46 protein-coding genes and 6 pseudogenes (2 of these 52 cut by a window edge) are annotated in these 57,671 nt (G+C 60.6%); 27 read left to right on the top strand and 25 right to left on the bottom strand.

The genetic code is table 11. The annotated features are described in order from the left end of the window. Positions 1-792 carry the 5' portion of an ATP-NAD kinase family protein gene (locus AC0V2S_RS08835; RefSeq protein ID WP_475509408.1) on the bottom strand. 327 nt of this gene lie to the left of the window's left edge, so only the first 792 of its 1,119 coding nucleotides appear in the window; it begins with the start codon at positions 790-792; its stop codon lies beyond the left edge, outside the window. A gap of 155 nt (positions 793-947) precedes the next feature. Here AC0V2S_RS08835 and AC0V2S_RS08830 point away from each other — a divergent pair, with 155 nt between their 5' ends. Continuing rightward, a complete protein-coding gene (locus AC0V2S_RS08830) occupies positions 948-1,127 on the top strand; it encodes a PA1571 family protein (RefSeq protein WP_475509407.1) in 180 nt (59 codons plus the stop codon). A gap of 99 nt (positions 1,128-1,226) precedes the next feature. Here AC0V2S_RS08830 and pdxB read toward each other — a convergent pair whose 3' ends face one another. Then, positions 1,227-2,357, bottom strand: coding sequence for a 4-phosphoerythronate dehydrogenase PdxB (pdxB, locus tag AC0V2S_RS08825; RefSeq protein ID WP_475509406.1), 1,131 nt, complete (start codon positions 2,355-2,357; stop codon positions 1,227-1,229). A gap of 299 nt (positions 2,358-2,656) precedes the next feature. On the opposite strand from pdxB, the gene AC0V2S_RS08820 reads away from it, so the two are divergent. After that, on the top strand, positions 2,657-4,009 hold the full coding sequence (locus tag AC0V2S_RS08820) for an MATE family efflux transporter (RefSeq protein ID WP_475509574.1): 1,353 nt from the start codon (positions 2,657-2,659) through the stop codon (positions 4,007-4,009). A gap of 17 nt (positions 4,010-4,026) precedes the next feature. On the opposite strand, the gene tusA is transcribed toward AC0V2S_RS08820, so the two are convergent. Together tusA and rlmM are read right to left on the bottom strand one after the other, a co-directional pair. Then, entirely contained in the window at positions 4,027-4,281 is a 255-nt protein-coding gene (tusA, locus tag AC0V2S_RS08815) for a sulfurtransferase TusA (protein WP_475509405.1), read from the bottom strand. A gap of 24 nt (positions 4,282-4,305) precedes the next feature. After that, the gene (gene rlmM, locus AC0V2S_RS08810; protein WP_475509404.1) at positions 4,306-5,361 is read right to left on the bottom strand and encodes a 23S rRNA (cytidine(2498)-2'-O)-methyltransferase RlmM; all 1,056 of its coding nucleotides are present in this window, start codon (positions 5,359-5,361) and stop codon (positions 4,306-4,308) included. Between the two features lie 191 nt (positions 5,362-5,552). Here rlmM and acnA point away from each other — a divergent pair, with 191 nt between their 5' ends. From acnA to AC0V2S_RS08795, 3 genes are all read left to right on the top strand, one after another. Beyond that, a complete protein-coding gene (gene acnA / locus AC0V2S_RS08805; protein ID WP_475509403.1) occupies positions 5,553-8,294 on the top strand; it encodes an aconitate hydratase AcnA in 2,742 nt (913 codons plus the stop codon). Positions 8,295-8,485: 191 nt separating this feature from the next. After that, entirely contained in the window at positions 8,486-10,051 is a 1,566-nt protein-coding gene (locus AC0V2S_RS08800; RefSeq protein WP_475509402.1) for a methyl-accepting chemotaxis protein, read from the top strand. Between the two features lie 158 nt (positions 10,052-10,209). Continuing rightward, positions 10,210-11,241 (top strand): hypothetical protein, encoded by a 1,032-nt coding sequence (locus AC0V2S_RS08795; RefSeq protein ID WP_475509401.1) that lies wholly within the window; start codon positions 10,210-10,212, stop codon positions 11,239-11,241. A 55-nt stretch (positions 11,242-11,296) separates the two neighbouring features. Here AC0V2S_RS08795 and AC0V2S_RS08790 read toward each other — a convergent pair whose 3' ends face one another. Beyond that, a complete protein-coding gene (locus tag AC0V2S_RS08790) occupies positions 11,297-11,977 on the bottom strand; it encodes an alpha/beta family hydrolase (RefSeq protein ID WP_475509400.1) in 681 nt (226 codons plus the stop codon). Between the two features lie 48 nt (positions 11,978-12,025). Here AC0V2S_RS08790 and ccoN (AC0V2S_RS08785) point away from each other — a divergent pair, with 48 nt between their 5' ends. The 12 genes and pseudogenes from ccoN (AC0V2S_RS08785) (at position 12,026) to AC0V2S_RS08730 (ending at position 24,291) form a co-directional block, all read left to right on the top strand. Next, the gene (gene ccoN, locus AC0V2S_RS08785) at positions 12,026-13,450 is read left to right on the top strand and encodes a cytochrome-c oxidase, cbb3-type subunit I (RefSeq protein WP_475509399.1); all 1,425 of its coding nucleotides are present in this window, start codon (positions 12,026-12,028) and stop codon (positions 13,448-13,450) included. 11 nt (positions 13,451-13,461) lie between these two features. Beyond that, complete coding sequence (gene ccoO / locus AC0V2S_RS08780) at positions 13,462-14,073, top strand: cytochrome-c oxidase, cbb3-type subunit II (protein ID WP_271196805.1); 612 nt, start codon at positions 13,462-13,464, stop codon at positions 14,071-14,073. A gap of 17 nt (positions 14,074-14,090) precedes the next feature. Further along, positions 14,091-15,004: pseudogene (gene ccoP / locus AC0V2S_RS08775) on the top strand (cytochrome-c oxidase, cbb3-type subunit III). A 426-nt stretch (positions 15,005-15,430) separates the two neighbouring features. Next, positions 15,431-16,873 carry a cytochrome-c oxidase, cbb3-type subunit I gene (gene ccoN, locus AC0V2S_RS08770; RefSeq protein ID WP_475509398.1) on the top strand — a complete coding sequence of 481 codons (1,443 nt, stop codon included), beginning with the start codon at positions 15,431-15,433 and terminating at the stop codon, positions 16,871-16,873. After that, positions 16,873-17,484, top strand: a complete 612-nt coding sequence (ccoO, locus tag AC0V2S_RS08765; RefSeq protein ID WP_271196808.1) for a cytochrome-c oxidase, cbb3-type subunit II — start codon at positions 16,873-16,875, stop codon at positions 17,482-17,484. The genes ccoN (AC0V2S_RS08770) and ccoO (AC0V2S_RS08765) overlap by 1 nt, the downstream gene beginning before the upstream one ends. Positions 17,485-17,490: 6 nt before the next feature. Continuing rightward, positions 17,491-17,682, top strand: a complete 192-nt coding sequence (locus AC0V2S_RS08760) for a cbb3-type cytochrome oxidase subunit 3 (RefSeq protein WP_108097332.1) — start codon at positions 17,491-17,493, stop codon at positions 17,680-17,682. Then, a pseudogene (gene ccoP, locus AC0V2S_RS08755) lies at positions 17,679-18,667 on the top strand (cytochrome-c oxidase, cbb3-type subunit III). The gene AC0V2S_RS08760 and the pseudogene ccoP (AC0V2S_RS08755) overlap by 4 nt, the downstream one beginning before the upstream one ends. Before the next feature lie 239 nt (positions 18,668-18,906). Continuing rightward, a pseudogene (gene ccoG / locus AC0V2S_RS08750) lies at positions 18,907-20,321 on the top strand (cytochrome c oxidase accessory protein CcoG). 62 nt (positions 20,322-20,383) lie between these two features. Continuing rightward, complete coding sequence (locus tag AC0V2S_RS08745; RefSeq protein WP_475509397.1) at positions 20,384-20,920, top strand: FixH family protein; 537 nt, start codon at positions 20,384-20,386, stop codon at positions 20,918-20,920. A 10-nt stretch (positions 20,921-20,930) separates the two neighbouring features. Next, positions 20,931-23,360: a heavy metal translocating P-type ATPase gene (locus AC0V2S_RS08740; RefSeq protein WP_475509396.1), complete on the top strand. Its 2,430-nt coding sequence runs from the start codon at positions 20,931-20,933 to the stop codon at positions 23,358-23,360. Between the two features lie 15 nt (positions 23,361-23,375). Continuing rightward, positions 23,376-23,603: a cbb3-type cytochrome oxidase assembly protein CcoS gene (gene ccoS / locus AC0V2S_RS08735; RefSeq protein WP_475509395.1), complete on the top strand. Its 228-nt coding sequence runs from the start codon at positions 23,376-23,378 to the stop codon at positions 23,601-23,603. Next, positions 23,596-24,291 (top strand): sulfite exporter TauE/SafE family protein, encoded by a 696-nt coding sequence (locus AC0V2S_RS08730; RefSeq protein ID WP_475509394.1) that lies wholly within the window; start codon positions 23,596-23,598, stop codon positions 24,289-24,291. Before ccoS ends, AC0V2S_RS08730 begins: the two co-directional genes overlap by 8 nt. Before the next feature lie 9 nt (positions 24,292-24,300). Here AC0V2S_RS08730 and AC0V2S_RS08725 read toward each other — a convergent pair whose 3' ends face one another. Beyond that, positions 24,301-24,756: a hypothetical protein gene (locus tag AC0V2S_RS08725; protein WP_475509393.1), complete on the bottom strand. Its 456-nt coding sequence runs from the start codon at positions 24,754-24,756 to the stop codon at positions 24,301-24,303. A gap of 130 nt (positions 24,757-24,886) precedes the next feature. Between AC0V2S_RS08725 and fnr the strand changes: the two genes are divergently transcribed. From fnr to AC0V2S_RS08710, 3 genes are all read left to right on the top strand, one after another. Next, positions 24,887-25,621 carry a fumarate/nitrate reduction transcriptional regulator Fnr gene (gene fnr / locus AC0V2S_RS08720; protein WP_475509392.1) on the top strand — a complete coding sequence of 245 codons (735 nt, stop codon included), beginning with the start codon at positions 24,887-24,889 and terminating at the stop codon, positions 25,619-25,621. A gap of 58 nt (positions 25,622-25,679) precedes the next feature. Beyond that, a complete protein-coding gene (locus tag AC0V2S_RS08715) occupies positions 25,680-26,228 on the top strand; it encodes an adenine phosphoribosyltransferase (RefSeq protein WP_475509391.1) in 549 nt (182 codons plus the stop codon). Between the two features lie 165 nt (positions 26,229-26,393). Then, a complete protein-coding gene (locus AC0V2S_RS08710; RefSeq protein WP_475509390.1) occupies positions 26,394-27,239 on the top strand; it encodes a metal-dependent hydrolase in 846 nt (281 codons plus the stop codon). A 204-nt stretch (positions 27,240-27,443) separates the two neighbouring features. Here the strand turns inward: AC0V2S_RS08710 and AC0V2S_RS08705 are convergent, their stop codons facing one another. Continuing rightward, on the bottom strand, positions 27,444-28,139 hold the full coding sequence (locus AC0V2S_RS08705) for a TetR family transcriptional regulator (RefSeq protein ID WP_475509389.1): 696 nt from the start codon (positions 28,137-28,139) through the stop codon (positions 27,444-27,446). A gap of 113 nt (positions 28,140-28,252) precedes the next feature. On the opposite strand from AC0V2S_RS08705, the gene AC0V2S_RS08700 reads away from it, so the two are divergent. Then, the gene (locus AC0V2S_RS08700) at positions 28,253-29,842 is read left to right on the top strand and encodes a flavin-containing monooxygenase (RefSeq protein WP_475509388.1); all 1,590 of its coding nucleotides are present in this window, start codon (positions 28,253-28,255) and stop codon (positions 29,840-29,842) included. Further along, positions 29,839-30,726: an SDR family NAD(P)-dependent oxidoreductase gene (locus tag AC0V2S_RS08695; RefSeq protein ID WP_475509387.1), complete on the top strand. Its 888-nt coding sequence runs from the start codon at positions 29,839-29,841 to the stop codon at positions 30,724-30,726. The genes AC0V2S_RS08700 and AC0V2S_RS08695 overlap by 4 nt, the downstream gene beginning before the upstream one ends. Before the next feature lie 121 nt (positions 30,727-30,847). Here AC0V2S_RS08695 and AC0V2S_RS08690 read toward each other — a convergent pair whose 3' ends face one another. The 5 genes from AC0V2S_RS08690 to AC0V2S_RS08670 form a co-directional block, all read right to left on the bottom strand. Next, positions 30,848-34,357: a response regulator gene (locus tag AC0V2S_RS08690; protein ID WP_475509386.1), complete on the bottom strand. Its 3,510-nt coding sequence runs from the start codon at positions 34,355-34,357 to the stop codon at positions 30,848-30,850. 274 nt (positions 34,358-34,631) lie between these two features. Next, positions 34,632-35,369: an S-methyl-5'-thioinosine phosphorylase gene (locus AC0V2S_RS08685; RefSeq protein WP_475509385.1), complete on the bottom strand. Its 738-nt coding sequence runs from the start codon at positions 35,367-35,369 to the stop codon at positions 34,632-34,634. 11 nt (positions 35,370-35,380) lie between these two features. Beyond that, positions 35,381-36,376: a beta-N-acetylhexosaminidase gene (gene nagZ, locus AC0V2S_RS08680; protein WP_475509573.1), complete on the bottom strand. Its 996-nt coding sequence runs from the start codon at positions 36,374-36,376 to the stop codon at positions 35,381-35,383. Positions 36,377-36,397: 21 nt separating this feature from the next. Beyond that, complete coding sequence (locus AC0V2S_RS08675; protein WP_475509384.1) at positions 36,398-36,922, bottom strand: L,D-transpeptidase family protein; 525 nt, start codon at positions 36,920-36,922, stop codon at positions 36,398-36,400. Between the two features lie 54 nt (positions 36,923-36,976). Next, positions 36,977-37,693 carry a TetR/AcrR family transcriptional regulator gene (locus tag AC0V2S_RS08670; protein WP_475509383.1) on the bottom strand — a complete coding sequence of 239 codons (717 nt, stop codon included), beginning with the start codon at positions 37,691-37,693 and terminating at the stop codon, positions 36,977-36,979. A gap of 230 nt (positions 37,694-37,923) precedes the next feature. Here AC0V2S_RS08670 and lexA point away from each other — a divergent pair. Further along, positions 37,924-38,512, top strand: a pseudogene (gene lexA, locus AC0V2S_RS08665) (transcriptional repressor LexA). A gap of 9 nt (positions 38,513-38,521) precedes the next feature. After that, on the top strand, positions 38,522-39,001 hold the full coding sequence (gene sulA / locus AC0V2S_RS08660; protein WP_475509382.1) for an SOS-induced cell division inhibitor SulA: 480 nt from the start codon (positions 38,522-38,524) through the stop codon (positions 38,999-39,001). A gap of 231 nt (positions 39,002-39,232) precedes the next feature. On the opposite strand, the gene AC0V2S_RS08655 is transcribed toward sulA, so the two are convergent. The 6 genes and pseudogenes from AC0V2S_RS08655 to fadB form a co-directional block, all read right to left on the bottom strand. After that, positions 39,233-39,466: a hypothetical protein gene (locus AC0V2S_RS08655; protein ID WP_110614760.1), complete on the bottom strand. Its 234-nt coding sequence runs from the start codon at positions 39,464-39,466 to the stop codon at positions 39,233-39,235. 100 nt (positions 39,467-39,566) lie between these two features. Further along, a pseudogene (locus tag AC0V2S_RS08650) lies at positions 39,567-40,080 on the bottom strand (DUF6586 family protein). 69 nt (positions 40,081-40,149) lie between these two features. Continuing rightward, positions 40,150-42,755 (bottom strand): annotated as a pseudogene (topA, locus tag AC0V2S_RS08645) (type I DNA topoisomerase). A 115-nt stretch (positions 42,756-42,870) separates the two neighbouring features. Further along, positions 42,871-43,107, bottom strand: a complete 237-nt coding sequence (locus AC0V2S_RS08640; RefSeq protein WP_475509381.1) for a DUF1653 domain-containing protein — start codon at positions 43,105-43,107, stop codon at positions 42,871-42,873. 111 nt (positions 43,108-43,218) lie between these two features. Beyond that, positions 43,219-44,394, bottom strand: coding sequence for an acetyl-CoA C-acyltransferase FadA (gene fadA, locus AC0V2S_RS08635; RefSeq protein WP_475509380.1), 1,176 nt, complete (start codon positions 44,392-44,394; stop codon positions 43,219-43,221). Between the two features lie 30 nt (positions 44,395-44,424). Next, positions 44,425-46,572 (bottom strand): fatty acid oxidation complex subunit alpha FadB, encoded by a 2,148-nt coding sequence (gene fadB / locus AC0V2S_RS08630; protein ID WP_475509379.1) that lies wholly within the window; start codon positions 46,570-46,572, stop codon positions 44,425-44,427. Between the two features lie 442 nt (positions 46,573-47,014). On the opposite strand from fadB, the gene AC0V2S_RS08625 reads away from it, so the two are divergent. After that, on the top strand, positions 47,015-47,839 hold the full coding sequence (locus AC0V2S_RS08625) for a hypothetical protein (RefSeq protein ID WP_475509378.1): 825 nt from the start codon (positions 47,015-47,017) through the stop codon (positions 47,837-47,839). Between the two features lie 246 nt (positions 47,840-48,085). Here the strand turns inward: AC0V2S_RS08625 and AC0V2S_RS08620 are convergent, their stop codons facing one another. After that, positions 48,086-48,523 (bottom strand): hypothetical protein, encoded by a 438-nt coding sequence (locus tag AC0V2S_RS08620; RefSeq protein WP_475509377.1) that lies wholly within the window; start codon positions 48,521-48,523, stop codon positions 48,086-48,088. Positions 48,524-48,608: 85 nt separating this feature from the next. On the opposite strand from AC0V2S_RS08620, the gene AC0V2S_RS08615 reads away from it, so the two are divergent. Further along, a complete protein-coding gene (locus tag AC0V2S_RS08615) occupies positions 48,609-49,049 on the top strand; it encodes a universal stress protein (RefSeq protein ID WP_475509376.1) in 441 nt (146 codons plus the stop codon). A 39-nt stretch (positions 49,050-49,088) separates the two neighbouring features. Here AC0V2S_RS08615 and AC0V2S_RS08610 read toward each other — a convergent pair whose 3' ends face one another. Continuing rightward, positions 49,089-49,775, bottom strand: coding sequence for a DUF6901 family protein (locus AC0V2S_RS08610; protein ID WP_475509375.1), 687 nt, complete (start codon positions 49,773-49,775; stop codon positions 49,089-49,091). Positions 49,776-49,794: 19 nt separating this feature from the next. Then, the gene (locus tag AC0V2S_RS08605) at positions 49,795-51,705 is read right to left on the bottom strand and encodes an ATP-binding cassette domain-containing protein (RefSeq protein WP_475509374.1); all 1,911 of its coding nucleotides are present in this window, start codon (positions 51,703-51,705) and stop codon (positions 49,795-49,797) included. A 337-nt stretch (positions 51,706-52,042) separates the two neighbouring features. Here AC0V2S_RS08605 and AC0V2S_RS08600 point away from each other — a divergent pair, with 337 nt between their 5' ends. Next, positions 52,043-53,971 carry a transglycosylase SLT domain-containing protein gene (locus AC0V2S_RS08600; RefSeq protein ID WP_475509373.1) on the top strand — a complete coding sequence of 643 codons (1,929 nt, stop codon included), beginning with the start codon at positions 52,043-52,045 and terminating at the stop codon, positions 53,969-53,971. Positions 53,972-54,143: 172 nt separating this feature from the next. Here AC0V2S_RS08600 and AC0V2S_RS08595 read toward each other — a convergent pair whose 3' ends face one another. From AC0V2S_RS08595 to AC0V2S_RS08580, 4 genes are all read right to left on the bottom strand, one after another. Then, positions 54,144-54,944: an MOSC domain-containing protein gene (locus tag AC0V2S_RS08595; RefSeq protein WP_475509372.1), complete on the bottom strand. Its 801-nt coding sequence runs from the start codon at positions 54,942-54,944 to the stop codon at positions 54,144-54,146. 236 nt (positions 54,945-55,180) lie between these two features. After that, positions 55,181-56,107 (bottom strand): chemotaxis protein CheV, encoded by a 927-nt coding sequence (locus AC0V2S_RS08590; protein ID WP_475509371.1) that lies wholly within the window; start codon positions 56,105-56,107, stop codon positions 55,181-55,183. A gap of 155 nt (positions 56,108-56,262) precedes the next feature. Continuing rightward, a complete protein-coding gene (gene yegS / locus AC0V2S_RS08585; RefSeq protein ID WP_475509370.1) occupies positions 56,263-57,180 on the bottom strand; it encodes a lipid kinase YegS in 918 nt (305 codons plus the stop codon). Positions 57,181-57,239: 59 nt separating this feature from the next. Further along, on the bottom strand, positions 57,240-57,671 hold the final stretch of the coding sequence (locus AC0V2S_RS08580; RefSeq protein WP_475509369.1) for an FGGY-family carbohydrate kinase. 1,128 nt of this gene lie beyond the right edge of the window; the window shows 432 of its 1,560 coding nt (coding positions 1,129-1,560); its start codon lies off the right edge, out of view — the gene reads right to left on this strand; it ends in the stop codon at positions 57,240-57,242.

The following is a 57,671-nucleotide window of genomic DNA, read 5'->3' as shown; positions in this document are numbered from 1 at the left end:
TTCGATCACATCAACGCCGAGCAAGGTGGTCTGCAAGCCGAGGTTATGCGCCAAGCCATGCAGCGTTGAGCCTGGGCCAAACACATAACGCACGTCCTGCTGCCAGGTATCTTCCAGCCAGGCGGCGATCTCGCTGAGCACCAGCTCCTCCGACTCCACCCCGCCCTGCTTCACCTGCTGCACAAAGCCGCCTTCCTGCGGCACGCTCAGCTCGCCGTACCAGCGAGCGGCCACGCGACCGGCGCGCAAGGCGGTTTCGTCGATGTCGCGCACTTCGGCATGGCTTAAGCGCACCAGGCCACCTTCGACCAGACGGCGAGTCAGCTCGCCGGCAGCGCGTGGGCTGACCGCATACACGCCGGACTGAATCTTCACCCCCGCCGGAATCCCCAGCACCGCCTGTCCTTCCCGCGCCACGGCGCACACATCGCGTGCCGTGCCGTCGCCGCCGGCAAACAGCAGCAATGCCACGCCTTCGGCCTGCAAGGCTTGTACGGCATTGCGGGTGTCTTCCGCGCTCGTCTGGGTCGCGCTCAACTCGCCCAGCAGACGGTGGTTAAAGCCCATCTCCGCCAGCAAATCGCCGCCCATCGGGCCGGGAAAGGTCAGAAACTCCAGGCGTTCGCGCAGGGGCAACAACAGCTCCAGCGCGACCCGCGTACGTTCCGCCGCACGCGGCTCGGCACCGCGCGCCAGAGCCTCTGCTGCCACGCCGTCGCTGCCCTTGAGCCCGGCGGGGCCACCCAGACCAGCCAGGGGATTTATGATCAGACCGAGGTGAAAAACCGACATACGACCCTCATAACGCGGGAACTAGTTGGCGCCCGCCGATTCACAAAACTAATGCCCCGTTGAAGGGACAGCATCCCTGTCCCGCAGTAGCAGTGTCATAGGGCTTTCATCTATGCCGGGTACCCTCGGCCTATCACCTGATGAGGAGACGAGCCATGAGCTTGCATACCCAACATACCGCTGAACGCCGTGTATTCCCCTTGCCCCCGCAGCACCCCGTGGGCGGCGCGCTGATTGATGCCCAAGGTCGGGAGATTCCGATTACCGAAGGCATGGTTCAGCAGGCATGCGAACAATTGGAAGAAGCGGCGCTGGGCGAGCCTGAGCACGATTGATCCGAAGACCAAAAGCTCGAGGCTGAAGCCTCTCCCACAGGGATCGAGTGACCTTGTGGGAGAGGCTTCAGCCTCGATTCCTGCAAACGGCAATTCCCGCTACACCAACGTCCCACCCAACGCCCGCACCACTTGCGCCAGCTCTGGCGCCTCGCCGCTCAGCTTCACATGCAACCCATCAATTTCACGCCGCGCCGGGTAATGCTTGCGCAGGGCGTCGAACGCCGCTTTGCGCGCGGCGGCGCTGCCCACCAGGCTGCGGCGAAAATCGGCATCATCGCGGCGCGGGTCATAGATCGCCCGGCATAACGCGCCGAGCGCAACCGGCACCGAAGCGGTTGCATCCAGCCCAAACTCTGTCAGCCAATACGGCGGCAGCAAGTCGTCGAGCTCCACGCGCGGCTCCAGCTTGAAGTGCGCGCAGAACGCCTGATAAATCTGCGCCGTGCCGCGCAGCTTTCCGTCCAGGCTGTAGCCGGCGATATGCGGCGTGGCGAGCAGGCACAGTTCTGCCAGCTCGGGGTCTACCTGCGGTTCGCCTTCCCATACATCTAGCACCGCTTCCAGGTCATCGCGCTGAAGTAGCAGGTCGCGCAGCGCGGCGTTATCCACCACCGCGCCACGGCTGGCGTTGATCAACCAGGTGCCGGTCTTCAGTTGGCTCAGTCGTTCGGCATTGAGTAGATGGCGGGTGCTGGGGATCAGCGGCGTGTGCAGGCTGATCACGTCGCAGCGCTGAATGATGTCGTCCAGGCTGACGTAGTCGCCGCCCTCCGCCGTCTGCCGTGGCGGGTCGCACACCAATACCTGCCAACCCAGCCCACGCAGCACATCCACCAACCGGCCGCCCACCTGCCCCGCGCCCAACACGCCATACACGCGCTGGGTGAGGTCGGCGCCGCTGACTTCGGCCAGGCTGAGCAAACTGCCCAGCACGTAATCCACCACGCCACGGGCATTGCAGCCCGGCGCGCTGGCCCAGCCGATGCCTTGTTCGGCGAAGTAATCGAGGTCCAGGTGGTCGGTGCCGATGGTGCAGGTGCCAACAAAGCGCACCTTGCTGCCTTCCAGCAACGCGCGGTTGGCTTGGGTGACCGAACGCACCAGCAGCACATCGGCGCGGGCCACGGCGTCGCGGTCGAAAGAGCGACCGGGCATACGTTCGATCTCGCCGAATTCGGCAAAAAACTCGTCCAGCAGCGGGATATTTTCGTCGGCAAGAATGCGCATGACAGGCTCCAAAAGTCTGGCGGACATTCTAGGACGGATGCCGGCGCGGGGCGACGGCGGATTTTTGCTGACGCTTCCTGGCTCTTTCCTGACTGCAGCGTCAAGGCGTAAACTCGCCGTTCCTTTGCAAGCTCTGTCCTGGCGCAGCACGCGCTTTAAGCGCTTTTTAACCACAAAAGCAGACTCGGACAGAAGCGAGTGCCCGGCCACCACTGCCGATACAGTGCGCACTTGATAACTCTCTATAAGAGACAATGGACTGCCTTGTGATCGCTCGCGAATCCCGCCTCAATCGTTCTATGCGCGAACTGCGCGCCCTGCTGGTTCTTGCCCTGCCCATCATGATTGCCCAGCTGTCGCACTCGGCGATGGGCTTTGTCGACGCCGTGATGGCCGGCCGCGTCGGCCCCCGTGACCTGGCCTCCGTGGCCTTGGGCAACTCGATCTGGGTGCCGGTGTTTCTGTTGATGACCGGCATCCTACTGGCCACCACCCCGAAAGTGGCGCAGCGCTTTGGCGCCGGCCAGGAAGCCGAAATCGGCGCCCTGGTGCGCCAGGCCCTGTGGTTGGCGTTGGCCGTCGGCATCGCCGCTGGCGTGATGCTGTGGAATGCCAAACCGATTCTGGTGGTGATGGGCGTTGACCCCGAGTTGATCGGCCCAAGCATGGTTTACCTCTACGGCATCGGCTGCGGCATTCCGTCGGTGGCGCTGTATTACGTGCTGCGCTGCTTCAGCGACGGCCTGGGTCGCACCCGGCCGAGCATGATGATTGGCCTGCTGGGTCTGCTGCTGAATATCCCGCTGAACTACGTCTTCATCTATGGCCATTTCGGCATGCCTGCCTTGGGCGGCGCCGGCTGCGGCTGGGCCACGGCGGTGGCGATGTGGTGCATGTTCTTCGCCATGCTGGCCTGGGTGCGCTGGGCGCCGGTGTATAAAAAAGCCGGGCTGTTCGACCGCTTCGAATGGCCGCGCTGGGAGCCGATTCAACGGCTATTGAGCATTGGCTTGCCGATTGGCATTGCCGTGTTCGCCGAGTCGAGCATCTTTGCCGTGATCGCCCTTCTGATAGGCAGCCTGGGCGCCGACGTGGTCGCCGGGCATCAGGTGGCGCTGAACTTCAGCTCGCTGACCTTCATGATCCCCTACGCCCTGGCCATGGCCGTGACGGTCCGCGTCGGCCACGCCCTTGGCGCCGGCGACCCACGCCAGGCGCGGTTTGTCGCCGGCGTGGGAATTCTGACGGCGCTGGCGTTCGCCTGTGTCGCTGCCGTATTGATGTTTCAGCTGCGCACCGAGATTGCCGGGATATACAGCCGCGACTCGGCGGTGATTGGCGTGGCCTCGGCGCTGATCGTATTTGCCGCGCTGTACCAGTTTTCCGACGCCGTGCAGGTAACGGCGGCCGGCGCGCTGCGCGGCTATCAAGACACCCGCGTGACCATGGTGATGACGCTGTTTGCTTACTGGGGAATTGGTTTGCCGGTGGGCTATGCGCTGGGACTATCGCACTGGTTCGGCGAGCCGAGCGGGCCGAAAGGCTTGTGGCAGGGGCTGATCGTGGGGCTGACATGCGCGGCGGTGATGCTGAGTATTCGGCTGGCGCGCAGTGCGAAGAAGCGGATCCGCCTTCATAACGCCAGAGGCTGACTCAATCCTACGAAGCCTTACTCGACCTTCTTGCGAATCCAATACAAGTACGTGCCCGCCTCTTCCTCTTGCTGCACCAGCTCATGCCCGAGAAACACGCAGAACTTGGGAATATCGCGGCGGGTAGACGGGTCGGTCGCAATTACTTTCAGCAAGCCGCCGGCCGGCAGGTCGCGCACTTTGTTGTGCAGCATCATCACCGGCTCCGGGCAGAACAGGCCGGTGGCATCCAGGGTGCCGTCCAGTGGCGCGGCGGGATCGAATTCAGACATAAACAACTCCGGTAACGGGCGCGACTACTTGCTTAGCCGACGCAGGTGACAGGTAACTTCTTCACGGTCGTGGTACAGCTGCTTGCAGCTGATGCTGGCCCTGACGCCGCGGGCCTTTAAACCTTCCTCGATACGTTCGAGCAAGCGCTTCACTTCGGCATAGCGCTGCTTCATCGGCAACTTCAGATTGACCACCGCTTCGCGGCAATGTCCCTCGCCAATCCAGGTTTCGAGTAACGCCGCATTGCGCGCCGGCTTTTCGACGATATCGCACACCATCCAGTCCACCGGCTGCTTGGGCGTCCAGGTAAACCCGTCGACCATCAGGTGCTGCACCAGCCCGGTGTCCATCAGGCTTTCGGCCATCGGGCCGTTGTCGATGGCGGTCACCAGCATGCCGCGGCGCACCAGCTGGTAGGTCCAGCCGCCGGGCGAGGCGCCGAGGTCGACGCCGGTCATGTCACCATTCAGGCGCTCATCCCATTCTTCGCGGGGAATAAATTGGTGCCAGGCCTCTTCGAGTTTGAGGGTCGAACGGCTGGGGGCTTCGCGGGGGAATTTCAGGCGGGGAATACCGCCGGCCCAGAACGCCGAATTGTTGGTTTCGGCCAGGCCCAAAAACACTTCACGGCCACTTTTGAAGGTAAGCAGCAGGCGCGGCTTGCGCTCGTCTTCCACCAGCCGCCCGGCTTTTTTAAGGGCATTGCGCAATGGCACTTCGAATTTCTTGCAGAAGTTCGACAGCTCTTTGCCGTCGTTGGTATCCAGCACTTCCAGCCACAGGCTGCCGCACACGGGCAGGTCTTGCAGGTGGCTGAGCAACACGCTGATGCGGTCGGTTTCCGGCAGGTCGATAAATTGCCCGCGCGCCCACTGACGGGGAAAAATCAGCTGGGCGAAGCGCTGGCCGCGCATCAGGCGCTCGGGGCCGTCGGCGTCGGTGCAGATAAATTCGGCGTAGGCGGTATTGGGCTTGGCCTTGGCGTACCCCGCCACCTCCAGGCGCGCGGCGTGGTCGCTTATTTCCGAACACACCTCGCTTTCGAAACCGGGGCGGCAGTGCAGCAACAAAGTGGTCATCAGGTGTTCTCCTCAGGGCGCGCATGATAGCCGAGTTGGAACCCCAAGCGCTCAAGGGCAGTCAGTTGAAAGGCGCAAGCCTTCAAGGCGTACACCGCTGCGTCAGCTAGGCTAGACCTGTCTTTGCACCCTTCGACGCAGCACAACTGCGCACCCCGGGCTTTACCGTGTAGCCCCATAAGGAGATGAGCATGCCGTCCCTGAATAGCCTCAACAGTCGCCAAACCCTGACTGTCGGCGACAAAACCTATACCTATTTCAGCTTGCCCGAGGCCGCGAAAAAGCTCGGCAGCCTCGACAAGCTGCCCATGTCACTCAAAGTGCTGCTGGAAAACCTGCTGCGCTGGGAAGACGACAAAACTGTCACCGGCCACGATATCCAGGCGCTGGTGGACTGGCTGAAAACCCGAAGCTCCGAGCGTGAAATCCAATACCGCCCGGCCCGCGTATTGATGCAGGACTTTACCGGCGTGCCTGCGGTGGTCGACCTGGCCGCCATGCGCGCCGCCATGGCCAAGGCCGGCGGCGACCCGCAGAAAATCAACCCGTTGTCGCCGGTAGACCTGGTGATTGACCACTCGGTGATGGTCGACAAATTCGCCACCACCAGCGCCTTCGAGCAGAACGTCGAGATCGAAATGCAGCGCAACGGCGAGCGCTATGCGTTTTTGCGCTGGGGCCAGAATGCCTTCGATAACTTCAGCGTGGTGCCGCCGGGCACCGGCATCTGCCACCAGGTAAACCTGGAATACCTCGGCCGCACCGTGTGGACGAAAGAGGAAGACGGCCAGACGTTCGCCTTCCCCGACACCCTGGTCGGCACCGACTCGCACACCACCATGATCAACGGCCTCGGCGTATTGGGCTGGGGCGTCGGCGGTATCGAGGCGGAAGCGGCGATGCTTGGGCAGCCGGTGTCGATGCTGATTCCCGAAGTGATCGGCTTCAAGCTCAGCGGCAAATTGAAGGAAGGCATCACCGCCACCGACCTGGTGCTGACCGTTACACAGATGCTGCGCAAGAAAGGCGTGGTGGGAAAATTCGTCGAATTCTATGGCGACGGCCTGGCCACCCTGCCCTTGGCCGACCGCGCCACCATCGCCAATATGGCCCCGGAATACGGCGCCACCTGCGGTTTCTTCCCGGTGGATGACATTACGCTCGGCTATTTGCGCCTGTCTGGCCGGCCGGATGCCACCGTCGCGCTGGTCGAGGCCTACAGCAAAGCCCAGGGCCTGTGGCGCGAGCCGGGCCAGGAGCCGCTGTTTACTGATGCGTTGGCTCTGGATATGGGCACGGTCGTAGCCAGCCTGGCTGGGCCGAAACGCCCGCAAGACCGCGTCGCCCTGCCAGACGTCAGCCAAGCCTTTGATGACTTTCTCGGCTTGCAAGTAAAACCGGCCAGCACTGAGGACGGCCGGCTGCTAAGCGAAGGCGGCGGTGGCACCGCCATCCACGATGATTCGTTGGTGGGCGGGGCCAGTTACGAATTCGAGGGCAAAACCCATCGCCTGCAACACGGCGCCGTGGTGATTGCGGCCATTACGTCGTGCACCAACACCTCCAACCCCAGCGTGATGATGGCCGCCGGCCTTCTAGCCAAGAAGGCCGTGGAAAAGGGTTTGCAGCGCAAGCCCTGGGTGAAGAGTTCGCTCGCGCCTGGCTCGAAAGTGGTGACCGACTACTACAACGCCGCCGGCCTGACCGAGTACCTGGATAAATTGGGCTTCGACCTGGTGGGCTACGGCTGCACCACCTGCATCGGCAACTCCGGACCGCTGCCAGAGCCGATTGAAAAAGCCATTCAGCAGTCGGATCTGACTGTGGCTTCGGTGCTGTCTGGCAACCGCAACTTCGAAGGCCGCGTGCACCCGCTGGTGAAAACCAACTGGCTGGCCTCGCCGCCGCTGGTGGTGGCCTATGCCCTGGCCGGCAGCGTGCGCATGAACCTCAGCGAAGACCCACTGGGCCCCGGCAAAGACGGAAAGCCGGTGTACCTGCGCGATATCTGGCCGAGCCAGGCGGAAATCGCCGACGCCGTTCAGAAAGTAGATACCCAGATGTTCCATAAGGAGTACGCGGAAGTCTTTGCCGGCGATGAAAAGTGGCAAGCCATTCAGGTGCCGGATGCCGATACTTACGAGTGGCAAGCCGACTCCACGTACATCCAACACCCACCGTTTTTCGAACATATCGACGAAGCACCGCCAAAGATCGGCAATATCGCCGATGCGCGAATTCTTGCCCTGCTCGGCGATTCGGTAACCACCGACCACATCTCCCCGGCCGGTAATATCAAAGCCAGCAGCCCCGCTGGGCGCTACCTGCAGGAAAAAGGCGTGCAGGCGCAGGACTTCAACTCTTACGGCTCGCGGCGCGGCAACCATGAAGTGATGATGCGCGGCACGTTCGCCAATATCCGTATTCGCAATGAAATGCTCGGCGGCGAAGAAGGCGGCAACACCGTGCATGTGCCCAGCGGCGAGAAGCTGGCGATCTACGATGCGGCGATGCGCTATCAACAGGAAGGCACGCCGCTGGTGGTGATTGCCGGCAAGGAATATGGCACCGGTTCGTCGCGCGACTGGGCGGCCAAGGGCACCAACCTGCTCGGCGTAAAAGCCGTACTGGCCGAGAGCTTCGAGCGTATCCACCGCTCCAATCTGGTGGGTATGGGCGTGCTGCCGCTGCAGTTCAAAAACGGCCAGGACCGCAAGAGCCTGAGCCTGACCGGCAAGGAAACGCTGAGCATCGGCGGACTCGACAATGTCGAGATCAAACCCTTGATGCACCTGCCGCTGACGCTGACCCGCGAAGACGGCAAACAGGAGCAGTTCGAGGTGCTGTGCCGCATCGATACGCTGAATGAAGTGGAGTACTTCCGCGCCGGCGGCATCCTCCATTACGTGCTGCGACAGTTGATCGCCGGGTAACGGTGCGCCGCTCTGGCTGGCGCGTCAGCCAGGGGGCCTGACGCTGCCGGCGGGTTGAGACTTACGTCTTGGAAACTGTGCGCCAGTTCAAATCTGGTTACACTGCGCCGAAAAAGGTCGTAGGAAAATTCTTCTCAACTTTGCTCGGCAGCTGCCGATCAGAACGGCACGGACATTACGGATAAAGCCCCATGCGCAACAATCAGCCCGTCACTCAACGTGAACGTACCTTTCCTGCTCAGCAACGTCTGATCTCCACCACCGACCTCAAAGGCGAGATCACCTACGCCAACGATGCCTTTGTGGAAATCAGCGGCTACACCCGCGAGCAGTTGATCGGTTCTCCACACAATATGGTTCGCCACCCCGACGTGCCGCCGGCGGTGTTTGCCCATATGTGGACGACGCTGAAATCGGGCCGACCGTGGATGGGCATCGTCAAAAACCGCTGCTCCAGCGGCGACCACTACTGGGTCAACGCCTACGTCACCCCAGTGCTGGAAAACAGCCAGGTGATCGGCTTCGAGTCGGTGCGGGTGAAACCTACGGCTGAACAGGTTCGTCGCGCTGAAGCGCTGTACCAAAGGATCAATGCGGGCAAAGCGGCGATTCCGTCGAGCAACGTCTGGATGCCAATTCTGCAGAACTGGGTGCCGTTTATTCTGATCAGCCAGATCGGCTTTGTGCTGGGTGCCTGGCTCGACTTCCATTGGGGCTTTCTGCTCGCGGCATTGCTGTCGGTTCCGCTGGGCTTGCTCGGGCTGAACTGGCAGCAACGCGGCATCCGTCGCTTGTTGAAACTGGCCGAACAAAGCAACTCCGATCCGCTGATTGCCACCATGTACACCGACAGCCGCGGCCCACAGGCCCGGTTGGAAATGGCCATGCTCAGCCAGGAAGCGCGTCTTAAGACGTGCCTGACCCGCTTGCAAGACAGCGCGGAACACCTGACCGAACAAGCGCGCCAGGCCGATACCTTCGCGCAGAACAGCTCCAAAGGCCTGGAACGTCAGCGCGTGGAAACCGAGCAGGTCGCCACCGCCGTCAACGAGATGGCCGCCACCACTCTGGAAGTAGCCAGCAACGTGGCGCGCACCGCCATCGCTACCCAGGAAGCCAATCGCCTGACCGGCGAAGGCCGCAGCATTGCCGGCGAAACCCGCGAGGCGATTCAGCGCTTGTCGGTATCGGTGGGTGAAACCGGTGAAACCGTTACTCGTCTGGCTCAGGACAGCAACGAAATCGGCGGCGTGGTTGACGTGATCAAAGGCATCGCCGACCAGACCAACCTGCTCGCCCTTAACGCCGCTATCGAAGCCGCGCGCGCCGGTGAAATGGGCCGTGGTTTTGCCGTGGTAGCCGACGAGGTTCGTTCGCTGGCGCAGCGTACGGCTGAATCCACTGGGCAGATCCATCAACTGATCGCCAAACTGCAGCGAACCGCTGAAGAGGCTGTGCTGACCATGGAAATCGGCCGCAAACAGGCTGATGAAGGGGTTGAACGGGTTCTCAAGGCCGACCAGGCACTGGCCGGCATCAGCGATGCGGTGGCCAATATCGCCGACATGGCCGACCAGATTGCCGCAGCCGCCGAAGAGCAAAGCGCGGTGGCGGATGAGATCAACCAGAACATCACCACCATCGCTCAGCTTGCCGACCAGACCTCTGGTGAAGCGCAGAACACCGCACAGTTGAGCAGGGAGCTGACGGTAACGGCTCAGCGTCAATCGGCGCTGGTGGAGCGGTTTAACCGCTGAGTTTTACCGTTCGAAAAACGCCACCGGCTTACGCGGCCCGTGGCGTTTTTTTTGCCTTTCGATTTGTGACTGACGCCTCTCTCCGGCTGCGCCCGGTGCGTTACGCTCGCCGGCGCCGGCTATGTCGGCCGGACGCAGTAATCACAAGGATGAGAACGATGCAGATCAAATCGCTAGCCGGTGCGCTGGCACTGGTGCTTTCCAGTCAGCTTGCCCACGCGCAAGTGTTCTTCGACACCCGCTTTGCTTCCCCGCCCAATATTGCCGGCCAACCTATTGTTATTGATGGCACGGCAGCAACGCCGACCCGCGTGAACATGGGCAGCATTGATATGAATGTAGGGTTTGCCGGGCAAGCCGGTAACTGGGCAATTTTCAATGCGCCTAGCTGTGGCTACGACCAGATTGAGTTCAACCTGCCCGCAGGCCTGACGCATGCAACGGTCGAGTGGGACATGCTGCCGAGCAAATTGAACAACAGCCAAAGCGCGTTCAGCGTGCACCTGGACAGTAGCGACTATGGCGCACGTTCCATCAGCATGCATGGCGGCTCCAACGCCATCAGCCTATTCAATAAAGGCGGCGCTTCCGCATCGCTGGCCATGGAAGACCAGCGCAAGTACCACGTTTCTGCGCGCATTGATGTGGCCACCGATATGCTGGAAATCGACATCAACAACACCAAGTACTACAAGGGTTCGTTTGGCAGCAGCAACCTGAGCAGTGTGCGGTTTAACCTGTCGCCATGGACAGGCGGAGCAACCAACTGCAACGACGCGACTGCCGCGCTGACCAATGTGCGGATTTACGAAAACGCCAGTGACCTGGAAACGCCTCCATCGGTGCCGGTAAAGGTTGGCCTGGTGTTCACCTCGACCGGCGCCGCCGTGCAGAGCATTCCTGCGGCCGGTGGCACGCTGTTTTTCAAACGCACCATCACCAACCTCGACGTGCAGCCGTTGAGCCTGTTGACCTGGATTTCCACCACGCTGGCTGACGGCACCGGCTACACACTCGGCGCGCAGCACACCGCAGCGGTTGCACCTGGGGCGAACGTCAGCATCATTTACACCTCGCTGCCGATTCCTCGCTGGCTTCCGGCGGGGCAATACAAAGCGCGGCTGTCAGTGGTTAACCAAGTCACCAGTGAAATTACCTACCGGGATATTCCGTTCAACAAGCTTCCGTAAATAAAACGCCAGCGGATCGTGGATCCGCTGGCGTTTTTTCGATCGCTCAATTCCCTCAGCTTAAGAAAGCGGCAACTCGGCCGGCGGTGGTGTCCAGGTGTTGGTCGTGGTTAAAGCCGGAAGACTTCAAGGGTTTGAGGTCATGGTCCGCAGCGTCCAGCCAGAGCAGCTCAATGTGCGGCGATAAGGTGTACTGCTTCACCGTTTCCTTGTTACCCAAGGCATCGCGCTCGCCCTGCACGATCAGCGTACGGGTGCTCAGATCGGCCAGATGGGCCACGCGCGGCTTCTCCGGTTTGCCCGCTGCGTAGAACGGATATCCCAGGCACACCAGCGCATCCGCGCCCAACTCATCCGCCAGCAAACTGGCCATACGTCCGCCCATGGACTTGCCGCCAATCGCCAACGGCCCTGCGACTTGATGGCGCACTGCGGCGTAGACCGCGCGCCATTCCTCCAGCAACCGCGCCTGTGGATTGGGCGGACGCCGGCCGCCGTCGACTCGCCGCTGCGCCATATACGGAAACTCGAAACGCACCACAGCCACGCCCTGCGCAGCTATGCGCTGGGCCATGGTTTCCATAAATGGGCTGTCCATCGGCGCGCCGGCGCCGTGGGCAAGAATCAGCGTTGCCCGCACTTCACCTGCCGGCCTGTTCCACAGCCACGGCCCGCTCTGGGCCGCGCCCGTTACCGCTTGATTCAAATCAATATCGCCGCTGGTCGGTTTCGCCATGCTTCGCCTCGCCTTCAACAACTAGAGAAATCCGCGGATGGGCCTGACATGAGCACAACAACCACGACTGCCTACGACTACAAGGTGGTTCGCCAGTTCGCCATTATGACGGTGGTATGGGGCATCGTCGGTATGGGCTTGGGGGTGTTCATCGCCTCCCAACTGGTCTGGCCACAACTTAACTTCGACCTTCCCTGGCTCAGCTTCGGACGCCTGCGCCCCCTGCACACCAACGCGGTGATCTTCGCCTTCGGCGGCTGCGCGCTGTTCGCCACCTCCTACTACACCGTACAACGCACCTGCCAGACCGCGCTCTTCGCGCCGAAGCTGGCCGCCGCCACCTTCTGGGGCTGGCAACTGGTGATCGTACTAGCCGCCGTCAGCCTGCCGCTGGGTTACACCAGCTCGAAAGAATACGCGGAACTGGAATGGCCCATCGACCTGCTGATTACCGTCGTGTGGGTCGCCTACGCCGTGGTGTTCTTCGGCACGCTGATGAAGCGCAAGACCAAGCATATCTATGTGGGTAACTGGTTCTACGGCGCCTTTATTCTCACGGTTGCCGTACTGCACATCGTCAACAACCTCGAAGTACCGGTCAGCCTGACCAAGTCCTACTCCCTCTATTCCGGCGCCACTGACGCCATGATCCAGTGGTGGTACGGGCACAACGCCGTGGGCTTTTTCCTCACGGCTGGCTTCCTCGGGATGATGTATTACTTCGTACCCAAGCAAGCCAACCGCCCGGTGTATTCGTATCGCCTGTCGATCGTGCACTTCTGGGCGCTGATCACTTTGTACATCTGGGCCGGTCCGCACCACCTGCACTACACCGCGCTGCCGGACTGGGCACAATCGCTGGGCATGGTGATGTCGCTGGTACTGCTGGCGCCAAGCTGGGGTGGCATGATCAACGGCATGATGACCCTCTCGGGCGCCTGGCATAAGTTGCGCGACGACCCGATCCTGCGCTTCCTCGTTGTATCGCTGGCGTTCTACGGCATGTCGACCTTCGAGGGTCCGATGATGGCGATCAAGACCGTCAACGCCCTCTCCCACTACACCGACTGGACCATCGGCCACGTACATGCCGGCGCCCTCGGCTGGGTGGCAATGATCAGCTTCGGCGCCCTGTATCACATGATTCCGAAACTCTGGGGTCGCCCGCAGATGCACAGCATGGGCCTGGTCAACGCGCACTTCTGGCTGGCCACCATCGGCACCGTGCTTTACATCGCTTCGATGTGGGTCAGCGGCATCACCCAAGGCCTGATGTGGCGCGCCATCAATAGCGACGGCACCCTCACCTACTCGTTCGTGGAAGCACTTGAAGCCAGTCACCCTGGGTTCATCGTGCGCATGGTCGGTGGAGCAATCTTCCTCATCGGCGTTCTGCTGATGGCCTACAACACCTGGCGCACTGTGCGCAGCGCGCAGCCGGCGGAAATCGCCAGCGCCGCGCAGATGGCTTGAGGAGAGCGGCCATGAGCAAACATGAAGTACTCGAAAAGAACGTGTTCCTGTTGGTGCTGTGCATGGTGCTGGCCGTCAGCATCGGCGGCCTGACGCAAATCGTGCCGCTGTTCTTCCAGGACGTGACCAACAAACCAGTAGATGGCATGAAGCCCTACACCGCACTGCAACTGGAAGGCCGCGACATTTATATCCGCGAAGGTTGCGTCGGCTGCCACTCGCAGATGATCCGGCCCTTCCGCGCCGAAACCGAACGTTACGGCCACTACTCGGTAGCCGGTGAAAGCGTATGGGACCACCCGTTTCTGTGGGGCTCCAAACGTACCGGCCCGGACCTCGCCCGCGTAGGTGCGCGCTACTCCGATGATTGGCACCGCGCGCACTTGTACAACCCGCGCAACGTGGTGCCGGAATCGAAGATGCCGGGCTATCCCTGGCTGGTGCAGCACCAACTGGATGGCAAAGACACTGCCAAGAAACTGGAAGTGATGCGTCTGATGGGTGTGCCGTACACCGACGCCGATATTGAAGGCGCCAGCGCCGCCGTACAGGGCAAAACCGAGATGGACGCACTGGTTGCGTACCTACAAGTGCTCGGCACCGCCATCAAGAACAAGCGCTGAGCAGGGGGAATTTCGAAATGACTGTTTTCTGGAGCTGGTACATCTGCTTCCTGACCTTGGGCAGCCTGTTCGCGCTGCTCTGGTTGGTGTTTTCCACCCGCAGCGGTGAAAACCCCAACGGTGGCGACAAAACCATGGGGCATGCCTTCGATGGCATCGAGGAATACGACAATCCCTGCCGCGTTGGTGGTTCTTGTTGTTCGTTGGCACATCTTTTTCGCCTTCATCTATCTGCTGCTCTACCCGGGGCTGGGTAACTGGAAAGGCATCCTGCCGGGCTACAGCGACGGGTGGACTCAGGTAAACCAATGGCAACGCGAAGTCGACAAGGCCGATGCGCAATACGGCCCCCTCTTCGCCCGTCTGGCGGCAACACCGTTGGAAGAACTGAGCAAAGATCCGGAAGCGCTGAAAATTGGTGGCCGCCTATTCGCTACTAACTGCTCGGTGTGCCACGGCTCCGATGCCAAAGGCACCGTGGGCTTTCCTAACCTGACCGATACCAATTGGCGCTGGGGCGGCGACGCCGAAACCATCAAGACCAGCATCCTGCACGGCCGCATGGCAGCTATGCCCGCTTGGGGCCCAGTGATTGGCGACGCTGGCGTGAAAAACGTCGCGGCCTATGTGCATACCAAACTGGCTGGCTGCCAATGCCCGCCCAAAGCGATGCTGATTTGGACGCAGGCGCCGCTACCTATGCCACTACCTGCGTGGCCTGTCACGGCCCCGAAGGTAAGGGCACTGCGGTAATGGGCGCACCGGACCTCACCACCCCGGTGGTTGGATCTACGGCAGCAGCCTGACCCAACTGCAACAAACTATCCGTCACGGCCGCAACGGCCAGATGCCGGCACAAGAGCAATACCTGGGCGCCGACAAAGTGCATGTGCTCGCCGCATATGTACTGAGCCTGTCGCGCCAACAGTAAGACATTGATGGTTGGTGAGCATGGCGCGACGGACTGCGGGTCATGTTCACCGACACATCAAACACCGTTATCAGCCACGTAAATCCACCCACGAAGCAAGCTGCCCAATCGGCCAAGCCCACCTTTGGTCGCGATGCGACCCAGTGTCGCACCCTGACGACCGGTAACGTTCATGGTGCGTTTTCATCTACTAAGCTGGCGCATTAGCCGTCAGTGTTTGCTATGAGGCACACGACACATTTGGTAGACGGTTAGGGATAAGTGCAGACACCTGAGAACCAACCTCATTTAGAGGCCGAAATACCTTGTTTCAGGTGTCTGAAAGCCTTATCGCTGCGGCCTGTGGCGTTGCAATGACTACGTCGTTTCCTCATACTTGCCGCCGATTTTTACCCCTAAAAAAACCCTAAACCGTGGAACCTTAGAATGAGCACAGCAATCAGTCCGACTGCTTATAACTATAAGGTGGTCCGCCAGTTCGCCATCATGACGGTGGTCTGGGGGATCCTTGGCATGGGCATGGGCGTCTTCATCGCCTCGCAATTGGTATGGCCGGAGTTGAACTTCGGTTTGCCATGGACGAGCTTTGGTCGCCTGCGCCCTCTGCATACCAACTTGGTGATTTTCGCCTTCGGTGGCTGTGCTCTATTCGCTACGTCGTACTACGTAGTTCAACGTACCTGCCAGACCCGTCTGATCTCAGACAGCATGGCGGCCTTCCACTTCTGGGGCTGGCAAGCCGTGATCATCGGCGCGGGTATCACCCTGCCGTTGGGCTACACCACCTCGAAGGAATACGCTGAACTGGAATGGCCTCTGGCTATCCTGCTGGCCGTGGTCTGGGTGACCTACGCTGCAGTGTTCTTCGGCACCATCATCAAGCGCAAAACCAAGCACATCTATGTCGGCAACTGGTTCTACGGTGCCTTCATTCTGGTGACCGCGATGCTGCACATCGTGAACCACATGTCGCTGCCAGTTTCGCTGTTCAAGTCGTACTCGCTGTATTCCGGCGCGACTGACGCGATGATCCAGTGGTGGTACGGCCACAACGCCGTAGGCTTCTTCCTGACCACCGGCTTCCTGGGGATGATGTACTACTTCGTTCCGAAGCAGGCCGAGCGTCCGATCTATTCCTATCGCCTGTCCATCGTGCACTTCTGGGCGCTGATCACCCTGTACATCTGGGCTGGTCCGCACCACCTGCACTACACCGCTCTGCCGGACTGGGCTCAGTCGCTGGGTATGGCCATGTCGATCATCCTGCTGGCTCCAAGCTGGGGCGGCATGATCAACGGCATGATGACCCTGTCGGGCGCCTGGCATAAGCTGCGCACCGACCCAATCCTGCGCTTCCTGGTTGTCTCCCTGGCGTTCTACGGCATGTCGACCTTCGAAGGTCCGATGATGGCCATCAAGACCGTCAACTCGCTGTCGCACTACACCGACTGGACCATCGGCCACGTACACGCCGGTGCTCTCGGCTGGGTTGCCATGATCTCCATCGGCGCCCTGTACCACATGATCCCGAAACTCTGGGGCCGCCCACAAATGCACAGCGTTGGCCTGATCAACGCGCACTTCTGGCTCGCCACCATCGGCACCGTGCTGTACATCGCCTCCATGTGGGTCAACGGTATTACCCAAGGCCTGATGTGGCGTGCAATCAACGAAGACGGCACCCTCACCTACTCCTTCGTTGAAGCGCTGCAAGCCAGCCACCCGGGCTACATCGTGCGGGCAATCGGTGGTGCGTTCTTCGCCTCCGGCATGCTGCTGATGGCCTACAACACCTTCCGTACCGTGCGCGCCTCCCAGCCAGCTGAAGCAGAAGCCGCCGCTCAGATCGCTGTAGTTGGAGCTCACTGATGAGAAATCATGACGTAGTCGAGAAGAATATCGGCCTGCTGGCCTTCTTCATGGTTATCGCCGTAAGCATCGGGGGTCTGACTCAGATCGTTCCGCTGTTCTTCCAGGACGTTACCAACAAGCCGGTTGAGAACATGAAACCGCGCTCGGCTCTGGAACTGGAAGGTCGCGACGTCTACATCGCCAACGGTTGTGTCGGCTGCCACTCGCAGATGATCCGTCCGTTCCGCGCTGAAACTGAACGCTATGGCCACTACTCGGTAGCCGGTGAAAGCGTTTGGGACCACCCGTTCCTGTGGGGTTCCAAACGTACCGGTCCGGACCTGGCCCGCGTTGGTGGCCGCTACTCCGATGACTGGCACCGTGCGCACCTTTACAACCCGCGCAACGTAGTACCTGAGTCGATCATGCCGGCTTACCCGTTCCTGGTTGAAAACAAGCTCGACGGCAAAGACACCGCCAAGAAAATGGAAGTTCTGCGTTCCATGGGCGTGCCTTACACCGACGAAGACATTGCCGGCGCCCAAGCTGCGGTCAAAGGCAAAACTCAAATGGATGCTGTGGTCGCCTACCTGCAAGGTCTTGGCACCATCATCAAAAGCAAACGGTGACATGTGATGGACATTGGGATGATTCGCGGTCTTGGCACCGTAGTGGTGATGGTTGCTTTCGTTGGCCTGGCCCTTTGGGTGTTCAGTGGCCGACGCCAGAAAGACTTCGATGAAGCCACCCTTCTGCCGTTCGCGGATGATCCCGAAGCCATCAAGCACGTCGAGCAAGAGCAAGCTTCTAGGAGTAACAAAGAATGACCCTCTTCTGGAGTCTGTACGTCACTGTACTCACCCTGGGCACCATCGCCACGCTGACTTGGATTCTTCTGTCCACGCGCAAAGGCCAACGTGCTGAAACGACCGACGAAACTGTCGGCCACTCCTTCGATGGCATCGAGGAGTACGACAACCCGCTGCCCAAGTGGTGGTTCATGTTGTTCGTCGCCACCATCATCTTCGCCCTCGGCTACCTGGTGCTCTACCCGGGCCTGGGCAACTGGAAAGGCGTTCTGCCGGGCTACACCTACCTGAACAACGAGACCAAGCAGGAATTCTCGAATGGTCAGCCAGGCTGGACCGGTGTGCACGAGTGGGAAAAGGACATGGCCAAGGCTGACGCCAAGTTCGGTCCTATTTTCGCCAAGTTCGCCGCCATGCCGATCGAAGAAGTTGCCAAAGACCCGCAAGCCCTGAAGATGGGTGGCCGACTGTTCGCCTCCAACTGCTCGGTTTGCCACGGTTCCGACGCCAAGGGTAACTACGGTTTCCCTAACCTGACCGACGCCGACTGGCGCTGGGGCGGCGAAGCAACCACCATCGAAACCACCATTCTCGGCGGTCGCCATGCGGTCATGCCGGCTTGGGGTCCCGTTATCGGCGACCAAGGCGTTCGTGACGTAGCAGCTTTCGTAGTCACCCAACTGGACGGCCGCAAGCTGCCCGAAGACGCCAAGGCAGACCCTGCCAACGGCCAGAAAATCTTCGCGGCCAACTGCGTGGCGTGCCACGGTCCGGAAGGTAAAGGCACCCCAGCAATGGGCGCACCTAACCTGACTCACCCAGCGGCGTTCATCTACGGCTCGAGCTTCGCTCAGCTGCAGCAGACCATCCGCTACGGCCGTCAGGGCGTAATGCCTGCTCAGGAACAACTGCAAGGCAAGGACAAGGTTCACCTGTGGCGGCCTACGTCTACAGCCTGTCCCACGGCAATGCCTCGGATGCTGCCAAAGAGCAAGCCGAGTAATCGTCGCGTAAGAAATTGCTTGGGAATCTGCCCACAGGGCAGATTCCTGATGCAACACCCCGCTTTATCCCCTCCGCTACACTCTCTTCTGCTCTCCCCCGCACTAAAACGAGCCTTACGCGACTTCACGTCGCAGCAATAACCCTGCATTCAGCGCGTATAATTTGGAGCGCACTAGTCGCTTTGACCTCCGTCGGCAAGCATCGACGAGGCTTTTTCCACTGCCGTGGTACGTATCGATGAGTAAGCAGATTCCTGTTCAAGACGTCACGCCGTCCGCCAAACCGGCGGATAAGTCCGTTGACCTCTACGCCTCCCGGGAAAAGATCTACACCCGCGCCTTTACCGGCTTCTTTCGCAACCTGCGCATGCTCGGCGGCGCTGGGTTATTTCTGCTGTACTTCGGCACCGTCTGGCTGAACTGGGCCGGCCACCAGGCCGTGTGGTGGAACTTGCCCGAGCGCAAGTTCTATATCTTCGGCGCCACGTTCTGGCCGCAAGACTTCATCCTGCTCTCCGGCATCCTGATCGTCAGCGCCTTTGGCCTGTTCTTTATCACGTATTTGCCGGTCGCGTCTGGTGTGGCTACACCTGCCCGCAAAGCGTGTGGACGTGGATTTTCATGTGGTGCGAGAAGGTCACCGAGGGTGACCGCAACCAACGCATGAAGCTCGACAAAGCGCCCATGAGCGCCAATAAGCTGCTGCGCAAATTCAGTAAACACAGCCTATGGCTGCTGATCGGCCTGGTCACCGGCCTCACCTTCGTTGGCTACTTCTCCCCCATCCGCGACCTGACCATCGATTTCTTCACCGGCGAAGCGGACGGCTGGGCCTATTTCTGGGTCGGCTTCTTTACCCTGGCCACCTACGGCAACGCCGGCTGGCTGCGCGAGCAGGTGTGCATCTACATGTGCCCATATGCGCGCTTCCAGAGCGTGATGTTCGACAAAGACACCCTCATCGTTTCCTACGACCCACGTCGCGGCGAACGCCGTGGCCCGCGCAAGAAAAACGCCGACTACAAGGCCGAAGGTCTGGGCGATTGCATCGACTGCACCATGTGCGTTCAGGTCTGCCCTACCGGCATCGACATCCGCGACGGCCTGCAGATCGAATGCATTGGTTGCGCTGCCTGTATCGACGCCTGCGACACCATCATGGACAAGATGGAATACCCACGCGGCCTGATCAGCTACACCACCGAACACAACCTTTCGGGGCAGAAAACGCATCTGGTGCGGCCGCGCCTGATTGGTTACGCCGTCGTCCTGCTGGTGATGATGGGCTTCCTGGCGACTGCCTTCGTGCTGCGCCCATTGGTGGGTTTCGATGTCAGCAAAGACCGCGTGCTGTTCCGCGAAAACGCCGAAGGCCGCATCGAAAACGTCTACAACCTGAAGATCATGAACAAGGACCAACAGCCGCACACCTACGTGCTCAACGCCAAGGGCCTGGATGACCTGAAACTGGCGGGCAAACGTGAATTCAAGGTCGATGCCGGCGAAATCATTACCCAGCCGATTGAGCTGTCGGTATCGCCGGAAAAACTGCCATCCAGCACCAACGAAGTGATCTTCGTGTTGGAAAGCGCCGACGACCCAGCTACCCACGTGGAAACCAAGAGCCGCTTCATTGGCCCGAGTATCCGCTAAGCCAATTGCCCCCTACACTAGCGCCCTGCAAAAACCAGGTCACCGATTCAGAGAGACAACCAATGCCCGCAACAGCAAGCAGTCCCTGGTACAAACACATCTGGCCGTGGATCATCATCGGCATGCTGACCACCTCGGTTGGCTTGACCCTGCATATGGTGTTTATCGCCGCCAATGGTCAGGACACGCTGGTCACCGACAACTACTACGAAGCCGGCAAAGGCATCAGCCGCTCGCTGGACCGCGAACGCCTGGCTAAAGACCTGCACCTGGAAGCGCGCGCGCAACTGGATGAAGTCACCGGCGAAGTCAGCCTGGTACTCAGCGGCGACAGCCGTCCCGAAACGCTGGAAATGAACCTGATCTCCCCCACCCAGGCTGACAAAGACCGCAACCTGACCCTCAAACGCAGTGCCTCCGAGCCTGACCGTTATATCGGTCAGCTGCCGGAAGCCGTTGAAGGCCGTCGCTTCGTTGAAGTGCTCGGTCAGCAAGGCGACCAAACCTGGCGTCTGTTCGAAGAAGAAAAAGTCGGGCCTGGCGTCGAGCTGAAACTGGGCGACGAGCCTATCCCCGGCGCCGAAGAAGAGCAGCGTTAATCCTGCGGCTATGAGCGCGCCCCTCCCCTGCTACCACTGCAATCTGCCGGTTCCTGCCGGCAGTCGCTTTTGTGCGACCGTGCTGAACGAGCGCCGCGAATTCTGCTGCCCTGGCTGTCAGGCAGTGGCCGAGGCCATCGTGGCCGGCGGCCTGGAAAGCTACTACAGCCACCGCAGCGAAAGCTCGGTCAACCCGCAAGCCCTGCCGCAGCAACTGCAGGACGAGCTTGAGCTGTACGACCGCGCCGATGTGCAACAGGCCTTTGTTCACCACGATGCCGATCTGGCAGAAACCACTTTGCTGCTCGAAGGCATCAGCTGCGCCGCCTGCGGCTGGCTGATCGAACACCGGTTGCGGCAATTACCGGCGGTGGCCGAGGCGCGCCTCAATCTGTCCAACCACCGCTTGCAAGTGCGTTGGGCCGATAGCCAATTGCCCCTTAGCGCGTTGCTTAGCGAACTGCGCCATATCGGCTACGCCGCTCACCCGTATCAAGCCGACCGCGCCGCCGAACAACTCGCAGAGGAAAACCGCAAGACCTTACGCCAGCTCGGCGTCGCTGGTCTGCTGTGGTTCCAGGCGATGATGGCGACCATGGCCACCTGGCCTGAATTCAATATCGACCTGAGCCCGGAACTGCACCAGATCATGCGCTGGGTGGCGATGTTTCTGACTACGCCTATCGTTTTCTACAGCTGCGCGCCGTTCTTCAAGGGCGCCATGCGCGACCTGCGTACCCGTCATCTGACCATGGATGTGTCGGTGTCGCTGGCCATCGGCAGCGCCTACGTCGCCGGCATCTGGACCGCCATTACCGGCAACGGTGAGCTGTATTTTGATGCCGTCGGCATGTTCGCCCTGTTCCTGCTCACGGGCCGCTACCTGGAGCGCCGCGCCCGCCAACGCACCGCCGCCGCCACTGCCCAACTGGTTAATCTGCTGCCGGCCTCGTGCCTGCGCCTGGATGCCGACGGCCAGGGCGAACGTATTCTGCTGCGCGAGCTGCAACTGGGTGAGCTAGTGCTGATTCACCCCGGTGCCGTGGTGCCGGCGGACGGGCGCATTGTTCAAGGCCACTCCAGCGTCGATGAATCGCTGCTGACTGGTGAATACCTGCCGCTACCTCGAGTTGTCGGCGATCTGGTTACCGCCGGTACTCTCAACGTAGAAGGCCCGCTGCATGTCGAAGTGCAGGCGCTTGGGCCTGACACCCGCTTATCCGCCATCGTCCGCCTGCTTGACCGCGCTCAGGCCGACAAGCCGCGCCTGGCCGAGCTCGCCGACAAAGCCGCGCAATGGTTCCTGTTGATCACCTTGGCCTTGGTAGTGGTGATTGGCGCCGTCTGGTGGCACCTCGATTCAGACCGCGCGTTCTGGGTAGTGCTGGCGATGCTGGTTGCGACCTGCCCCTGCGCCCTGTCGCTGGCCACGCCCACCGCCCTGACCGCCGCTACCGGCACCCTACACAAACTAGGCTTGCTGCTCACCCGCGGCCATGTGCTGGAAGGCCTGAACCAGATCGACACGGTGATTTTCGACAAGACCGGCACGCTTACCGAAGGCCGTCTGACGTTGCGCGCCATTCGCCCCCTTGGAGGTGAGAACGACGACACCTGCCTGGCGCTGGCCGCCGCCCTGGAAAACCATTCCGAACACCCTATCGCCCGCGCCTTTGGCCAAGCGCCGGCGGCCGCCGAGTCAGTCAGCAGCGTGCCGGGGCTGGGGCTCGAAGGTGTAATTGAAGGCCGCCGGCTGCGTATCGGCCAAGTGGATTTTGTCGCTCAACTGAGCGGTCAACCTGCCCCGGCCATGCCCGTCGAGGCCGGCCAGTGGCTGCTGTTGGGCGATTCGCAAGGCCCGCTTGCCTGGTTTGTCCTTGACGACCGCCTGCGCGCAGACGCCCCTGCCCTGCTCGCGGCCTGCAAAGCGCGCGGCTGGAAAACCCTGCTGCTGTCCGGCGACACCTCGCCGATGGTTGAAAGCGTCGCCGCCGAACTGGGTATCGACGAAGTCCACGGCGGCCTGCGCCCGGACGACAAGCTGGCCATGCTTAACACCCTGCATGGCCAAGGCCGCAAAGTGCTGATGCTGGGCGACGGCGTCAACGACGTGCCTGTGCTGGCCGCAGCCGATATCAGCGTGGCCATGGGGTCGGCCACTGACCTGGCGAAAACCAGCGCCGACGCTGTGCTGCTGTCCAATCGCCTCGACGCCCTGGTGCAGGCCTTCACCCTGGCCCGCCGCACCCGCCATGTGATCATCGAGAACCTGTTGTGGGCCGGCCTGTACAATGGCCTCATGCTGCCGTTCGCCGCCCTCGGCTGGGTTACCCCGGTGTGGGCCGCAGTCGGCATGTCGGTCAGTTCCTTGACCGTGGTACTCAATGCCTTGCGCCTGACGCGCCACCGCGCGCTGGCGCCAAGCACTGGCAGCGTCTGACTGCCCGGAGCCCGTATGCCCGCCTTATACCTGTTGATTCCGATAGCCCTGCTGATCGTCGCTGTGTGCATCTTTATCTTCTTCTGGGCCGTGAACAGCGGCCAGTACGACGACCTCGATGGCCCGGCCCACAGCATTCTGTTCGACGACCAGGACCCCAACCACCTGGCCGGCGTCGACCAGGCCGGCGGTCACGACGACGGCAACAAGCCCGGCGACGAGCAGGAGCCACCTCGTGCTTGAACTGGCGCCCTTGCTGGTGTCGGCCGTCATTCTCGGTCTGCTCGGTGGCGGCCATTGCCTCGGCATGTGCGGCGGCCTGATGGGCGCACTGACCCTGGCCATTCCGCCGGAACAACGCAGCCGGCGCTTTCGCCTGTTACTGGCCTACAACCTCGGTCGAATTCTCAGTTACGCATGCGCCGGCCTGTTGATCGGCATGGCCGGCTGGGCCGTGGCCAATAGCCCGGCGGTGATGGTGTTAAGGGTGATTGCGGCGTTGCTGCTGATTGCCATGGGCCTATACCTGGCCGGCTGGTGGAGCGGGCTGACTCGAATTGAAGCGCTGGGCCGCGGCCTGTGGCGCCATATTCAGCCGTTTGCCAGCCGTTTGATGCCGGTTTCCAGCCTGCCGCGCGCCTTGCTGCTGGGTGCGCTGTGGGGCTGGCTGCCGTGCGGTCTGGTCTACAGCACCCTGCTGTGGGCGGCGAGCCAGGGCAATGCGCTGGACAGTGGCCTGCTGATGCTCGCCTTTGGCTTGGGCACCTGGCCGGTGCTGCTGGCGACCGGCATGGCCGCCGAGCGCCTGACCGCCGTGCTGCGCAAGCGCAAGGTGCGCATGGCCGGCGGTCTGCTGGTGATTCTGTTTGGTTTGTGGACGCTGCCTGGCCCCCATCAGCAATGGCTGATGGGGCATGCGATGCATCACTGAGGTGGTGGCTTATGCCATCAACAGGCCGGACATTTCCTGGAGCTGGTCAGGGCTAAGACCTGCTTGTTTCACTGCCTGCAGAAGCGCGCCAGTGGCGGTAACCAGCGCTCCATTCAAGGACGTAAGCTGGCTCTGCACGCCTTGCGCCTTCTGCATTCGGGCCTCCTCGGAAAGACTCTTGTCAGCCATCACCGCTTGCAATTCAGCCTGCTTCTCGGCGATCTGCTGACGGATCTGACGAATCATTTTCAAGGCTTGCTTGACGCCATCTGGCAAACTGCTTTTGTCGATATCATCGTCGCTCTTGGCGGCAGCGCTAATCTTCTGCGCTTGCTCCGACAACGTCACCTTGATGCCTTGCAGCGCTTCCTGCATATCCACAGGCTCGCTCGGGTCACGAATCAGCTTGGTATTAACCTGCTGCGACAGATGGCCCAAGACATTGCTGCTATTTACCTGCAACATTTCCCTTCTCCCAACGTGGCGACACAAGGTTGTCGGCCATCAGTCGTTGAACTTAAGCGCATGGCCACTCCGTGGCCTAAGCTGATACCCTTACGGTCTGTGTGTGCTTGGCTACAAAGGATGCCTTGCGATGAATGAGATGATCAAAGCCCGTGGCCTGCCGGCCGTACATTGCAAAGATTGCAGCCTCAGCGGCCTGTGCTTGCCGCTTTCGATGGATCTGGAAGATATGGACGCGCTGGACGACATCGTCAAACGCGGTCGTCCGCTGAAAAAAGGCGACTTCCTGTTCCGCCAGGGCGATCCCTTCACCTCCGTATTTGCCGTACGCTCCGGTGCCTTGCGCAGTTTTAGCGTGTCGGATGCCGGCGATGAGCAAATCACCGGTTTCCACTTGCCAAGCGAGCTGATGGGCATGTCGGGCATGGACGAAGAGTCCTACCCCACCTCCGCCCAAGCTCTCGAAACCACCACCGTCTGCGAAATCCCCTTTGAGAAACTCGACGACTTGTCGCTGCAATTGCCGCAACTGCGTCGCCAGCTGATGCGCATCATGAGCCGCGAAATTCGCGACGATCAGCAAATGATGCTGCTGCTGTCGAAGAAAACCGCCGACGAGCGCATCGCCTCATTCCTGGTCAACCTGTCCGCCCGTTTCCGCGCCCGCGGCTACTCCGCCAACCAGTTCCGTCTGGCCATGTCGCGCAATGAAATCGGCAACTACCTGGGCCTGGCGGTGGAGACCGTCTCCCGCGTATTCACCCGTTTTCAGCAGAGCAACCTGATCGCAGCCGATGGCAAGGAAATCCAGATTCTAGACGCCGCGCAGCTGTGCGCCCTGGCCGGCGGCAATCTGGAGCAGTAAACACTCACCGACGGGGCCTGCTAGAATCGCGCTTTTGCCCCACTAGCAGGCCCTCGCGATGATCTTCGACGACTTCAGCATCAAATCCCTGATTCGCCCCGTGCCGGACTTCCCCAAACCCGGCGTCATCTTTCGCGACATCACGCCCCTCTTCCAATCGCCGCGCGCCATGCGCATGGTGGCCGACAGCTTCGTGCAGCGTTATGTCGAAGCCGAGTTCAGCCATATCGGCGCCATGGATGCCCGTGGTTTTCTGATCGGTTCGATCATCGCCTACGCCCTGAACAAGCCACTGGTGCTGTTCCGCAAGCAAGGCAAGCTACCTGCCGATGTATTGGCCGAGGGCTATCAAACCGAGTACGGCGAAGCCTTTCTGGAAGTGCACGCCGACAGCCTGTGTGAAGGCGACTCGGTGCTGATTTTCGATGACCTGATCGCCACCGGCGGCACCCTGCTGGCCGCAGCGGCCCTGGTTCGCCGTATGCGCGCCAACGTTTTCGAGGCAGCCGCCATTATCGACCTGCCGGAGCTGGGCGGGTCGCAAAAGCTGCAAGACGCCGGTATTTCAACCTTCTGCCTGACCAGCTTCGCCCTGTCCGACCGCTAAACCATCTGTTACCCCGCACGCCCCGGCCAACCACGTTGGGCGGGGCGCTGCACTTAGGTTGGGTGTTCCTGTTGCCAGCTTGGGCCAATCATTGAAACCAATCAGTGATCAACCCTGAGCCGTACAACAAGAAAGATCGCCTGTTGGCGATCATCAGGAGCCGCCATGACCGCCATCCCTACCCCGTCCAAACTGACCAAGCCCAACGCCAGTTTTCCCGTGCGACGCATGGACTTCACCTTTGCCGAAACGGAAAAGTACTGGTGGAGCAACGATCCGTTCATGACCCACTTTATGAACAATCTGTCGTCGCTGTTTCCCTATGGCGAAATGTTCTTCGTCGATAGCGTGCGCGCCGTGCGTGACACCATTACCGAGCCGCAGCTGAAAAAGGACATCAGCGCGTTTATCGGCCAGGAAGCCATGCACTCCAAAGAGCACGCGACCTACAACGAGTACGCCACCCAGCACGATATCAACCTGGAAAAGCTCGAGCTGCGCATCAAGGTGCTGCTGGAGTGGGTGACCAAAATCACCACCAAGAAACAGCGCCTGGCCGCCACCTGCGCCCTGGAGCACTTCACCGCCACCATGGCCCAGCAACTGCTGCTACGCGAAGACCTGACCACACAGATCGACGACCCGAAGATGTACCAACTGTGGATGTGGCACGCCATTGAAGAGAACGAACACAAGGCCGTGTGCTACGACGCCTACCAGGCGGTAGGCGGTGGCTATTTCACTCGCGTGGCGATGATGGCGATTTCGACGGTGATTTTCTTCGGTGTGATTGGCTGGTTCCAGGTGCACCTACTGCGCAAAGACCGCCAATTGTTCAACCTGCGCAGCTGGGGCCGTGGTCTGCGGACCCTGTTCAGCCTGCGAGATGGCTTTCTGACCAAGCTGGTGTTGCCGTATCTGGACTACTACCGCCCCGGCTTCCACCCGTTTGACCACGACACCAAGGTGCTGGAGCAACGCTGGAAGGACCGTTTGGGTTTTAGCGGTTAACTCTCCCTGCCGCTCTACTCGAAGCAGTCTGCGCTATATGCACCCTCGCCGGCTGCCGAGAAATTCTGGATTCCCGCCTGCGCGGGAATGACGGAGGGTTTACTTCTACCACCGTCATCCCCGCGCAGGCGGGGATCCAGAATCTGCCGCCCTACGCTGTGCTGAGCACAACTTCTTATAAAAGCCGGCAACCTAAAAGAGGCCCTAAAATCTCAACTCCCCCACCGCCTGCAACACCGTCGCCCCGGCAAACATCATCAGAATCTGCTGTTGCGCCTGGGCGCAGATCGCCGGGCGGCGCTCTACCTGCTCGATGTAATCCAACGACTGCTGAAACAACTGCCGGCTGATCATCGACGACACCTGGCGCACCGCCATCGGCTCCAGGCTGGGTAGCAATTGCAGCTTGCCGAGGTCTTCAGCCATGTCGCTGGCGAAGTCTTCCATCATCTGTTCCAGCGCTTCACGCAGCACTTTCGAGCTGCCGTGCAGTTCACGTACGCCAACGATAAAGGCCTGCGGGTTCTGCGCCGCGTACTCGAAAAACAGCTCCACCGTTTCACTGCACACACGTTGGCCGCGCGCCAGATCGACGCCAAAGGTCAGCCGGGCCGGCGTGCCCCGCTCAGCGCGCTCGGCCGCTTCGAAGCGCAAATCACGCAGCGGCTGGCGAATACGCGCGGCCATCTCGGCGATCATCGCCAGGCCCAGGTCATCCACGGTTTTAAAGTGGCGATAGAAGGTATTGGGGTTCAGCCCCGCCTCGCGCGCCAGCTCGCGCAAACCCAGCCCACTCAGGCTGCGGCTCACCGCCGCCAGGCGCAGCGCAGCGTCCAGCAGCAAACGTTTGCCCTGGGCGGTAACGGTTTTGGTAGCAGGAAGCTCGGCCGTGGTGGTCATTTCAAGTGGTTGCCCTACGGAAGATTGGGTTGAGCTTTCGGTATACGGGTGTATACATAGCACCAAGGTAGACAACTGTATACAGCGAAAACAATCATAACAGGAGCTTGTTCATGGGCGCACAACCTGCCGTTTCACCTGCAGATGCCACCCCAACCGACGCCACCCCAGGCGCCGTGCGGCACACCAAAATCGCCATTATCGGCACCGGCTTTTCCGGTCTGGGCATGGCCATTCGCCTGAAACAGCAAGGCGATAACGATTTTCTCCTGTTCGAAAAGGAAGCCGGCGTTGGCGGCACCTGGCGCGTCAACAACTACCCCGGTTGTGGCTGCGACGTGCAATCGCACCTGTATTCCTTTTCCTTCGAACCGAACGCCGAATGGACGCGCATGTTCGCCCGCCAGCCAGAAATCAAAAGCTACCTCGAAGGTTGCTGGGAAAAGTACCGCCTGGCCCACAACACCCTGCTGCAAACCGAGGTCGCCGGCATGCGCTGGGATGACCAGGCCGAGCTGTGGCGCATCCACGACCGCGCCGGCAATCACTACACCGCGCAGTTTGTGGTATCCGGCATGGGCGCCCTCTCCACGCCGTCCATCCCGCACCTCAACGGACTGGATAACTTCACCGGCAAGGTCTTCCATTCCCAACAGTGGGACCACGACTACGACCTCACCGGCAAACGCATTGCCGTGGTCGGTACAGGCGCCTCGGCCATCCAATTCGTACCGCGTATTCAGAAACAGGTCGGCCAACTCGATCTGTATCAGCGCACCGCGCCGTGGATCATGCCCAAGCCGGACCGCGCCATCAGCGACAAAGAGCGCGCCCGCTTCAAGCGCTTCCCGCTGGCCCAGAAAGTCTGGCGCGGACTGATTTACGGCATGCTGGAAAGCCGCGTAATCGGTTTTGCCTTGGTGCCGCGCATCATGAAATTGGCCCAATGGGTCGGCAAAGCGTTTATCAACAAGCAGATCAAGGACCCGGTGCTGCGCGCCAAGGTCACGCCCAACTACACCATGGGCTGCAAACGCGTGCTGATCTCCAACGACTACTTCCCGGCTCTCACCCAGCCCAACGTTGACGTCATCACCGACGGCATCCAGGAAATCCGCGCCAACAGCATCGTCACCGCCGACGGTAAAGAACGCCCCATCGACGCCATCATCTTCGGCACCGGCTTTACGCCGAGCGACCCCATGCCCCGTGGCGTCATCTTCGGCCGCGACGGCGTCGACCTGCTCGACACCTGGCCCGAAGGCCCGCAAGCCTACAAAGGCACGCTGACCGCCGGCTTCCCGAACCTGTTTTTCCTCATGGGCCCGAACACCGGCCTGGGCCATAACTCGATGGTCTACATGATCGAATCGCAGATTCAGTACGTGCTCGGCGCCTTGAACCTGCTGCAAAAAAGCAACCTGCAAAGCCTGGAAGTGAAGCGCGACGTGCAAGACCGCTTCAACGCGAAAATCCAGGGCCAACTGGGCAAAACCGTGTGGAACTCCGGCGGCTGCGTGAGCTGGTACCTGCACCCGGTGAGCGGCCGTAACTGCACCGTATGGCCGGGCTTTACCTGGCGCTTTCGCCTGCTGACGCGCAATTTCGACCCGGCGGCCTACCATTTCAACCGCGCTCAACCGGCGCATCCGGCCCAGGGCTACCTGCCCTCCGTCACTCAACAAGGCGAGGTGGCAGCATGAAGTCCTTCGAAAATAAAGTTGCCGCCATCACCGGCGCCGGGTCCGGTATCGGCCGCGCCCTGGCTTACGGCCTGGCCCGTCAGGGCTGCCACCTGGCCCTGGCCGATGTGAATAGCGAAGCCCTGGCCGAAACCGCCGCCACGGCGCGCAAGCTTGGGGTAACCGTCACCGAAAATCAGGTGAACGTTGCCGAGCGAGACGCCGTGCACGCGTGGGCCAATCAGGTGGTGCTCGACCACGGCCGGGTCAACTTGGTGTTCAACAATGCCGGCGTCGCCCAGGGCGGCACGGTGGAAGGCAACGACTACGCCGATTACGAATGGATCATGAACATCAACTTCTGGGGCGTGGTGTACGGCAGCAAAGCGTTTTTGCCGCACCTCAAGGCCTCGGGCGATGGTCATATCGTCAACGTCTCCAGCGTATTTGGCTTGTTCGCCCAGCCGGGCATGAGCGCCTATAACGCCACCAAGTTTGCCGTGCGCGGGTTTACCGAATCGTTGCGCCAAGAGCTGGATATGGCCGGCGGCGCGGTGTCGGCCAGTTGCGTGCACCCAGGCGGCATCAAAACCAATATCGCCAAGACCGCGCGCATGAATGAAAGCTTGAGCAAAGTGACCGGCCAGGCGGCAGACCAGGCGCGCCAGCAGTTCAATGACCAACTGCTGCGCACCACGCCGGACAAGGCGGCGCAGGTGATTTTGCGTGGGGTGTTGCGCAATAACCGGCGCATTCTGATTGGGGCCGATGCATGGATGCTGGATGGCATGCAGCGGCTGCTGCCGTCGCTGTATCAGCGGTTGGTGGTGGGGTCGATGCGGTTGGCGGCGAAGTTTGCGCCTAAGCCTAAGCGTGGGGTTGGTGAGCAGAAAGCGACCGAATAAACGGCCGCTGACTGCGCACCTGGATCCCAGCCTGCGCTGGGATGACGGAGTTTTATACATTTACTCCGTCGTCCCAGCGCAGGCTGGGACCCAGAATATTGCGTCGAACTCACACCCGAAATCACGCCATATCCGACCGCGGCAACCACACCCGAATCAACGAAAACAACCGCTCCAAATCCAGCGGCTTGGCCAGGTAATCACTGGCCCCGGCCTTCAAACACTGCTCCTGATCGTCCTTCATCGCTTTGGCCGTCACCGCAATAATCGGCAGCTTGGCAAAGCGCGCATCCTGGCGAATCCGCCGTGTGGCTTCGTAGCCATCCATCACTGGCATCATCACGTCCATCAACACCAGGTCGATATCCGGATTCTCCTCCAGCTTGTCCAACGCCTCCTGGCCATTGCCGGCGCTGATTACCTTCACGCCCTTCTCGTCCAGCGCACTGATCAGCGCATACACATTGCGCATATCGTCATCCACCACCAGCACCTGGCGGTTAACGAACACTTCATCGCGATTGCGCGCGGCCTTGCTCGGCGCCCTGCGCGCGCTGCCAGCCGGGGTTTCGACCTTGTGCAGAAATAGCGTGACCTCATCCAGCAACCGCTCCGGCGAACGCGCGCCCTTGATGATGATGGAGCGCGAGTGCTTGCGCAGGCTCTCTTCCTCGCCCCGGGTGAGCGGGCGCGACACGTAGACGATGACCGGCGGGTAGTTATCGATATGCTCGCTGGCCATTTTGGTCAGCAACTCGTTGCCGTGCATATCCGGCAGTTCCAGGTCGATCACCATGCAATCGAACGGCAGTTGCCGCAGCAACTGCAATGCTTGCTCGCCATGGGAAACGGCCGTCACCTCGATCTCCAGGTCGTCCACCAATTGCGCAATGCTGTCGCGCTGACGGGCGTCGCCCTCGACGATCAGCAGCCGCTGCACCTTCTGCGTCAGGCGCGCCTCCAACCTCGAGAACACTTCCACCAGCGACTCACGGGTGGCCGGCTTCTGCGCATAACCGATGGCGCCCAGGTGCAAGGCCAGCTCGGTGCGGTCGTCGGTGGAAATCACATGCACGGGAATATGCCGAGTGCGCGCTTCCTCCTTGAGCCGCTGCAAAATCGACAGGCCGGGTTCGTCGGGCAAGCGCATATCCAGCAGAATCGCGTCCGGCTGATTGCTGGCAAGCAGTTGATTGGCCTCGGTGGAACTGTGGGCCACCAGGCAGCGGTAGTTCAGCTCATGGGCCAGGTCGAAGAGGATCTGCGCAAACTTCACCTCATCCTCGATCACCAACACGCAGCGGCCGGGCATGTCGTGGCGGTCGCGGTCGTCCGGGAAGCTCGGTTGCAGGCGCGCCAGGGCTTCGTTGCGCGGGGTTTCGCTCGGTCTGCCATCATTGGCGGCCGCGCGGTGGCTTGGCTCGCGGGCCATAAACAGACGGTCGGGGTTGAGCGCCGGCGCCGGCAGCGGGTCGGCGTAGTTAAGCGGCAGCCACAACGTAAACCGGCTGCCCTTGCCGGCCGCGCTCTGTACCTGAATATGCCCGCCGAGCACCTCGGCCAGGTTGCGCGAAATCGACAGCCCCAACCCGGTGCCGCCGAAGTGCCGGTTAATGCTGCCATCGGCCTGGCGGAAGGCTTCGAAAATAACCTCCTGCTGTTCCGGGCTGATGCCAATGCCGGTGTCGCTCACTACAAAAGCCACGCCGCCGTCTGCCGGCTCGATGCTCAGGCTGATCGTGCCCTGACTGGTGAACTTGAACGCGTTGGACAGCAGGTTTTTCACCACCTGCTCCACCCGTTGCGCATCGCTCACAAAGTGCACCGGCGCATCACTGGCCACCCGCACCTCGAAGGCCAGTTTTCGCTCCTGCGCCTGCGGTTGAAACAGCGTTTCCAAACTATGGGCCAGACGCTTGAGCGAGGTTTCTTCGGGGCGAATTTCCAGGCGCCCGGCCTCGACTTTGGAGAGGTCGAGAATGTCGTTGATCAATGCCAGCAAGTCCTTGCCGGAGGAATAAATCAGCTCGGCGTGTTTGGTCTGCTGCTCGTCCAGATTGCCCTTTACGTTGTCGGCCAACAGCCGCGACAGAATCAACGAACTGTTCAGCGGCGTGCGCAGTTCGTGGGACATATTGGCCAGAAATTCCGACTTGTAGGTGCTGGCGCGCTGCAGCTCGTTGGCACGTTGCTCCAGTTCGGCGCGGGCCTCGGCGAGGGCGTGGTTGCGCTCGTCCAGCTCATCGCGCTGGCGGGTGAGAAATTGCGTCTGCTCGTTGAGCTGGTCGTTGGTCTGCTCCAGCTCGGCTTGCTGTTGCTCCAGGTTGACCTGGGATTCCTGAATCAACTTTGACTGGTCTTCAAGCTCTTCGTTGGCGCTGCGCAATTCTTCCTGCTGCACCTGCAATTCTTCGTTGAGTTGCTGGGTTTCGTGCAGCGATTCGTGCAAGCGCTGACGGTAGCGGGCCACTTCGATGGACGTGCCGAGGCCATCGGTAATCGAACGTACGAAGATTTGTTCGCGCTCGGTCAATTCGCGCATAAAGCCCAATTCGAGCACGCCGTTGACGTCGCCGTTGTTCTGGATCGGCGCCAACATCACGGAGGCCGGGGCGTCACTGCCAAGGCCTGAATTCACCGTGAGATAGCTACCCGTCAGACCGTTAACCACCCGCGCGCTGCGGTCTAGCGCCACCTGGCCGACCAGCCCGGTGCCGTCGTTGAACGATTGCGGCTTGGCCTGCTCCTTCGCGTCAAATCCATAATCGGCCACGCGTTCCAATTGGCCGTGGTCCTGACGCACATAAAACGCGCCCACCACCATATCCAGGTAATGGCCGAGAAAGCCCAGCGCCGTCATGCCGATGGATGCGGTATTAGGCTGGCCGATAATTCTCTCAGCCAATTGCGACTGGCCCTCGCGTTGCCAGGCCTGTTGCTGCAGTTGCTCGTTCACTATTTCCTGCTGCGCAAGCAGGCTGCCGTAAAAGCGCGAGAGACCCAGCAATTCGCGGCGGCCGAAAAACGCCAGGAAGCCGCTGAACGACAGGTTGAAAATCGCGTACAGGCTGATGGTGAGAATGGCGGTAAAACTGGCGCGGTTGTTGCGCTCGTGGCGCAGCTGCTGCTCGGTGGCGATAAAGTCGCCGAAATGTTTGCGGATGACGTCCATCACCGAACCACCGGCGACCTTGACCGTGGCCGGCGGCGCATTGGTGGCCTGGCGCTCCTCAATCAACTTGGTCGCCGCCAGCGCCCAGCGCTGCTGCAAGTCCTCGATATCGCGCAAACGTTCCAGCTGCGTAGGGTTGTCGCTCACCAGCTCGCGCAGGCCCTGCATATGGCTGCCGATCCGCATGCGCGCCTCTTGATACGGCCCTAGCACATCGGTTTCACCGGCAATCAGGTAGCCGCGCAAGCCGGCTTGCTGGTCGATGGTCAGGCGATAGCCTTCGTTGGCCTGGGCGATCACCTGATCGGTGTGTTCCACCCAACTGAGCACATACAGCAGATAAGCGATCAGGGCGATAAACAAGCCCGTACCCAAAACGCCCGAGCCAATCGGCAGCGCCAGATTGCGGGTCAACATACGGCGAAAGGCGTGCTCATCGACAGTGGCGGCACTGTTCATCTCGAGTCCTCCGATAGAACAAGTCTTGAAGCTAGGACATGGATGCCGGTTCCCTGACATCCGTTCAAACAACCTGGGGGAATTCTTCAGGTTGCTTGAAATGTAGCTGTATTGGCGGGGGCTTGCGTTGTATTCGTCCTACGTGGGTATAACGAACTTCCAAACCAAAACACCCGTCGTCCAAGCGCAGGCTGGGACCCAGAATATTTCGCCGAGCACCTTTTCCTGCAGCAATCTGGATCCCAGCCTTCGCTGGGATGACGGTGATAAGGACTTAACCGGCCAACACCCGCGCCAAGGTCGCGCGCACTTTATCCATGCCGTCATCCAACGCCCGCTCAATTTCGGCCATGGTGATCACAGCGTGCGTCTTGCCGGCAGCCGGATTGACCACCAGCGCCAGGCAGGCATACGGCAGTTCCAGTTCACGCGCCAGCGCCGCTTCGGGCATGCCGGTCATGCCGATGATATCGGCACCATCGCGCTCCAGACGCGCCACTTCCGCCACCGTTTCCAGACGCGGCCCCTGGGTGCAGGCATAAACGCCGTGGCTGCTGTAGGCCACGCCCTCAGCGGCCAGGGCATCGATCAACTCATCGCGCAGGATGTCGTTGTAGGGGTAGCTGAAATCGATATGGGTCACGTGGTCCAGCTCACCGGCGAAGAAGGTGTGCTCGCGGCCGTGGGTGTAGTCGATGATCTGGTGCGGCACGCAGAAATGTCCGGTGCCCATGGCTGCGTGAATACCGCCCACCGCGTTCACCGCAAGAATCACGTCGGCGCCGGCATGCTTGAGCGCCCAGATATTCGCGCGGTAGTTCACCTGGTGCGGCGGAATGCGGTGCGGGTGGCCGTGGCGGGCGAGGAACAGCACTTCACGGTCGGCGTAGTTACCGCGCAGGATCGGCGCCGAGGGTGCGCCGTACGGGGTTTCGATATTGAGAACGGCGCTGATGGTCAGGCCTTCCAGTTTGGTCAGGCCGGTGCCACCGATGATTGCGTAAACGGTCATGCGAAAAATCCTTAGATAAGTTGCGCAGCTTGAAGATCGCCCACGGCTTGCAGCCAACGCGGGCTTTGCTTGTAGTCAGTACTGGCGAAACCTTCGCCGCGCATGCGCGCCAGGCCCTGCGGCGGCGTGACCTGCAGACGTTGCAACGCGCTCAAGGCCAGTTCGGCAGCAGCGCGGTCGTTACACACCAGGCCCATGTCGCAACCGGCATTCAGCGCCGCTTCGATACGGTTGGCGGCATCGCCAACCACGTGGGCGCCGGCCATCGACAGGTCGTCGCTAAAAATAACCCCGTCAAATTGCAGCTCACCGCGCAGGATGTCCTGCAACCAGCGCCGGGAGAAACCGGCGGGCTGGTCGTCGACCTGCGGGTAGATCACGTGGGCCGGCATGACGGCAGCGAGTTGTTTGCTCAAGCGGGCGAAAGGTTGCAAGTCGTTGGCGCGAATCTCGGCGAGGCTGCGTTCATCCACTGGAATGGCGACGTGGGAGTCGGCCTCAGCCCAGCCGTGGCCGGGGAAGTGTTTGCCGGTGGCGGCCATGCCGGCAGCGTTCATGCCGCGGATAAAGGCACCGGCCAGCAACGCAGCGCGCGCCGGGTCGCCGTCGAAGGAGCGGCTGCCGACCACGGCGCTGCGTTGGTAGTCGAGGTCCAGTACGGGCGCGAAACTAAGGTCGAGGCCGACCGCCAAGACTTCGGTCGCCATCAGCCAACCGCATTGTTCGGCCAGCCACTCGGCGTTGGCGTTGTCGGCCACCGCACGCATTGCCGGCAGGCGCACAAAACCTTGGCGCAGGCGCTGCACGCGGCCGCCTTCCTGGTCGACTGCGAGGAGCAAGTCAGGGCGCACGGCGCGGATGGCTTGCGACAGTTCACGCACTTGGCGGGGGTCTTCGATATTGCGTGCAAACAGAATCAGGCCACCCACTTCAGGGTGCCGCAGAATCTGCCGGTCTTCAGCGGTCAGCCAGGTGCCGCCGATATCCAGCATCAATGAGCCTTGCAGGCCAACAGTCATAACAGATCCTTAGCAGAGGTCTGCCGTTGCCCACTGTGGGCAGGCGGCTTCGTCGATTTTTACCGGGCAGTGGACGGGCACACGCTCGAAGAGTTCCAGCACGTCGGCGTTGCGCAGGCGAATGCAGCCGTGGGACAGCGGTACGCCCATGGGCTCGCTGTCCGGGGTGCCGTGCAGGTAGATATAACGGCGGAAGGTGTCGACCGCGCCGAGGCGGTTGATGCCAGGCTCGCAGCCGCTGAGCCAGAGAATACGGGTAAGAATCCAGTCGCGACCGGGGAACTGCGCGTGCAGCTCGGCATTCCAGGTTTCGCCGGTCCAGCGCCGGCCGCGCAGCACTGCGCCAAGCGGCAAGCCGTCGCCAATTCGCGCGCGAACCTGATGTAAACCACGTGGTGTGCGATTGGACCCGTTCTGCTCCCCTGCCCCGTTCAAGGCCGTGGAAACCGGCAGGCGCACCACCAGCTGCCCGGCAGTAAAACCGTAGAGCTGCTGGTCGGTGATGGAGATATGCAGGGAGTCGAGAATGCTCATGGGCGGCAAGCTTAGCCCATCAAGCCTGCCGCTTGCAGCAGGCGTTTTGCCGGTTTACACCTTGCTCGGTGTAGGCGCCGTAGACGAGGATTTACTGCGTGGTCGCAATTGCGCGGTGGCAAGGGCTTCATCGGTGACGCCGGTTTCCGAACGCATACCGGCGGCCAGGAACGGCACCATCAGACGCATCACCTGTTCGATTGAGGTATTAACCCCGAAATCGGTTTCGGCGATGGCGCGCAAGGCCTTGATACCGGACATGCTGAACGCGGCGGCACCGAGCATGAAGTGCACACGCCAGAACAGTTCGATTGGTGGAATACGTGGGGCGGCTTCGTGAACCAGGCCCATGTAGCGGCGGAAAATCTTGCCGTACATGTCTTCAAGATAACGACGCAAGTGACCCTGGCTTTGGCTAAACGCCAAACCCAGCAGACGCATAAAGATGGAAAGGTCGTTGCCGCTGCGCGGTTTTACCGCCAGGGCTTGCTCCACCAGCATTTCCAGCAGGTCTTCGAGGCTGGCCTTGTTTTCCGGTTTGGCTTGGCGGCGGTCCAGCTCGCGTTCGAGGCTGGTGCAGAACGGGCCGAGAAAGCGCGAGAACACCGCTTGAATCAGGGCTTTTTTGGAACCGAAGTGGTAGTTCACAGCAGCCAGGTTGACCCCAGCCTTGCTGGTGATCAAACGAAGGGACGTCTCGGCAAAGCCTTTCTCCGCGAATAATTGTTCCGCAGCATCTAGAATGCGTTCGACTGTTTCTGACTGAGCCATGGGAATCACCTGACAAACACTTGTTTGAAACATACGTTTCAGCTGTAGAGGTTGTCAAGCCGCATAAACCGTAATTTGGCTGGTCAGTCACGAAGCGGTGTAACTGCCCCTGCCCCTTACAGTTCCTGCTTCTTTATAGAGAAAGATGGCGTCACTCTAAAAAGGAGGATTGCCAAGCGGCGATCACTGTATATAATCCCAGTCACTGTATAAAAAGACAGAGACCGGACATGCTAAAACTCACGCCACGCCAAGCCGAGATTCTCGCCTTCATCAAGCAATGCCTTGAAGACAACGGTTACCCGCCCACCCGCGCCGAAATCGCCCAGCAGTTGGGCTTCAAGTCGCCCAACGCGGCCGAAGAACACTTGAAGGCCCTGGCCCGTAAAGGCGCCATCGAGATGACCCCTGGTGCCTCGCGCGGCATTCGCATTCCGGGTTTCGAACCCAGCAGCGACGAAGAAACCGGCCTGCCCATCATTGGTCGTGTAGCCGCCGGTGCGCCGATTCTGGCTCCGCATCAACCCCGAGTTCTTCCACCCTCGCGCCGACTACTTATTGCGCGTACGCGGCATGAGCATGAAAGACATCGGCATTCTCGACGGTGACCTGCTTGCCGTACACACCACCAAAGAAGCCCGTAACGGCCAGATCGTGGTTGCCCGCATTGACGACGAAGTCACTGTAAAGCGCTTCAAGCGTGAAGGCGACAAGGTTTGGCTGATCGCGGAAAACCCCGAGTTCGCCCCCATCGAAATCGACCTGCATGAACAGGATCTGATCATCGAAGGATTGAGTGTCGGCGTCATTCGCCGCTGAGGAGGCTGTATGCAGTTCCCACAAGCGCTGGACCGTACCCAACTGCCATTGTTCGACGCCTTCCTGCCGCAATCGGTGGCGCCGTTGTTGACCGATATCGTTGAAACCGGTTGGTTCGAAGAGCCAGAGCCAGAAACATTCAGCGAACTCTCGCTGCGTGGCGCTGCCGGGAACTGCCTGCACCTGCTGGCGCCCATCCTGCGTGAACTCAGCCAGAATCAAGACGCCCGCTGGCTCACCCTGATCGCCCCGCCCGCCAGCCTGACACAGGCCTGGCTGCGCGACGCGGGCCTGAACCGTGAACGCATTCTGCTGCTGCAACCGCGCGCCGGGCAAAGCCCGCTGGAATTGGCGTGCGAAGCATTGCGCCTGGGCCGCAGCCACACCGTGGTGAGCTGGCTGCACCCGTTGCACCGCCCCGCTCGCAATGAACTGGCAAGCGCCGCACGTACTGGAAAGGCACAGAGCCTGAATATCAGCCTGGGCTAACACGACTTCGAGGAGGTTGGGTTGGGGTTCACGTAGGTTGGGTTGAGCCGCAGGCGAAGCCCAACAGAGCCCAACGAAGCGGCACAGGGCTAATGCGAGCACGCCAATAATGATCGACTGGTTCGTTGGGCTTCGCCGATGGCTCAACCCCAACCTACAACGCAAAAGGCACCTGTTCAGGTGCCTTTTTAGTTTGTGCTGCTATCAGCGGGCCAGAGAACCCAGCAAGGCTCAATGCAGAACGCGCGGGCCTTCATCTTTCTCGAAGTCACCTTCGGCCAATCGGCCGGCCATCTGCACGCCCACGTTGAGCATGGCTTTGGCTACTTCTACATGGTGGCCCTGGAGGAATGCCTTGGCGTCTGCCGAGAAATCCAACACGACCAATGCCTCCTCATCCTCGGCACGACGCAGCGCGATGCGCCCGTCAGGCAACTCGACAATTTCCAAAAAGGATGTAGGCATAAACTTAAATCTCCACGTAAGGCCGGCAGTGTATCAGCCCGCCGGCCTTCTTCCCTAGCCCAGCCATCCATTCACCTGACGCAACGGCCAGAAAAAACCTTCAGCACTCGCTCAGAGTTTCGCGAAAACGCAGGGCCAGCACCTTGAGCTGCTGACGCCAGCTTTCCAGCTCGACACGGGCCAGCTGCGGCGCTTCTTCGTCCAGGCTATAGGCTTGAATCAGCGGCAAAGTAGGATCGATTTTGGCTTTGGCCGGAGCTTTTGGCGGCTGGAAAAGCGCCTGATAGGCAGTGAGCAGTTGCGCCAGCCAGGTTTCCGACTGTTGCGCCAACTCCACCAATTCTGCCAGCTCGGGGCTCGGGGTCGCGCCCAATACGGCAGGCGTGAGGATGGCTTCGACGCGTGGCACATTCACTTCTTCGGTAATAGCCGGCCACTTCATGGCAAATGCCCAACAAGGCGCCGTACAGGTGGAACAGACAGGCTTCGCGCTCAGCGAGGATCAGCGCCGGGGCGTTGACCGCCTGGCCTTCTTCGGCGCGGCGCCAGGCTTCCAGCGACAGGCCAGCGAAAAACAGTTTTTGATTGGTGCGGGTATAGAGTTCATGGGCCATTGCGGCACCCTCCACAGCAGACAGACTCACCATACGCGCGCCAACCGGAGTTGACGCGCGTACCAGGGCTTAACGCTTGTCTTCGACCTTCCAGGCATTGCCGTCGTAAAAGGCGCGCCAACCAGTCGGCTTGCCTTCCACTTCGGTCTGCACGTACTGCTCTTTGGTCTTGCGACTGTAGCGTATGACGGCAGGACGGCCATCCGGGTCTTTCTTCGGCGCCGACATCAGGAAGTGGTACTTCGGATCGATCTCGTCTTTGTGCGGGATCAGTTCCAACACCAGAGGCGCGCGAGTTTCACGGTTCTTCGGGAACTGGCTGGCTGCCAGAAACAGGCCGCTGGCGCCGTCGCGCAGTACGTAGGTGTCGTTCACCTTCTCGCACTTGAGCTCAGGCATCTTCACGGCGTCCATTTTGGGTGGCGCAGGCTCGCCGCTACGCAGCAATTTACGGGTGTTCTTGCACTCGGGGTTGGTGCAGCCGAAGAACTTGCCGAAACGGCCGGTCTTCAGTTGCATCTGGCTGCCGCACTTGTCGCATTCCAGGCTCGGACCTTCGTAGCCTTTGATGCGGTACTGGCCCTGCTCAATCTCGTAACCCGCGCAATCCGGGTTATTACCGCAAATATGCAGCTTGCGGGTTTCGTCCAGCAAATACGCATCCATCGCCGTGGCGCAGATCGGGCAACGGTGCTTGCCCAGCAGTACCAGGGATTCCGATTCACCTTCATCGTCGGCGGCAATTTCATCGCCCGGAATCAGGTTGATGGTCGACTTGCAGCGCTCTTTCGGCGGCAGGCTGTAGCCCGAGCAACCAAGGAACACGCCGGTGGACGCGGTACGAATCATCATCGGCCGGCCGCACTCACGGCAGGCGATATCGGTCGGCGTCGGCTGGTTGGCACGCATGCCTTTGTCACTTTCCGAAGCCACTTCGAGCTTTTTCTTGAAGTCGCCGTAGAACTCGTCCAGCACGTTTTTCCACTCGCGCTCGCCTTGGGCGACGTCATCGAGGTTTTCTTCCATACCGGCGGTAAAGCCGTAGTCCATCAGATTGGAGAAGCTTTCACTCAGGCGCTCGGTAACGATGTCGCCCATTTTCTCCGAGTAGAAACGGCGGTTGTGCAGAGCTACATAGCCGCGTTCCTGGATGGTGGAAATGATCGCTGCGTAAGTAGATGGACGGCCGATTCCGCGTTTTTCCATCTCTTTAACCAGGCTGGCTTCGGAGTAACGCGCTGGCGGCTTGGTGAAGTGCTGGCTCGGGTCGAGTTTGAGCAGCTTCAGCGCTTCGCCTTCGCTCATGTCCGGCAGCACGTCGTCGTCGCCCGGCTTGCTGATTTGCGGCAAGGCGCGGGTGTAACCGTCGAACTTGAGGATACGGCCCTTGGCGCGCAGTTCGAACTGGCTGGCTTTGACGCTGACGGTAGTGGACAGGTATTCGGCCGGTGGCATCTGGCAGGCCACGAATTGGCGCCAGATCAACTCGTAGAGGCGCTCGGCGTCGCGTTCCATGCCGGACAGCTGAGTCGGCTTCAGGTTGACCTCAGACGGACGAATCGCTTCGTGCGCTTCCTGGGCGCCTTCCTTGCTGCTGTACACGTTCGGTTTGGCCGGCAGGTACTTCTTGCCGAACTCGCCTTCGATAAAGTCGCGCACCATGGTCACGGCATCGGCCGAGAGGTTGGTGGAGTCGGTACGCATGTAAGTGATATAGCCGGCTTCGTACAAGCGCTGGGCCATCATCATGGTTTTCTTCACACCGAAGCCCAGACGGTTACTGGCCGCCTGCTGCAAGGTGGAAGTAATAAAAGGTGCCGACGGTTTGCTGCTGGTAGGTTTGTCTTCGCGTTTGACGATGCTGTACGCGGAGTCTTTCAGCTTGGCCAGCGCGGCATCGGCTTGCTGCTTGTTCAGCGGCTTGAAGGCTTCGCCGTTTTCGCGGGCCACTTCAAAGCGCACGTTGGCGCCTTTGGTGGTGCCCAGGTCTGCGTGGATCTCCCAGTACTCTTCCGGGTTGAACGCACGAATCTCGCGCTCACGCTCCACCACCAGTTTTACCGCAACCGATTGCACACGGCCGGCGGATAGGCCACGGGCGATTTTGGCCCACAGCAGCGGCGAAACCATGTAACCCACCACGCGGTCGAGGAAACGACGCGCCTGCTGGGCGTTGACACGGTTGATGTCCAGCTCACCGGCTTGGAGAACGCTTCCTGGATGGCTTTCTTGGTGATCTCGTTGAACACCACGCGCTTGTAGCGGCTGTCGTCACCACCAATGGCTTCGCGCAGGTGCCAGGCAATGGCTTCCCCTCGCGGTCCAAGTCGGTTGCGAGATAGATGGTGTCAGCATCTTTGGCGAGACGGCGCAGCTCTTCGACGACCTTTTCCTTGCCAGGAAGAATTCGTACTTGGCTTTCCAGCCGTGCTCGGGGTCGACACCCATGCGCGATACCAGTTGGCGCTTGGCTTTTTCCTTGGCGCTCAGTACCGGCGCGTCGGCTGCAGCAGCCTTGCCCGTTTGACTGGCTCTTTGGCAGCACTGGCCGAACCGCTGGTAGGCAGGTCACGGATATGGCCGATGCTCGACTTCACCACGTACTGGTTGCCCAAATACTTGTTGATGGTCTTGGCCTTGGCCGGGGATTCCACGATGACCAGCGATTTGCCCATGGATCGGAGATTTCCTGAATATGAGGACTGAAAGACGGGGGGCCGCCTTTCGCGGCACCGCTATATATAGTGGCGACTAAGGTGAGGTCAAGGGCGGATCACGTTCGATGCCGACTCAAGGCCGCACGAAGCGATCAGGTTCGGCCTCGATCAGAGCAAAGCGCAGCATGCTCTTGCCGTCCACCTCGACGGACGATGTAAACATGCTCAGCGGCCGCACCCACAGGCCGTATTCGCCGTAGAGCGCCTGATATACCACCACCTCCTCTTCCGTCTCGGAATGCCGGGCCACGCCGAACACGCGGTACTCGGGACCCTTGTAGTGACGATAGAGGCCGGGTTGTAACTGCATCAGGGACTTCCTCACATCTGTAATAAATAAAAGTCTGTTCTGACAAAAATAAAAACCGGGGCACTGGGCCCCGGCTTTACAACAGAGTCTGCTCGTTGCCGAGCGTTCCCTTTAGATGCGTTCGAAGACGGTGGTGATGCCTTGGCCGAGACCGACGCACATGGTCGACACGCCAAAAGTACCGCCGTTCTGCTTCATCACGTTCAGCAAGGTGCCGGAGATACGCGCACCAGAGCAGCCGAACGGGTGACCGAGGGCAATAGCGCCGCCGTGCAGGTTAACCTTCTCTTCCATCTTGTCGAGCACTTTCAAGTCTTTCAGCACCGGCAGGGCCTGTGCAGCGAAAGCCTCGTTGAGCTCCCAGAAGTCGATGTCGTTGATGGTCAGGCCAGCGCGTTTCAGCGCTTTCTGAGTCGACGGCACTGGGCCGTAGCCCATGATTGCTGGGTCAACACCGGCCACGGCCATCGAGCGGATCACGGCCATCGGCTGAATGCCGAGGTCTTGAGCGCGCTGGGCGGACATCACGATCATGCACGAAGCACCATCGGTGATCTGCGACGACGTACCGGCAGTTACGGTGCCGCCTTTCGGGTTGAACGCAGGCTTCAGGGCAGCCAGGCTTTCCAGGGTGGTTTCCGGACGAATGGTTTCGTCGTAGTCGAACACCTTCAGGAAGCCGTTCTCGTCGTAGCCTTGCATCGGGATGATTTCATCCTTGAACTTGCCTTCGACGGTCGCTTTGTGGGCCAGACGGTGAGAACGCTCACCGAATGCGTCCTGCGCTTCACGGCTGATGCCATGCATCTTGCCGAGCATTTCAGCGGTCAGACCCATCATGCCCGACGCCTTGGCGGCGTACAGGGACAGGTGCGGGTTTGGATCCACGCCGTGCATCATGCCAACGTGGCCCATGTGCTCCACGCCGCCGATGACGAACACGTCACCGTTGCCGGTCATGATCGCCTGAGCTGCGGTGTGCAGGGCGCTCATGGAGGAACCGCAGAGGCGGCTGACAGTTTGTGCAGCGCTGGTGTGCGGGATCGGGGTCATCAGCGACGCCATGCGCGCGATGTTCCAACCTTGTTCCAGGGTCTGGTTTACGCAGCCCCAGATCACATCTTCCACTTCAGCTGGGTCCAGCTTCGGGTTACGTGCCAGCACGCCGGTGATCAGTTGCGCAGACATGGTTTCTGCGCGGGTGTTGCGGTGCATGCCGCCTTTCGAACGACCCATCGGGGTGCGACCGAAGTCGACAATCACCACGTCTCTTGGATTCAGGCTCATAAATTCACTCTCGCTCTATGCGTTACGCGCTTAACCGAAGAAGCTCTGGCCGTTGGCGGCCATCTCACGCAGCTTCGCGGTGGGGTGGTACAGCGCGCCCAGGTCGGCGTACTTGTCTGCCAGGGCGACGAACTCGGCTACACCGATGGAGTCGATGTAACGCAGTGCACCACCACGGAACGGAGGGAAGCCGATGCCGTAGATCAAGCCCATATCGGCTTCAGCTGCGGTTTCGACAATGCCGTCTTCCAGACAACGTACGGTTTCCAGGCACAGCGGAATCATCATGAAGTTGATGATGTCTTCATCAGTCACTTCACGCTGTTCGGTGATGACTGGCTTGAGCACTTCGTAAGCAACCGGATCGGTCACTTTCTTCGGCTTGCCGCGCTTGTCCATCTCGTACGAGTAGAAGCCTTTGCCGTTTTTCTGGCCCAGGCGGTTAGCTTCGTACATCACGTCTACCGCGGTACGGCCTTCAACAGCCATGCGGTCCGGGAAGCCTTCAGCCATTACGTCACGGCCGTGGTGGCCAGTGTCGATGCCGACCACGTCAGAGAGGTAAGCCGGGCCCATGGGCCAGCCGAATTTCTCCATGACTTTGTCGATGCGCACGAAGTCGACGCCGGCGCTGATCAGCTTGGAGAAGCCGCCGAAGTACGGGAACAGCACGCGGTTGACCAGGAAGCCTGGGCAGTCGTTGACCACGATCGGGCTCTTGCCCATCTTCTTGGCGTAAGCAACGGTAGTAGCTACAGCTACATCGCTGGACTTCTCGCCACGAATCACTTCAACCAGCGGCATCATGTGCACCGGGTTGAAGAAGTGCATGCCGACGAAGTTTTCCGGACGCTTGAGGGCTTTAGCCAGCAAGTTGATGGAAATAGTCGAGGTGTTGGATGCCAGAATCGCATCTTCACGCACCACGCCTTCCACTTCGGCCAGAACGATGGCTTTGACTTTCGGGTTCTCGACAACAGCTTCAACCACGATGTCGACGTGACCGAAGTCGCCGTAGGACATGGTTGGGCGGATGGCGGTCAGGGCTTCAGCCATTTTGGCTGCAGACAGACGACCTTTGGCGACGCGGCTGCCCAGCAGCTTGGACGCTTCGGCCAGGCCCATCTGGATGCCTTCCTCGCGGATATCCTTCATCAGGATCGGCGTGCCTTTGGAGGCCGACTGGTAGGCGATACCGCCACCCATGATGCCGGCGCCGAGTACAGCGGCCAGTTTCACGTCTTTGGCGATGGCGTCGTAGCCTTTGGCTTTCTTCTTCAGTTCCTGATCGTTCAGGAACAGGCCAACCAGGCACTGAGAAGCGGAAGTCTTGGCCAGTTTTACGAAACCGGCAGCTTCTGTTTCCAGGGCTTTGTCACGGCCGAAGTTGGCCGCTTTCTGGATGGTCTTGATCGCTTCAACCGGCGCCGGGTAGTTCGGGCCAGCCTGACCGGCCACGAAACCTTTAGCGGTTTCGAACGCCATCATTTGCTCGATCGCGTTGAGCTTGATTTTTTCCAGCTTCGGCGCGCGTTTGGCCTTGTAGTCCAGCTCGCCGGAAATGGCGCGCTTGATCAGGTCCAGCGCAGCAGCGGCGAGCTTGTCAGCCGCCACCACAGCATCGACAGCGCCTGCTTTCAGGGCGTCTTCTGCACGGTTTTCTTTACCGCCGGCAATCCACTCGATGGCGTTATCAGTACCGATAACACGCGGCAGACGCACGGTGCCGCCAAAACCTGGGTAGATGCCCAGTTTGACTTCCGGCAGGCCTACTTTGGCGCCGCTGGCGATGACGCGGTAGTCCGCGGCCAAGCACATTTCAAAACCGCCGCCCAACGCGATGCCATTGATGGCCGCTACGGTCGGAACGCCGAGGTCTTCGAAATCGCTGAAGATTTTGTTGGCTTCGAGGTTGCCGGCTACCAGCTCTTCATCGGACAACTTGAAGTTGTCGACGAATTCGGTGATGTCGGCGCCGACGATAAAGACGTCTTTGCCGCTGCTGACAATTACACCTTTGATCGAGGCATCAGCCTTGATGGCGTCCACAGCCTGGCGCAGTTCGGCCAGAGTGAGACGGTTGAATTTGTTGACGGATTCACCCTTGAGGTCGAATTGCAATTCGACGATGCCGCTCTCAAGAGCCTTAACCGTGATGGCTTTACCTTCGTAAATCATCAACTGATCTCCACGGTATGGAAGCTGAACAGTACACGTCGGACGCCAAGCAGCGGGATGGCCCGCAGCAGGACCGTCGAGAATAGTCTCGAACAGCCTGACATACCCGCCGACGCGATATTCGGGCGGCCTATGAACCCGTGCTGCACAAAGCAAACACTTGATTCATACGCCCGTTTGATTCGGGTGCGCACACCTTCGTGCAAAAGAATGCGCTTGTCAATTGGAGCGCTATTTCCGGCAGCCCCGTAAGGAAGGTTTGACCGTTATGTAAGGACAAACATTCCAACTGCTCTAGTACGGGGGTACGCAGCCGACCGACCAATGCCATCACCGTGATGCCAGGCGCCGCTAGCCAAAGCGAAACGGCGCAGGTACAGTCGTCTCAACACGCCGATGAGCGTGACAAAAAATAAAAACAATGAAGTCCCACGGAGTAACCATGTCGAGTCGTCTGCTTGCCGTATCGCTGAGCCTCGTACTCACCACCCTGCTTCCTCTCGGCGCCACCGCCGCCAATTTCGCTACCGGTTCCGACAACCTGCTGAAGCTGCATCAGCTGCGTCTGGCTGCGCAAAAAAGCCTCGGCGACTTCTACATGTACAACAGCATGGATGGCGACCAGCGCTATGCGCGGCAGATAGAAGAGTCGGTGCATGACGCCGATGCCCGCCTGGCCGAGCTCACCGACATGCCGGGCGATGCGTCCAAAGCCATGCGCGCCCAGTTGGCCCAACAGCTGACGGCGTACGACGCCGAGCTCAAAGCGCTGACCACCGCCATGAAGACCCAGGGCTTTACCGAATTGCAGCCAGTAGCCGACCTGGCCACGCGCAATCAGCAGCTGATGGCCTTGAGCAATGAGCTGTACACCAAGATTCAACAGGAAAGCGGCCAGATCGTGCCGCCGATGACCCAGCAAAGCCGTGAGCAAAGTCTGCTGATGCAAGCCATTGCGGTGGACTATGCTTCGCGCAGTGCATCGGTAGGCGGCACCTTTATAGGCAGCGCCGCCGGTGATGAGAAGACCATCGAAGACCTGGTCACCCAGTTCGCTGGTCAGCTCAACACGCTGGAGAAGTCGCCACAAAACACCGCGCAAATTCGTGAGTCGTTGAGCGGCATTAATACCAAGTGGCGCTATATCGAAAAATCGCTGAAAAACTACAACGAGAACTCTGTACCATTCGTGGTCAGCAAGTACTCAGACAGCATTATCGACGGATTGGAAGGGGTTTCGGCGCAGTACCTGGCCGCCAAGCTTTAACCGAGTCGTTAGTTTGACCACAGTCTTTCCGGCCTGCCTGGCCACCCCAGCCCGCCTAACCTCGGGCTTTTTATTTGGTTCGAAGACGTTGTGAAATGGCCTGCGCTTGCCCAGGGGGCGTTGAAAACGGAGCAGGGATGCTCATTGGCTACAGCCAACTCCGCTCCCCTCTCCGTTTTCGCCTTCCCTGGCCTGCGCTCGGCACATTTCAAAACGCCTTCACCATCAGCAGAAGCTGAAGCAAATCTAAGCCAACGCCTTCAACACTGCCACCACCGGCACAAGATTCTCCACTTCGCCCCGCTCGCCCCAACACAAGGCAACCATCTGCTTGCTGGCTTCGACTTTGTAAACGTCGGCTGGCAAGGTTTGCAGGTGTGGCAGCAGCGCCGTGTCGGCGCAGGGTTCGCGCCATTGGTTCACCCACTGCCCGGCACTCAACTGCCAGTAGCACCAGCTATCGTCGGCGCCTTTGCGGCGGGCGCGGTGGTATTGCGGGCACGGGCTGGGCGGCTCCTCGGGCAGCCAGTGCGGCCACTCCTGGCGCGACAACTGCATTCCCAAACCCTGCTGACGCGCCGCCATGCGGATGGCCATGCGCCCCTGTTGCCGGCGCGAAGGCCGCAGCCAGGCCAGGGGGCTCAGCACAACGGCGGTGAGCAGTAATACGATCCACAGGGTCATACGTTAAGTCCCACAACAATAAAGGCTGCATTTAGCCAACATTCGCGGCCATACTTTGGTCATTCGTCTCAGGAGGAGTACCACCATGATCTATCAGCACATTCTGGTTGCCCTGGATCTTTCCGAAGAATGCGACCCGGTGATGAAGCGCGCTTACGCACTCGCCAACGCAAGCCAGGCCAAGCTGTCACTGGTGCATATCGTCGAACCCATGGCCATGGCCTTTGGTGGCGACGTACCGATGGACCTGTCCACCCTGCAACAACAGCAATTCGAACAAGCCCGCGAACGTTTGGACAGCTACTCCGCCAAATACCCGGAGCTGGGCACCGACAGCCGTCATCTGGTCTACGGCCAACCGCGCCAGGAAATCCACCGCCTCGCCGCCGAACAAGGCGCCGACCTGATCGTAGTCGGCAGCCATGGTCGTCATGGTTTGGCGCTGCTGCTGGGTTCTACCGCTAATGACGTACTGCACGGCGCGCCGTGTGATGTGCTGGCGGTACGGTTGAAAAAGCCGGAATAAAAGCCCAAACACCGTCCCAGCAGGGGGAAAGTGCCGGTGTTATTCCGGCAAATCCCCCGCACTCATCACCATCGGCCGGATCTTCTGCAGCTGGGTTTCCAGCGAGTGGGTGATGCTGGTCGACATCGAGAAGAAGGTCAGAAACGCCTTGAGGTTCGAGTCGCCTTCACACACATCGTGAATGCGCTGCCAGAACGCCTGGTTCACTAGCTGCAATTGCTGGAACAACCGCACCAGGCCCTTCAGTTCCCAATCCGCATGGCGCCCTTCGCGGAAGTTAAAGTACTGGCGTGACAGGTACAGCGACACCACTCGCAGAACAAATTCCTGGTTATTGGCAAACGGCAGATGGTTGAACGCCATCGGTTTGAGTTTGTTCAGCATCGGGCAGGCACTGGTCGGCATGATCAGCCCGAGCAAGGCGCGCAAGCCCTCCTCCAGGCCGGCCTGTTTGCTGTACTCACGCTCTGGAGTGCGCACCCAGAAATGCGCTTTCTGGAACGCCGGCAAGCCCTGAAAATCCTCGATCACCCGGTGCAAATCCACCGCTGCCGGGCAGTGGCTGTATTGCTCGCGGTTCAGCGGGCAGTTGCTGCACTGGTGATACTCAAGCCGCGTCCAGGCCGGCGCCAGCAGCGCCCGCTCTTGGTCGTACTCACGGTTGAGTTCGATGCGATAGCCAAATTCATGACTGTCGTCGAGGGAAATCCGGTACTCGATGGCCATTTCCGTGTGCGCCTCTCTATTACTCGTCCAACTCAGCCCAACGCTCCAGCAACGCGTCCAGCTCTTGCTGTGCGCTATCGAGCAAGGCCAGCACCGCAGCGCTTTCTGCGGCCGGGCGCTGATAGAAGGTCGGCCCGGCAATTTCTTCATTCAGCTCGGCAATTTTGCCTTCCTGAGCGTCGATCAAACCCGGCAAGGCTTCCAGTTCGCGCTGCAGCTTGTAGCTCAGCTTCTTCTTCGCCACCGGAATTTCTGCGGCGTCGATAGCCGTATTGGCAACCGGTGCCGGCGCAGTGGCTTCCGGCTTGCCGGATTTGCTCTCACCCACGCCCAACAGCTTCGGCGAGCCGCCCTGACGCAGCCAATCCTGATACCCACCGACGTACTCGCGCACCTTGCCTTCGCCTTCGAAGACCAAGGTGCTGGTTACCACGTTGTCGAGGAATGCCCGGTCGTGGCTCACCATCAGCACGGTGCCGGCGAAGTTCGACAGCACTTCTTCGAGCAGTTCGAGGGTTTCCACGTCCAGGTCGTTGGTGGGTTCGTCCAGCACCAGCAAGTTGGCCGGCTTGCTGAACAGCTTAGCCAGCAACAGACGGGCACGCTCACCACCGGACAACGCTTTTACCGGCGTACGCGCACGCTGCGGGCTGAACAGGAAGTCGCCCAGGTAGCTCAGCACATGGCGGTTCTGGCCGTCGATTTCGATAAAGTCGCGGCCTTCGGCCACGTTGTCGATTACGGTCTTTTCCAGGTCCAGCTGGTGGCGCAGTTGGTCGAAGTAGGCCACTTCCAGACGGGTGCCCACTTCAACCTTGCCTTGGGTCGGCTGCAGGTCGTCGAGCATCAGCTTGAGCAAGGTGGTTTTGCCGGTACCGTTGGCGCCGAGCAGGCCGATACGATCCTGGCGCTGCAGCACCATGGAGAAGTCCTTGATCAGCAGCGGGCCGCCCGGGTGACCGAAGCTGACGTTCTCCAGCACCATCACTTGTTTGCCGGACTTTTCCGAAGTATCCAGCTGAATATTGGCCTTGCCGGTGCGCTCGCGACGTTCGCTGCGCTCCACACGCAAGGCTTTCAGGGCGCGTACACGGCCTTCGTTACGGGTACGACGGGCCTTGATGCCCTGACGAATCCACACTTCTTCCTGGGCCAGACGTTTGTCGAACAAGGCGTTGGCGGTTTCTTCGGCCGACAGCTGCGCCTCTTTGTGCACCAGAAAGCTGGCGTAGTCGCCGTTCCAGTCGATCAGGCCCCCGCGGTCCAATTCCAGGATGCGTGTAGCCAGGTTCTGCAAGAAGGACCGGTCGTGCGTAATAAACAGTACGGCGCCCTGGAAATCCTTCAGGGCATCTTCCAGCCAGGCGATGGCACCGATATCCAGGTGGTTGGTTGGCTCATCGAGCAGCAGCAGGTCCGGCTCGGACACCAGCGCCTGGGCCAGCAACACCCGGCGACGCCAGCCACCGGACAGCTCGGCCAGGGTTTTGTCGGCTGGCAGCTGTAGACGGCTCAAGGTGCTGTCTACCAGTTGCTGCAAGCGCCAGCCGTCTTTGGCCTCCAGCTCTTGCTGCACGTGCATCAGCTTGTTGAGGTCTTCGTCGGTGACGATGTTCATGCTCAGGTGATGGTATTCGGCGAGCAATGCGCCGACGCCATTCAGGCCCTCGGCCACCACGTCGAATACGGTACGCCCGTCGGCCACCGGCAATTCCTGCGGCAGCTCACCGATTTTCAGGCCCGGAGCGCGCCATACCGAACCTTCGTCGCCCAGGCGGTCGCCCTTCACCAGACGCAGCAGGCTGGATTTACCGGTGCCGTTGCGGCCGATGATGCACACCCGCTCGCCACGGGCGATCTGCCAGGAAATCTTGTCCAGCAGCGGCATTGCGCCATAGGCCAGGGAAACATCGGTGAACTTGAGCAGCATGGTCGCCTCGAGGGGAATAGCTGCGGCGGTTTGCGCGTGGCGAAACAGCCGCTGGAAATCTCTTTGCCGGGCGCTTTTGGCATCGGCAAAACTGGGCGCGCATTCTACCGAGTTGCGCCCTGGGCCGGGTGGCATTTTTTTGAGCGCGTGGACCGAGCCGTTGGGCTTCGCTGCGCTCAACCCAACCTACGCGCGCGGGTAGGTTGGGTTGAGCGCAGCGAAGCCCAACAAACCACCTAAACATCGCCCTACGCAAGCCAAGACCAAAAGGCTAAGCTAGCCCCCTTGAGCGCCCAGCCAACGGCGCGTCTTTCAGAATATTCAGCTCGGAAGTGTCATGCGCGGTCGTCTGCTCTGCCTGTTTTCCTGCCTGCTTCTCTCCTCGGTCACCCTCGAAGCCTCTGCGGCCGCCAGCCTGGCGCAGCAACGGTTGTTCTATGACGAGGCCAAACGTGCCTTGGCCAAAGGCGACAGCGGCCCGTATCGGATGTACGCCAACGCCCTGGCTGACTACCCGCTGGAACCGTATCTGGCCTACGACGAGCTGACCTACCGGCTGAAAAGCGCCAGCAACGAAGAGATCGAGAAATTTCTCGCCGAGCATGGCGACCTGCCGCAAGCCAACTGGATGAAGTTGCGCTGGTTGCGCTGGCTGGCCGAGCGCGGCGACTGGAAGCCGTTCGTCAAGTATTACGACCCGAAGATGAATTTCACCGAGCTGGACTGCCTCAATGGCCAGCACCAGCTCATCAGCGGGCAGACCGCCGAAGGCTACGCCAGCGCAGAAAAACTCTGGCTGGTGGGCAAATCCCAGCCAGACGCCTGTGAGCCGCTGTTCAGCATGTGGGCCAACGCCGGCCAGCTCACCGAGTCCATGCGCTGGAAACGTCTCAAGCTTGCTGTGCAAGCGCGCAACTACAGCCTGGCCAGCCACCTGACCCAAACCCTGCCGACCCTCGGCAGCCAGGGCCAGTTGATGATCGATGTCGCGCAAAAGCCGGCCATGCTCTCCCAAACCGGCCGCTTCTCCCCTGCCAGCCAGACCATGGCCGATGTGGTGAGCATTGGCCTGCGCCGTCTGGCCAAGCAAGACCCGGAAAAAGCTATCAGCCTGCTGAACGACTACACCCAACGTCTGCCGTTCTCGATGGAAGAAAAGGTCGCCATTGCCCGCGAAATCGGCCTGACCCTGGCGAAAAGTTTCGATGATCGTGCCCTGCCGATCATGACCCAGTACGACCCGGAGCTGCGTGACAACACCGTTACCGAGTGGCGCGCCCGTCTGTTGCTGCGCCTGGGCCGCTGGAGCGATGCCAACCAGCTAATTCGCCGTATGCCGGCCGACCTCGCCAGCACCAACCGCTGGCGCTACTGGCAGGCCCGCAGCCAGCAACTGGCCGACCCGAACAACCAGGGCCCGGCCCTGCTGCTGTATCAGCCGGTGTCCAAGGAGCGCGACTTCTACGGCTTTATGGCCGCCGACCAGCTGAAAACCCCGTACCAGCTCACCAACAAGCCGCTGCTGCTCGACCCCAAGCTGGTGCAGAAAGTGCGAAACACCCCCGGCATTCGCCGCGCCCTGGAATTCCACGACCGTGGCCAGATCGTGGATGGCCGCCGCGAGTGGTATCACGTCAGCCGCCTGTTTAGCCGCGACGAGCTGGTGGCCCAGGCTCGCCTGGCCTACGACAAGCAGTGGTACTTCCCGGCGATTCGTACCATCAGCCAGGCGCAATACTGGGATGACCTGGACGTGCGCTTCCCAATGGCCCACCAGAGCACCCTGGTACGCGAAGCCAAGGTACGTGGCCTGCATTCGAGCTGGGTGTTTGCCATCACGCGTCAGGAAAGCGCCTTTATGGACGACGCCCGTTCCGGCGTTGGCGCCAGCGGCCTGATGCAGCTAATGCCCGGCACCGCCAAGGAAACCGCGCGCAAATTCAGCATTCCGTTCGCCCCGCAGCAACTGCTGGACCCGGACAAGAATGTGCAATTGGGCGCGGCCTACCTGAGCCAGGTGCATGGTCAGTTCAACGGCAACCGCGTGCTTGCCTCGGCCGCGTATAACGCCGGCCCCGGCCGTGTGCGCCAATGGCTGAAAGGCTCGAACCACCTGGCGTATGACGTGTGGGTGGAAACCATCCCGTTTGACGAAACCCGCCAGTACGTGCAGAACGTGCTTTCGTATGCGGTGATCTACGGGTTCAAGCTCAATGCACCGCAGCCGTTGGTGGATTGGCATGAGCGGTTCTTCGACGATCAGTGAACGAGCTGTTCGCCCTGGGGCTTTTGCTCTAGGGCGGGCACGCTAGATCTCGCGAGCTAGAGCCATCCAAGGCAAAAAGCCCTGCTGAAAGCGGAGTTGGCTGTAGCCAATGAGCATTTCAGCAGGGCTTTTTAACGCAGGAGAGCCGACGCGCAGCAGATCGTTTCCCGCCCTACTCCAAAATTTCGACTTCCATTCCCACTGCCAGCTCCCCTTCTCCTTCATTAATCAGGTTCTGCCCGAAATACACCTCGCCTTCGCGCTGGCGGTAGGTTTTCAGGGTGGTTAGCGGCTCGCGGTCGGCGCTGCGTTGACCGGTCTGCGGGTCGATAGTGGTCATGATGCAGCGGGTGCAGCCCTTGACCACGCGAAACTCCACACCGCCGATGCGGATGCGTTTCCAGCTGTCTTCGGCATACGCCTCACTGCCCTCGACCACCAGGTTCGTGCGAAACCGCAGCATCTCCAGCGGCCGACCGACGCGGGCCGACAAGTCGTCCAGCGACGCCTGGCCAATCAGCAACAACGGAAACCCATCGGGAAATCCCACTTTTTCCTGCGGGCCAAGGCTGCCCGGAATATCGCGGGCGCGGTCTACCGGTACATGCACCAGGCGGCAGGCTTTGCCGAGAAACCGGCTGAGCCACTCGGCCGCTTCGTCGCCGGCGTCTGGCACCACCATGCTGTCGCTCCAGATAAACGCGCCGCGCATTTCGGCGTCCGGGCCCGGTACCGGCACATCCAGCGACTGGAAGCCCTCAGCATTCAAGGTCAGGCCGCCCTGCTCGTTCCACAGCGCCGACAGCTGCGACATATGCGCCATCGCCCGCTGGGTGAAAAAGCGCCCGTTAGTGGCGTCCACCAGCATCCAGCGCCGATCACCGAGCATGCCGATGCTATCGACCTGCACACGCGACAGGCTCTCACCTTTGGCGGATTTCATGGGGAAACGGTAGAGGGCGGAGAGACGCATAACGGAGGTCCTGAGTGGCGTTCACAAGGGACCGTTATACGGAATTGGCGGGTAGTCGCTCAAGGGGGCAAAAAGCATCGAGGCTGAAGCCTCTCCCACAAGGGCACGCATCAGCTGTAGGAGGAAGTAGGTTGGGTTGAGCCGCAGGCGAAGCCCAACGAGCCGATCGCGGTAGCCGCAGCAACGCAATGTTGGGCTTCGCTGCGCTCAACCCAACCTACGCCGCGTTCCGGCCGTCACTCGTCAAGCATCAACCGCTCACGAATAACGTCGACAAGTTTGTCCGGCTGAAACTTGGAGAGAAAGTTGTCACACCCCACCTTCTTCACCATCGCCTCGTTAAAACTCCCCGACAGCGACGTATGCAGCACCACATACAAATCTTTCAGCCGTGGGTCGCTACGAATTTCGGTAGTCAGGCGGTAGCCGTCCATTTCCGGCATTTCAGCGTCGGTGAAGATCATCAGCAGCTTGTCGGTCATCACATTGCCTTCATCGGCCCATTTCTTGAGCTGATTGAGCCCTTTGAGGCCATCAGTGGCGATGTGCATTTTCAAGCCGAGTTGAGACAGGGTGTCACGCAGTTGCGCCAACGCCACGCTGGAGTCGTCCACCAGCAGCACTTCGCGACCACGGGCTTTCTCCAGCACGGGGTCGGCCAGGCGGTCGCTGGAGATCTTGGCGTTGTACGGCACGATTTCGGCCAGCACTTTCTCCACGTCGATGATTTCCACCAACTGCTCTTCCACCTTGGTAATCGCCGTCAGGTAGTGCTGGCGGCCAGCGCCACCGGGCGGCGGCAGGATGGAGTCCCAGTTGAGGTTGAGAATGCGGTCGACGCCGCCGACCAGAAAGGCCTGCACGGAGCGGTTGTATTCGGTGACGATAATGGTGCTGTTCACATCCGGCACGATGGGCCGCATGCCGATGGCTTGCGAGAGGTCGATCACCGGCAAGGTCTGGCCGCGCAGGCTGACCACGCCACACACAAACGGATGGCGATGCGGCATCAGGGTCAACTTGGGCATCTGCAGGACTTCCTGCACCTTGAACACGTTGATCGCGAACAGTTGCCGGCCTGCCAGGCGGAACATCAGGATTTCCAGGCGGTTCTCACCCACCAGTTGGGTGCGTTGGTCCACTGAGTCGAGAATGCCGGCCATGCTGTGCTCCTGTTGTGTCTACTGAGTCTAGCTGTTGCTAGCCACCTTATCGGCGGCGTGTGACACAACTGAAATGTGTCTGACGTGGGTGCCATCATGCCGTGCCATCACTGTAGGCACAATCGCACACCGGCGTCAGTCTGCTCCGGCTTTATTCAGCCGTCCATGCCCACCTCTGATGTACCCAACAGCGGGGAGCCTGGCGGCAGGTGCACACGCAAAGCAGCGGGCCGGGCATTGAAGCGCAGTGCGGTGCTTTCCAGTGGTTCGCCGTCGAGGTTGAGGTCCAGCCCTTCCGGCGCTTCGATCTCGACCCACGGCAAGCGCGCGTTGATCGACACGCTTTCCAGCCCGAGGATGCCGCCCGACAGCAATGTGCCCAAGGTACCGACCACATCCTGCGGCGCCGGAATAATGCAGATATCCAACAACCCGTCATTTACCTGCGCCTGCGGGCACAGCACATGGCCGCCTCCGGCCTGGCGACCGTTGCCGATGCCGAGGGCGAGAAAGTCGCCTTCCCAGGAGAAGTCCGGCCCGTTGAACCGGCCAAACGCGGCATGCACATCGGAGAACCGCGTCAACCCGGTAAGGAAGTAAGCCGCCCCACCCAGCACGCGTTTGAGATCTTCAGAGGTATTGGCGGTGATCTTCGAACCAAAGCCGCCGGTGGCCATATTGAGGAACAGCTGGCCGTCGACTTCGCCCAGGTCGATGGGCGTGGCGGCCTGGTCGAGCAGCGCCAGCGCTTCCAGCGGCACCAACGGCACACCAGCGGCGCGGGCAAAATCGTTGGCAGTGCCCAGCGGCAGCAAGGCCAGGCTGGCATCGCTGTCGGCCAGGGCCATGGCTTCGGCCACATCGCGCAGGGTGCCATCGCCGCCGCCGGCAATAATGGTCGGGTAACCGGCGTCCAGCGCTTCGGTCACCAGACGCTGGGCATCGCCGCCCTCCCAGGTCACCCGTACAGCCAGCTCCCAGCCTTCATCGCGGCGGGCCTGCACGGCGGCGCGCACGTCTTCGTTGAGAGCCTGCTTGCCGTGCAGAATCAGTAAGGCTTTGCGCTCGGTCATCGGTTAATCCCTTAAATGCTTGGCCAACCCTAGCACCGGCAACCGAGGCCTGCCGAACCCTAGGCGGGATACCCAGTAATTTTGCGGATGCTCTGGTAAAGCGGTTTGAGCTGCTTGTACATGCGTTGGTACACCTCGCGGTACAAGCGTTCATAGATTTGTTGCGACTGCGGGTTGGGCTCGAACACCTGGCCGACGCGAGTCATGGCAGCAATGGCGGTGGGAAAGTCTGGGTGCAGGCCCAGGCCGACCGCGCAATCGATGGCCGCGCCGAGGCCCGAGGTTTCGTACACATGCGGCCGTTCCGCCGGCAAACCGAAGATATCCGCCGTCAGCTGCATCGCCGCATCGCTTTGCGAGCCGCCGCCAGACACCCGCAGCCGGGTAATTTTGCTGCGCGAGCGCTTTTCGATCTGCTCTTTGCCCTGGCGCAGCGCATAGGCCAGGCCTTCGAGAATGGCGCGGTAGATATGCGCGCGGGTATGCACATC

The sequence above is a fragment of the Pseudomonas sp. CC11G genome (genome assembly GCF_056174845.1).
Note: the sequence above shows the minus strand (reverse complement) of the source record. Positions and strands in the feature narration are given on the sequence as shown.

Coding starts and splice junctions, on each gene's coding strand:
- AC0V2S_RS08740 (WP_475509396.1), top strand. CDS start 20,931: ATGAGCGCGCCCCTCCCCTGCTACCACTGCAATCTGCCGGTTCCTGCC.
- AC0V2S_RS08795 (WP_475509401.1), top strand. CDS start 10,210: ATGCAGATCAAATCGCTAGCCGGTGCGCTGGCACTGGTGCTTTCCAGT.
- fadA (WP_475509380.1), bottom strand. CDS start 44,394: ATGAGCCTGAATCCAAGAGACGTGGTGATTGTCGACTTCGGTCGCACC.
- sulA (WP_475509382.1), top strand. CDS start 38,522: ATGCAGTTCCCACAAGCGCTGGACCGTACCCAACTGCCATTGTTCGAC.
- AC0V2S_RS08700 (WP_475509388.1), top strand. CDS start 28,253: ATGGGCGCACAACCTGCCGTTTCACCTGCAGATGCCACCCCAACCGAC.
- AC0V2S_RS08685 (WP_475509385.1), bottom strand. CDS start 35,369: ATGACCGTTTACGCAATCATCGGTGGCACCGGCCTGACCAAACTGGAA.
- ccoS (WP_475509395.1), top strand. CDS start 23,376: ATGCCCGCCTTATACCTGTTGATTCCGATAGCCCTGCTGATCGTCGCT.
- rlmM (WP_475509404.1), bottom strand. CDS start 5,361: ATGACCACTTTGTTGCTGCACTGCCGCCCCGGTTTCGAAAGCGAGGTG.
- AC0V2S_RS08670 (WP_475509383.1), bottom strand. CDS start 37,693: ATGGCTCAGTCAGAAACAGTCGAACGCATTCTAGATGCTGCGGAACAA.
- AC0V2S_RS08605 (WP_475509374.1), bottom strand. CDS start 51,705: ATGCTGCTCAAGTTCACCGATGTTTCCCTGGCCTATGGCGCAATGCCG.
- AC0V2S_RS08710 (WP_475509390.1), top strand. CDS start 26,394: ATGACCGCCATCCCTACCCCGTCCAAACTGACCAAGCCCAACGCCAGT.
- AC0V2S_RS08790 (WP_475509400.1), bottom strand. CDS start 11,977: ATGGCGAAACCGACCAGCGGCGATATTGATTTGAATCAAGCGGTAACG.
- AC0V2S_RS08745 (WP_475509397.1), top strand. CDS start 20,384: ATGCCCGCAACAGCAAGCAGTCCCTGGTACAAACACATCTGGCCGTGG.
- ccoN (WP_475509399.1), top strand. CDS start 12,026: ATGAGCACAACAACCACGACTGCCTACGACTACAAGGTGGTTCGCCAG.
- AC0V2S_RS08655 (WP_110614760.1), bottom strand. CDS start 39,466: ATGCCTACATCCTTTTTGGAAATTGTCGAGTTGCCTGACGGGCGCATC.
- AC0V2S_RS08760 (WP_108097332.1), top strand. CDS start 17,491: ATGGACATTGGGATGATTCGCGGTCTTGGCACCGTAGTGGTGATGGTT.
- AC0V2S_RS08600 (WP_475509373.1), top strand. CDS start 52,043: ATGCGCGGTCGTCTGCTCTGCCTGTTTTCCTGCCTGCTTCTCTCCTCG.
- yegS (WP_475509370.1), bottom strand. CDS start 57,180: ATGACCGAGCGCAAAGCCTTACTGATTCTGCACGGCAAGCAGGCTCTC.
- fnr (WP_475509392.1), top strand. CDS start 24,887: ATGAATGAGATGATCAAAGCCCGTGGCCTGCCGGCCGTACATTGCAAA.
- fadB (WP_475509379.1), bottom strand. CDS start 46,572: ATGATTTACGAAGGTAAAGCCATCACGGTTAAGGCTCTTGAGAGCGGC.
- AC0V2S_RS08615 (WP_475509376.1), top strand. CDS start 48,609: ATGATCTATCAGCACATTCTGGTTGCCCTGGATCTTTCCGAAGAATGC.
- AC0V2S_RS08595 (WP_475509372.1), bottom strand. CDS start 54,944: ATGCGTCTCTCCGCCCTCTACCGTTTCCCCATGAAATCCGCCAAAGGT.
- ccoO (WP_271196808.1), top strand. CDS start 16,873: ATGAGAAATCATGACGTAGTCGAGAAGAATATCGGCCTGCTGGCCTTC.
- pdxB (WP_475509406.1), bottom strand. CDS start 2,357: ATGCGCATTCTTGCCGACGAAAATATCCCGCTGCTGGACGAGTTTTTT.
- AC0V2S_RS08705 (WP_475509389.1), bottom strand. CDS start 28,139: ATGACCACCACGGCCGAGCTTCCTGCTACCAAAACCGTTACCGCCCAG.
- AC0V2S_RS08800 (WP_475509402.1), top strand. CDS start 8,486: ATGCGCAACAATCAGCCCGTCACTCAACGTGAACGTACCTTTCCTGCT.
- AC0V2S_RS08715 (WP_475509391.1), top strand. CDS start 25,680: ATGATCTTCGACGACTTCAGCATCAAATCCCTGATTCGCCCCGTGCCG.
- AC0V2S_RS08695 (WP_475509387.1), top strand. CDS start 29,839: ATGAAGTCCTTCGAAAATAAAGTTGCCGCCATCACCGGCGCCGGGTCC.
- AC0V2S_RS08820 (WP_475509574.1), top strand. CDS start 2,657: ATGCGCGAACTGCGCGCCCTGCTGGTTCTTGCCCTGCCCATCATGATT.
- ccoO (WP_271196805.1), top strand. CDS start 13,462: ATGAGCAAACATGAAGTACTCGAAAAGAACGTGTTCCTGTTGGTGCTG.
- AC0V2S_RS08625 (WP_475509378.1), top strand. CDS start 47,015: ATGTCGAGTCGTCTGCTTGCCGTATCGCTGAGCCTCGTACTCACCACC.
- AC0V2S_RS08590 (WP_475509371.1), bottom strand. CDS start 56,107: ATGGCCGGCATTCTCGACTCAGTGGACCAACGCACCCAACTGGTGGGT.
- ccoN (WP_475509398.1), top strand. CDS start 15,431: ATGAGCACAGCAATCAGTCCGACTGCTTATAACTATAAGGTGGTCCGC.
- AC0V2S_RS08675 (WP_475509384.1), bottom strand. CDS start 36,922: ATGAGCATTCTCGACTCCCTGCATATCTCCATCACCGACCAGCAGCTC.
- AC0V2S_RS08725 (WP_475509393.1), bottom strand. CDS start 24,756: ATGTTGCAGGTAAATAGCAGCAATGTCTTGGGCCATCTGTCGCAGCAG.
- AC0V2S_RS08830 (WP_475509407.1), top strand. CDS start 948: ATGAGCTTGCATACCCAACATACCGCTGAACGCCGTGTATTCCCCTTG.
- AC0V2S_RS08690 (WP_475509386.1), bottom strand. CDS start 34,357: ATGAACAGTGCCGCCACTGTCGATGAGCACGCCTTTCGCCGTATGTTG.
- AC0V2S_RS08620 (WP_475509377.1), bottom strand. CDS start 48,523: ATGACCCTGTGGATCGTATTACTGCTCACCGCCGTTGTGCTGAGCCCC.
- tusA (WP_475509405.1), bottom strand. CDS start 4,281: ATGTCTGAATTCGATCCCGCCGCGCCACTGGACGGCACCCTGGATGCC.
- AC0V2S_RS08640 (WP_475509381.1), bottom strand. CDS start 43,107: ATGCAGTTACAACCCGGCCTCTATCGTCACTACAAGGGTCCCGAGTAC.
- acnA (WP_475509403.1), top strand. CDS start 5,553: ATGCCGTCCCTGAATAGCCTCAACAGTCGCCAAACCCTGACTGTCGGC.
- AC0V2S_RS08610 (WP_475509375.1), bottom strand. CDS start 49,775: ATGGCCATCGAGTACCGGATTTCCCTCGACGACAGTCATGAATTTGGC.